We start from the raw sequence: 56,618 nt of genomic DNA on the forward strand, positions 1-56,618 counted from the left end.
CGAAGAGGGCGTGCGCCATCTCGATGCGCCCTCCGCCGCCGTGTTTGCCGACCGCCGGCTCAAGAGCCGGCTTCTGGATTTGGCCGACGACCACCCGATCGTGCTCGACCTGCACTGCGACGACGAAAGCGTGCAGTATCTCTACATCCCCGAGCCGCTGTGGCCCGCCATGTCGGACCTCGCCGCCTGCCTCGACGCGGAAGCCGCCGTGCTGTGGGACCAGGGCTCCGACCGGGCCTTCGAGGAGGCGGCCTTTGCGCAGATGCGCGCGCGGGCCGGCAGGGACGGCGATCTCGAAGGGCTTTGCTGCACCACCGTCGAACTGCGCGGCCAGCTGGATGTCAGCCCGGAGATTGCCCGCAAGGATGCCGAGGGTCTTTACCGTTTTCTCGTTGCCCGCGGCGTGATCGCCGACGAGAGCGCTGTGCCCGCAGAGCTGCGCCCGGATTTCGTCGCCGAACCGATCCGCCATGTGGAAATGGTGCGTGCCCCGGTGGGGGGCACGATCCTTTATCATGTCGCGCCCGGCGACCGCATCGAGGCCGGGCAGCTGGTCGCCGAAGTCGTTACCCGTCCGGGCGAGCCGGGCGGGGTCGTCGCCGTGCATGCGCCCCAGGACGGGTTCGTGCTGACCCGCCGTGGCCGTCGTTTCATCCGCATGGGCGACGACCTGATCAAGCTGGTGGCGCGGGCGCCCTCGCCCTTCGCCAAGGCCGGCGCGCTTGAGGACTGACGCGGCAGGCGGCCCGTGGCGCGTCCGTGGCAGCGGGTCGCGCGGTTTGAACCTTTGACAAAAGCGCGCCAAACCGCAACAAAGGAGCGGATGGACAGGGCCGCGACACCGGCCAGAGCAGTTCGGAATGCGGCCACGGCCAAGCCGGGTCGCCGAAACAGGGAGACAAGCATGGGAATTTTCACGAAGACAATCGCGCGCGCCACGCAGGCCGCGGTGCTGGGCGCGGCCCTCGTCGCCGGCGCCTCCGGGCTTCAGGCGCAGGAGATGAACTTCTTCTCGATCGGCACCGGCGGCACCGGCGGCACCTACTTCCCGCTCGGCGGCGCGATCGCCAACGCCATTTCCAACCCGCCCGGCTCGCGCAGCTGCGAAGAGGGCGGATCCTGCGGCGTGCCCGGCCTGGTGGCCATCGCCCAGTCCTCGCGCGGCTCGGTCGCCAATGTCAACGCCATCAAGTCTGGCATCCTGAGCTCCGGTTTCTCCCAGTCCGACGTCGCCTACTGGGCCTATTCGGGCACCGGCACGTTTGAAGGCCAGGAGCCGATGCAGGAGCTGCGCGCCATCGCCGCGCTCTATCCCGAGCACATTCACCTGGTGGCCTCCAAGGCTTCGGGCATTGCCTCGGTTGCGGACCTCAAGGGCAAGCGCGTCTCGCTCGACGAGCCCGGTTCCGGCACCTATGTCGACGCCAAGCTGATCCTTGGCGCCTTCGGCCTCTCCGAATCCGACGTCACCGTCGAAAACCTGAAGCCCGGCCCGGCCTCCGACGCCATCCGCAACGGCCAGCTCGACGCGCTGTTCTTTGTCGGCGGCTACCCGACCGGTACGCTGGTTGAACTCGCCTCCAGCGCCGACGTGGTGCTGGTGCCGATCTCCGGTCCGGAAGTCGATGCCATGATCGCCGAATACTCGTTCTTCTCCAAGGACCCGATCCCGGATGGCGTGTACCAGGGCGTTGCCGGCGCGGACACCGTCGCCGTGGGCGCACAGTGGCTCACCAGCGCCAACCAGAAGGACGAGCTGATCTACGAGATCACCAAGGCGCTGTGGAACGACAACACCCGCAAGCTGCTCGATGTCGGCCACGCCAAGGGCAAGAACGTGACCAAGGAAACCGCGCTTGACGGCATCGGCATCCCGCTTCACGCGGGCGCCGAGAAGTTCTATCGCGAAGTCGGCCTGATCAAGTAAGGCTGCGCGGATACACCATGCAGAAAGGCCGTCCGGGCAACCGGGCGGCCGTTATTGTTAAGGAACGGGGGACACCACCATGAGCGGGACCGACGAACCGGCCATCGACCTGGCCGAACTCGAGCGCAAATACGATCCGGAAATGGCGTTCCGGCCGACCGGCAAGACGGTCACGATTCTGGTCACGGCTGCGTTGGTCGCGATGTCGATCTACCATTATTACGCAGCCGGCTTCGGACTGGTGCGGGAACTGGTCCATCGTGGCATCCACATCTCCTTCGTGCTGGGGCTGATCTTCCTGGTGTTCGGCGCCACCAAGCGCGAAAACGATACGCTCTATCCCTCGAGCGTCTTGCGCCCGGGCGGCATCGGCCTGTGGGACTGGGCCTTCGGCCTGCTCGCGGTTGCAGCCTCGCTCTATCTTCCGCTCCTGCCTGCAAGCGCGGTCTCGGTCCGGGTCGGCAATCCCTCGGGCTTCGACGTGTTCATGGGCACGGCGCTGATCCTGCTCACGCTCGAGGCGGCGCGCCGGTCAATCGGCTGGACGCTGATGGCGATCGCCGTCGCCTTCATGGCCTACGGCCTGTTCGGCCAGTACATGCCCGGCGTGTTCCGCCATCCCGGCGCGTCCTGGAGCGCGCTGGTCAACCATCTCTACATGACCGACCAGGGCATCTATGGCATCGCCGTGGGCGCGGTCGCCAAATACGTGTTCCTGTTCGTGCTGTTCGGCGTGCTCGCCACCCGCATCGGGCTCGGCAAACTGTTCATCGACGTGGCCTCGTCGATCGCCGGGCGCTATGCCGGCGGCCCGGCCAAGGTCGCGATTTTCTCCTCGGCCCTGCTCGGCACCATCTCCGGCTCGTCGATCGCCAACACCGTGACCACCGGATCGCTGACGATCCCGGCGATGAAGAAAGTCGGCTACAAGCCCCATTTCGCCGGTGCCGTGGAGGCGACAGCCTCGACCGGCGGGCAGATCACGCCGCCGATCATGGGCGCGGCCGCCTTCATCATGGTCGAGTTTCTCGAAATCCCCTATCGCGACATCGTCTATGCGGCGGTGTTCCCGGCGCTGCTGCACTACATCGGCATCTTCGCCATGGTGCATTTCGAGGCCAAGCGGCTGGGCCTGCGCGGCCTGCGCCCCGACGAGATGCCGCAACTGGTCAAGGTCTTCACCGAGAACTGGCTCGCGGTCGTTCCGCTGCTGATCCTGATGGTGCTGATCCTGTCCGGCCGCACGCCGGACTATGCCGCGGTCTGGGGCATCACCGCCTGCATCGTGGTGGGCTTCATCACGCCGCACAACCGGCTGACCGTCAAGGACCTGATCGATTCGCTCTCGCTGGGTGCCAAATACGCGCTCGCCGTGGGCGCGGCTGCGGCAGTCGTCGGCATCGTCGTCGGCGTCGTCACGCTCACCGGCACTGCCTTCCGGCTGTCCTTCATCATCACCCAGACGGCCGGAAACCTGGGCTCGACGCTGACCGCGCTGCTGCCGGCGGGGCTGGTCACGGTCAATGCGCTGGCGCTGTTCTTCACGCTGGTGTTCACCGCCTTCGCCTGTATCCTGATGGGTGCCGGAATTCCCACCACCGCGACCTACATCATCCTGGTTTCGGTGGCGGCGCCGGCCCTTTCGCTCCTGGGTGTGGAGCCGCTGGTCTCGCATTTCTTCGTCTTCTACTACGGGGTGCTGGCCGACATCACGCCGCCGGTGGCGCTTGCGGCCTATGCGGCGGCGGGGATTGCCGGGTCGAACCCGTTCCAGACCGGCAACACCGCCTTCCGCCTCGGCATCGCCAAGGCGTTGGTGCCCTTCGTCTTCGTCTATTCGCCATCGCTGCTCTTGGTCACGCAGGGCTTCACCTGGGAGGCGTTCTTCATCACGTTGACCGGAGCGACGCTCGGCATCGTCATGCTCGGCGGGGCCTTCACCGGCTTCATGGTGGCGCCGCTCAACCGGCTGGAACGGATCTGGCTGGGGCTGATGGCACTTCTGTTCGTGGCGCCGGGGCTCACCACCATGGCGATCGGCGTGGTGCTCTCCTTGCCGGTGCTGGTGCGCCAGGTGCTGGGATGGCGCAGGCAGCAGGCGGCCGAAAGCGCGGGCGCCTGAGCCGCGCGCTGCATTGGCGGCCTTAGCGGTTGCCGTAATAGAGCGACACGGCGTGTTCGGCTTCGGCGAAGAACAGCCAGCGCTCGGCCAGGAGGCCCACGATCATCGACAGCGCCGGCAGCAGCGTCAGCACTGCCGGCGCGCCGGTCACATGGATCAGGGCAAGGCAGAGGAGCGGCACCGCGCAACCGAGGACCAGCGCCAGCGCGCGCAAGCGGCGGGCATGCTTGCGGCCGATCACATGCACCATTTCGCGGGTCAGATAGTTCTCCCCCGTGTGCGGGCGCTCGAGCAACCGCACCCGGCCGAGAAAGCCCAGGCCGGTCGCCGTCTCGGGCGAGGAGGCTGCCGTGGAGAGCCGGCTGCGGCTCGCCCGCACCCACCAGGCCCATTTGAGCGCCCAGGCCAGTGCCACCAGAGCAAGACCCCACAGGCCGGCAGTGGCGGCCCCGCCCAGGGCCGTTGCCACCAGCCATCCTGAGCTGAGCGCGAAGCCGAGATAGACGGCCGGCGTGAGCGCGCTGTTCCAGTGCGGCACGGTTCGGAGCTGGGCGTAGATCATCGAGGTGGTGAACACGGTGACGAGCGCGCCGAGGGCTGCCGCGCCCCCCAGAAGCGCCGGCCGGTCGCCGGTCGTCATCCAGACGAGTGCATAAAGGCCGAACAGCACCAGCGTCGCGATCGCGGCGATGCCTTCGCGCGACAGCCAGCTTGAGCGCCACTGGCTCAGCGCACGCAAGGCCCTTTCGGGGTGGCCGAGATGGAAGACCGAGGCGAGCAGCCCGGCGACCGCCAGTCCGCCTGCCACCAGGGAGACGACGAAGGCGCGCCCGGCGCCGCCGTCGATCTCGAACCCGAGGCCCAGCAGCAGGATCATCCCGAAGCCCGCACCCGACAGGACGGTGAAGAAAATGACGGAAACGGCTGGATGCATGAGGTGTTATCCGAGTTTGTCGAGCGCGGCGTCGAGCCAGCCCAGAAAGCCGTCGGCCTTCGCGGTCTGCGGGCGGGTGGCCGCAACCGGGCCGGCCGCGGGGGCACGGGCCTTGGGCCGCGGCGGCAGGTAGCGGTTGACCGGCTTCGTCCCCATTTCCGGCATCAGTTCGATGCCGCCCCGGTCGGCGACCAGCCGCGAGACATGTGAGCCCGGATCGTTGAAATCGCCGAAATGACGTGCGTTCGAGGGGCAGGTGCGCACGCAGGCCGGGATCCGGTCCTCTTCGGGCAGCACTTCGTCATAGATGCGGTCGACGCAGAGCGTGCATTTCTTCATCACGTTTTCGACCGGGTCCATCTCGCGCGCGCCATAGGGGCAGGCCCAGGCGCAGAGCCCGCAGCCGATGCACATGTCTTCGGTGACGAGCACGATCCCGTCCTCGCTGCGCTTGTGGCTGGCGCCGGTCGGGCACACGGTCACGCAGGGCGCGTCGTCGCAATGCAGGCAGGATTTCGGGAAATGCACGATCTGCGCCGGGGCATCCGCGGGCGTGACCTCGAAGGTGTGGATCCGGTTGAGCCAGGCGCCCGAGACATCGGCGCCATAGGCGTCGGCATCCGACAGCGGCGAGGCGCCGGCACCGGTGTTCCATTCCTTGCAATTGACCGCGCAGGCATGGCAGCCCACGCAGGTGTCGAGATCGATCACCAGGCCGAGGCGCTTGTCGGTCGAGGCGGGCAGGCTGGTCATTGCGCCCTCCGTCGTCCGTGCCGTACCTGGCGCGGTGCCGCACCGACCGGGCTTTTCTGGGACGATGCGTGCGGCAGGCTGTGGCCGGTGGTCTGGTCGGGGTCCTTGCGGATCGCCACCCGCAGATCGAACCAGGCGGCCTGCCCGGTGACCGGATCGGAATTGGCCCAGCGCCGGCCGTCGCCCTTCGCCGGCAGCAATTCGTCGATCAGGTGGTTGAGCAGGAACCCGCGCGTGGCCTCCGGCGCGTCCGCGTCGAGCGCCCAGGCGCCCGAGCGCTTGCCGATTGCGTTCCAGGTCCACAGCGTCGATCCGTTGACCGCGTCCATGCGGCGGATCTTCACGCGGATTTGTGCCGACGACGAGGACACCAGCGCCCAGTCGCCATCGGCAAGCCCGGTCGCGTCGCACACCGTTCCAGGCACATAGAGGGCGTTTTCGCCGTGGATCTGTCTCAGCCAGGCATTCTGCGAGCCCCAGGAATGATACATCGCCGCCGGGCGCTGGGTGATCGCGTGCAGCGGATAGGCGGCTTCGTCGAGCCCGTCTTCCAGAAAGGGTTCGTACCAGACCGGCAGCGGATCGAAGCAGCGCCCGATGCGCTCCCGGTGATGGGCGGGAGCCGCAGGCTTGATCTTGCCTTCCGCTGCAAGTTGGAACTTGCGCAAGGGTTCGAGATAGAGCTGGAAGACATTGTCGACCGGCCCGTCCTGCAGTCCATGGGCGATCGCCCAGTCGCTCCAGGCCCGGTTGGCATGCTTGAAATAGAGCGCCTCGGCCGGCACATGCACCTCGGAGAAGCCGCCGTTCTCTATATAGCGCGCAAGCTGGTCCGGGTTGGGTTCGCCCCGCCCGGTCTTGTCGCCATCCTCGCCACGCCAGCCCGACAGCGGACCGACGCCCGGCTTGCGCTGGTGATGGACCATGTAATCGGCATAGTCCCGATAGACCGGCTTGCCCGCGTCATCGACCATGCCCGGCAGGCCGAGGCGGGCGCCGAGATCGAGAAGCACGCTCTGGAAGCCGCGCACGTCGCGGTCGGGCTCGACCACCGGCCAGCGGATCGAATCGCACATCGCGCCCGGCTCGCTGATCGGCCGGTCGAGCAGCGAGATGCAGTCGTGCCGCTCGAGATAGGTGGTGTCGGGCAGGATGAGGTCGGCAAACGCCACCATTTCCGACGAATAGGCGTCCGAATAGATGATCTTCGGGATCACATAGTCGCCGCTCGCGTCCTTGTCGGTGAGCATTTTCATCACCGCGGCGGAATTCATCGAGGAGTTCCAGGCCATGTTGGCCATGTACATGAACAACACGTCGATGCCGTAGGGATCGCGGGCGTGCGCATTGGAGATCACCATGTGCATCAGCCCGTGCGCCGACAGCGGCGCATCCCAGGAAAACGCCTTGTCGATGCGTTGCGCGGTTTCCCCGTCGGCTTCCAGAAGCAGGTCCTCCGGCCCGCGCGGATAGCCGAGATGCGGGCCGGCGAGCGGCGTGTCGGCGCAGGCGCCGCCATGCGGCCGGGGCTGGCCTGCCACCGGTCGCGGATAGGGCGGCTTGAAGCGGAACCCCCCGGGGCAATCGATCGAGCCGACCAGGATCTGAAGAAGATGCAGCGCGCGGGCGGTCTGGAACCCGTTGGAATGGGCCGAGATGCCGCGCATGGCGTGAAACGCCACCGGCCGGCCGATCATCCGCGCGTGGCGCTCGCCCTTCATGTCGGTCCAGGGCTGCTCGACCACCACCTCACGCTCGAAGGCGGCGGCGGCGATTTCGCGGGCGATGCGGGTGATCGTTTGCGCGTCGATCCCGGTCCGGCCGGCAACGCTCTCGGGCGCATACTGCGGATCGAGATATTTGTGGGCCAGAAGCTCGAACACCGGCGTCGCCCGCCGGCCGTCGCCGAGCTCGACGGTGCCCCGGAGGGCTGGCCGTACCCCGGGTATGGCCGAGGAGACGATCGTTCCGCCTTCTCGATCGGCCACCAGCGGCACGCCGTCCTCGCCGCGCGCGAACAGGCCATGGTCGGCGCCGCCGGGATTGTCGATCACCAGCCAGGGCGCGTTGGTGTAGCGGATCAGGTAGTCGAGATCGACATGGCCTGCCTTCAGGAGTTCGTGCACCAGCGCCAGGATCAGCAGCCCGTCGGTGCCCGGCGTGATGCCGAGCCATTCGTCGGCAATCGCGTTGTAGCCGGTGCGCACCGGATTGACGCCGATCACCTTGACGCCGCGGGCCTTGAGCTTGCCGAGCCCCATCTTGATCGGGTTGGAATCGTGATCCTCGGCCACGCCGAAGATCATGAACAGTTCGGTCTTGTCCCAGTCGGGGGCGCCGAATTCCCAGAAGGCGCCACCCATGGTGTAGATGCCGGCGGCGGCCATGTTGACTGAACAGAAGCCGCCATGGGCGGCATAATTCGGCGTGCCGAACTGTTGCGCCCACCAGCCGGTCATCGACTGGCTCTGGTCGCGGCCGGTGAAGAAGGCGAGCTTGCGCGGGTCGGTGCGGCGCACCTCGCCGAGCCACTCTGAGGCAAGCGCCAGCGCCTCGTCCCATTCGATCTCGCGGAAGTCGCCGGAGCCACGCTCGCCGGTGCGAAGCAGCGGCTTCTTCAGTCGCGCCGGCGAATAATGCTGCATGATCCCCGCCGATCCCTTGGCGCACAGCACGCCCTTGTTGATCGGGTGGTCGCGGTTGCCTTCGATATAGCTCACATGACCGTCGCGCAGATGCACGTCGATGCCGCAGCGGCATGCGCACATGTAGCAGGTGGTCTTGCGGATCTCGGTGCCGTCGGCAGTCGCGTCGCTCGCCCCGCGGGTCTGGTCCATTCGCCCTCCTGAACACGCATGACCGACTGCCCTGCGTCGTGCATTTGCAGCGAGTCTCCTCCCGCAGCCTGCCAAACGGACCCGTCGGGGGGCGAAATGTCAAGGCCGGTGCCTGAGGCCAGTTCGACTAGTTTTAAGTCCAGTTGCCGGATGCGGCCTGCTCTCAGCAGGCGGCGTCGCCCTTGGGCGAGCAGTAAAGACCGTGCAGGACTTCGAGCACCGCCGAGACTTCCCTGCCCTTGAGCGAATAGTAGATGGTCTGGGCATCGCGGCGTGTGGCAACCAGATCGGCGTCGCGCAGCTTGCGCAGGTGATGCGACATCGCCGGCTGCGACAGCCCGGCCATCTCGGCAAGCTTGAGAACGCTTTGCTCGCCGTCGAGCAGAATGCACAAGATCCTCAGGCGCACCGGTTGCGACAGCATTTCCATCAGTTTCGCCGCGTCGCTCATGCGCGGTTCCATTTCAAGCATGTCGTGGGAATCAGGCATGGCCCGTGGTCCGTTTCTTGAACATTCGATTCCTTTTATATAAGGAAATTTGACTGGAGTTTCAACCGCCCGGCGCCCGCGTGCTGTCGCGCCGGATCAGCTCCACCTCGAGGATGGTCGTCTCAATCGCCGGGGTGGTGTTGGTGCGGACATGCTCCATCAGCAGTCGCGCGGCGGTCATGCCGATCCGCTCGCGCGGCTGGCGCAGCGTGGTCAGCGCCGGAATGAAGCGCCGCGCGATGGCGATATCGTCGAAACCGACCACCGACACGTCGGCGGGCACGCTGACGCCGTGGCGCGAAAGTTCCGAAATGAACCCGAAGGCCATCTGGTCGGACTGGCAGAACACCGCGGTCGGACGGCGGTCGAGCCCGAGCCAGGCCCGCGCAGCGCCGGCGCCGGCATTGAGGCTGAAATCGCCGGGGAACAGATGGGCGGGATCGAGCGCCAGGCCCAGGGTCTCCAGCGCGCTCAGCGCGCCCCTGCTGCGCGCCTCGGTCAGCACATTGGTGCCCGGTCCGGTGATCATGCCGATACGGCGATGGCCGAGATCGGCGAGATGGGCGATCGCCAGTTCGCCGCCGCGCACATTGTTGGCGCGCACCGAGGCGAACGCGCCGTTGGGGGTCCACTCGCAGGCAAACACGATCGGCGGCGCTCCGGTATCCGCGCCCGCCACGGCGAGGATCTCGTCGGGCAGCGAACCGTCGAGCGCGATGATGCCGTCGGCGCGCGAGGCATGCAGATATTCGAGGATCAGTTGCGGCTTCGAATGCGCCTGCCGCGTGTCGACCACAAGCATGTTGATGTCGGCTTCCGACAGCGCGGCCTCGATGCCCGCCAGGATCTCGGAGAAAAACGGATTGCCGAGATTGGGCACCAGCACGACGATGGCGCCGGTGCGCTGCCGCCTCAAGTTCCGGGCCGACAGATTGACCCGGTAGCCGGTCTTCTCAGCGGCGGCCAGCACCGCGTTGCGTGTTGATTCCGCAACGGTTTCCGGCTTGCTCAGGGCCCGGCTCACGGTCGCCGTCGACACCCCCGCAAGTCGTGCCACATCGGTTATTCTTGCCGCTCTCGGTTCCATGATCTGCCGTCGCTCGGGTTGTCCCCGACAGCGCTCAACCACCATCGGTAAATATCACTTGACTCCAATTCTCATCACGGTCAACCTTTATGTAATCGATTGCAGTGCGGGAGTAGGACGAGCGATGTAATCGATTGAAACGGTGTGAGGACACCGGGGAACCGGAGCGTTGCGGGAGAGCGGCGCGGCCGGTCGGAGGAACATTCCTGGGAGGGAACTCGATGAACACATTCAAGCATTTTCTTGCTGGTGCATCCGTGCTGGCACTCTCGGTAACCGCCAACGCGGCCGAACTGGAAGTCACCCACTGGTGGACCTCCGGCGGCGAGGCCGCGGCCGTCGCGGAATTCGCCAAGGCCTTCGAGGCCACCGGCAACACCTGGGTCGACGGCGCGATCGCCGGCGGCGGCAGCACCGCCCGCCCGGTGATGGTCAGCCGCATCACCGGCGGCTCGCCGATGGGGGCGACCCAGTTCAACACCGGCCGACAGGCCGAGGAACTGGTGGAGGCGGGCCTGATGCGCGACTTCACCGAGCTCGCCGAGAAGGAGAACTGGAAGGAGGTCATCCGCCCGGCCAACCTGCTGGAAGGCTGCACGGTCGACGGCAAGGTCTATTGCGTGCCGGTCAACATCCACTCCTGGCAGTGGCTGTGGCTGTCCAACAAGGCCTTCGAGGATGCCGGCGTGCCGGTGCCGACCAATTGGGACGAATTCGTCGCCGCGGGTCCGGCGCTCGAGAAGGCCGGCAAGATCCCGCTGGCGATCGGCGGGCAGTCCTGGCAGACCACCGGCACCTTCAATGTGCTGATCCCGGCCATCGCGGGCAAGGACGTCTTCCTCAAGGTCTATCAGGACCATGACGCGGAGGTGGCCGCGGGGCCGGAAATCGCCAAGGTGTTCAAGGCCGCCGACGATGCGCGCCGGCTGTCGGCGAAATCCAACGTGCAGGACTGGAACCAGGCCACCAATCTCGTCATCACCGGCCAGGCCGGCGGGCAGATCATGGGCGACTGGGCGCAGGGCGAGTTCCAGGTCGCGGGCCAGGTCGCCGGCAAGGATTACACCTGCCTGCCCGGCCTCGGCGTCAACGAACTGATCTCGACGGGGGGCGATTCCTTCTACTTCCCGAAACTGGACGATGCCGACAAGACCGCGGCACAGGAAGTCCTCGCCTCGACCATGCTCAACCCGCAGACCCAGGTCGCCTTCAACCTGAAAAAGGGGTCCGTGCCGGTGCGCGGGGACGTCGATGTCTCGGCGGCCAATGACTGCATGAAGAAGGGCCTCGACATCCTCGCCAAGGGCAACATCATTCCCGACACCAACCAGCTCAACACCGAGGACACCAACAACCAGCTCAACGACCTGTTCGTCGAGTTCTTCAAGACCCCGTCCATGACGCCGGAAGAAGCGCAGAAACGCTACGCTGACATCATCGCATCCGCCGATTGATTTCAACGCCGAACGCGGCAGGCCGATCCGATGCGGACCGGCCTGTCCGCGCAGACGTGGAGGACGTGATGAACACCAGCGGAACCGCTGCCCGCCGCCCGAGCCAGCTGTTCAGGAACCTGAACGCAAAGGTGGCGTCGATCCCGATGATCCTCACCGCCCTGATGGTCTTCCTGGGCGGAACCGTGTGGACCATCGTCTACTCGTTCACCAATTCCAAACTGCTGCCGCGGCTCAAATTCGTCGGTCTCGACCAGTACGAGCGGCTTTGGTCCGCGCCGCGATGGTGGACGTCGATCGAGAACCTGGTCGTCTATGGCGTGCTCTCGCTGATCTTCTCTCTGGTGATCGGCTTCGTGCTGGCGGCGCTGCTCGATCAGAAGATCCGCTTCGAAGGCGTCTTCCGCACCATCTTTCTCTACCCCTTCGCCCTGTCCTTCGTCGTCACCGGGCTGACCTGGCAGTGGATCCTCAATCCCGATTTCGGCGTGCAGCACCTGGTGCGGGCGATCGGCTGGGAGAGCTTCACCTTCAATCCGCTCTATGACCAGGACATCGTCATCTACGGCATCCTGATCGCCGGGCTCTGGCAGGGCACGGGCCTGGTCATGTGCCTGATGCTCGCGGGGCTGCGTGGCATCGACGAGGACATCTGGAAGGCCGCGCGGGTGGACGGAATCCCGATGTGGAAGACCTATCTGTTCATTGTCATCCCGATGATGCGGCCGGTCTTCATCACCACGCTGGTCATCATCGCCTCGGGCATCGTGCGGCTCTACGACCTGGTGGTGGCGCAGACGAGCGGCGGTCCCGGCGGTGCCTCCGAGGTGCCCGCGAAATATGTCTATGACTACATGTTCCTTGCCCAGAACCTGGGGCAGGGCTTTGCCGCCTCGACCATGATGCTGCTGTCGGTCGCCATCATCGTCGTGCCCTGGGCCTATCTCGAATTCGGAGGTGGCAAGCGTGGCTGACGTTCAGACCCTCAACACCGTCGCCGTGGGCACGGACCCGGTCACGGACCGGATCTCCGGCCCGAGGGGAGCCAAGCCCCGCCCGAAGCTTTCGCGGCGCAACATCTTCATCTACGGCACGCTGATCGTCGTGGCCGCCTATTACCTGGTTCCGCTCTACGTGATGGTCGTGACCTCGCTCAAAGGCATGCCGGAGATCCGTCTCGGCAACATTTTCGCACCGCCGGTCGACATCACCTTCGAACCTTGGGTGAAGGCCTGGGCGACCGCCTGCACCGGGCTCAATTGCGACGGGCTCAGCCGGGGGTTCTGGAATTCTGTGCAGATCACCGTGCCGTCGGTGATCTTCTCGATCGCGGTCGCCTCGGTCAATGGCTATGCCCTTTCCAACTGGCGCTTCAAGGGCGCCGACACCTTCTTCACCATCCTCATCGTCGGCGCCTTCATTCCCTATCAGGTGATGATCTATCCAATCGTCATCCTTCTGAGGGAAATCGGGTTGTACGGAACGCTGTGGGGCCTGGTGATTGTGCATTCGATTTTCGGCATGCCGATTCTTACGCTCTTGTTCCGGAACTACTTCAGTTCCGTTCCCGAGGAGCTGTTCAAGGCGGCGCGCGTCGACGGCGCAGGCTTCTGGCGGATCTACTTCGTCATCATGTTGCCGATGGCGCTGCCGATCTTCGTGGTCGCCATCATCATCCAGATAACCGGCGTCTGGAACGATTTCCTGTTCGGCGTGATCTACACCAAGCCCGACACCTATCCGATGACGGTCCAGCTCAACAACATCGTCAATTCGGTCCAGGGGGTGAAGGAATACAACGTCAACATGGCCGCGACCATCCTGACCGGGCTGGTGCCGCTGTTCGTCTATTTCGTCTCCGGCAAGCTGTTCGTGCGCGGTATCGCGGCCGGTGCGGTGAAGGGATAAGAGAATGCAAAGTGTATCGATCCGCGACCTGACCCTGAAGTTCGGCGCCCTCGAGGTTCTCAAGTCCCTGAGCCTCGATATCGAGGACGGCGAGTTTCTGGTCCTGCTCGGCCCGTCCGGATGCGGAAAGTCGACCTTGCTCAACTGCATCGCCGGCCTGCTCGACATCTCCGACGGCCAGATCTTCATCAAGGGCAGGAACGTCACCTGGGAGGAGCCCAAGGACCGCGGCATCGGCATGGTGTTCCAGTCCTACGCGCTCTATCCGCAGATGACGGTCAAGGGCAATCTGTCCTTCGGGCTGAAGACCGCGAAGGTGCCCAAGGATGAGATCGACCGCAAGGTGGCCCGCGCGGCCGAAGTGCTGCAGATCGAAGCCTTGCTCGACCGCAAGCCCTCGCAGCTTTCGGGCGGTCAGCGCCAGCGCGTGGCGATCGGCCGGGCGCTGGTGCGCGATGTCGACGTGTTCCTGTTCGACGAGCCGCTGTCCAACCTCGACGCCAAGCTGCGCTCGGAACTCCGGGTCGAGATCAAGCGCCTGCACCACCGGCTCAAGAACACCATGATCTACGTAACGCACGACCAGATCGAGGCGCTCACGCTGGCCGACCGCATCGCCATCATGCGCAACGGCATCATCCAGCAGCTTGCGAGCCCGAACGAGATCTACAACCGCCCGGTCAATCTCTATGTCGCCGGGTTCATGGGCTCGCCGGGCATGAATTTCATGGAGGGTACGCTCACCGGCGGCGGACCGGACGGCGGGCCGCAGCTCCGGTTCGGATCCACGTCGATTCCGCTCGACCGCTACCCCTTCGCCGCTGACGCCCGCCCGGAAAAGGTGATCTTCGGGATCCGGCCGGAACATGTGAGTTGCGGTCCGGCCGCGGCCGACGAACCGTTCAGCGCCGATGTCGAGATCGAGGTGGTGGAGCCGATGGGTGCGGACACGCTGGTGTGGGCGATCCTCGACGGCAAGGAGTTCCGCTTCCGCGTCGATGGCCACAGCGATCTCGACGAGGGCGACCATGTGCGGATCGGCTTCGATCCCGCCCGCGCCTCGATCTTCGATGCCGGCACGGAGCTCAGGCTTTGAGCGGCGCTCGCGGTATTGCGCGCCGGTGCGCCCGGCCTGCGTGCATGACCCGGTGCGGCCCCCCTTGAGACTTCCGGACCGCCCGCAGCCAAAACGCCAACATTCGGAAAGACAAACGCGATGAATTTCTCCTTTCAGCTCTACAGCGCCCGCAAGTTCCAGCCCTGGCCCGACGTCCTCTCGATGCTCGCCGAAGCCGGCTATGCCCATGTCGAGGGGTTCGGCGGCGTCTACGAGGACCCGTCCGGGTTTCGCGCCCTGCTCGACCGGAACGGTCTGACCATGCCGTCGGGCCATTTCTCCATCAATGCGCTCGAAAACGACCTGGAGACGGTGTTCACGATCGCCGCGACGCTCGGTATCGAACGGATCTTCTGCCCGCATATCACCGTCGAGCAACGGCCCGCGGATGCCGAAGGCTGGCGCGATTTCGCAAGACGGCTCGGTGCCGTCGGCGACAAGGTGCGCGCCCGCGGCTATGCGTTCGGCTGGCACAACCACGATTTCGAGTTCGTGAAGCTCGAAAACGGCGCCACGCCGATGCAGATCCTGCTCGATGCGGCGCCCGCTATCGACTGGGAAGCCGACATTGCCTGGATCGCGCGTGGCGGGGCCGATCCGTTTGAATGGATCGCCAATTACGGCAACCGGATCACGGCGGTGCATGTGAAGGACATCGCGCCCGCCGGCCAGGCGCTCGACGAGGATGGCTGGGCCGATGTCGGCCATGGCACGCTCGACTGGCCGCGCCTGTTCAGGGAGATCGCCGCGCGGACTCCGGCGCGGCTGATGGTGATGGAACATGACAACCCGCTCGACGCCCGCCGGTTTGCGTCACGGTCCCTCGAATTCGCGCGCGGCGCGGCGGAGTAAGTCGGATGACCCAGGTTCTCGGCGTCGGACTGATCGGCTGCGGCAACATTTCGGCCGCCTATCTCAAGCTTGCCCCGCTGTTCCGGGGCATCGAAATCCGCGCCTGCGCGGATATCAGCGCCGCCGCGGCGAAGGCGCGCGCGGAGGAATTCGGCATTCGCGCGGAAACGGTCGACGGGCTGCTCGGCGCCCCCGATATCGACATTGTCGTCAACCTGACGGTGCCGGCGGTGCATTACGAGGTGTCGGCCCGCGCGCTCGACGCGGGCAAGCATGTCTATTCGGAAAAACCCTTCGTGCTGACGCTTGAGGAAGGCCGCGACCTCGCCGCGCGTGCGGCCAAACGCAATCTCCGGGTCGGCTCGGCGCCCGACACGTTCCTGGGCGGCGCCCACCAGCTGGCCCGGCATCTGGTCGACAGCGGCGCGACCGGTCGCATCACCGGCGGCACCTGCCATGTGCTGAGCCCCGGCATGGAGCACTGGCACCCCAATCCCGACTTCTTCTTCAAGCCCGGCGGCGGCCCGATCCTCGATCTCGGCCCCTATTACATCTCCAACCTGGTGCAGCTGATCGGCCCGGTGGCCCGCGTCGCCGCGATGTGCTCGATCCCCTCGCCGCAGCGCAGGATCACCTCCGAGCCGCGCCATGGCGACATGATCACGGTCGAGACCCCGACCACCGTTCACGCCATTCTCGAATTCGCCAATGGCGCGCTCGTCACGCTCGGCGCGAGCTGGGACGTCAAGACCCATGGCCACCGGCCGATGGAACTCTATGGGACCGAGGCGAGCCTGATCGTGCCGGATCCGAATTTCTTCGGCGGCAAGGTCGAACTGATCGGCCCCGACGCGGTGGCGCTCGACCTGCCCGCGTGGGAACATCCGCTCGGCGTTCCCAACCAGGAACACAAGCAGGGCATGATGGCCAATTATCGCGCCGCCGGCCTCGCCGACATGGCGCTCTCGATTCTCGAAGGCCGGCCGCACCGCTGCTCGCTCGAATTCGCGCTGCATGTGGTGGACGTCATGACCGCGATCCTGCAGTCTGGCGAGACCGGCAGTTTCATCCATCTCACCACCGATGGCGAGCAACCGGCCGCGCTCGATGCCGAAGCCGCCGCGGCCCTTCTCAAGACGAAAGACTAGCATTCATGTGGACACCCGCTTCCGACCGATACGACAGGATGAGTTACCGCCGTGTCGGCCGCTCCGGCCTCAAGCTGCCGGCAATCTCGCTTGGCCTCTGGCACAATTTCGGCGGCGACACGCCGCACGAGTTGAAGCGCGAGCTGTGCCGTACCGCCTTCGACCTCGGCATCACCCATTTCGATCTCGCCAACAATTACGGCCCGCCGCCCGGCTCGGCCGAAACCGCGTTCGGCGAGATCCTGAAGACCGATTTTCACGGCTTGCGCGACGAGCTGATCATTTCCTCGAAAGCCGGCTACAACATGTGGCCGGGTCCCTATGGCGAATGGGGCAGCCGCAAATACCTGGTCTCAAGCTGCGACCAGAGCCTGAAGCGGATGGGGCTCGACTATGTCGACATCTTCTATTCGCACCGGTTCGATCCGGACACGCCGCTCGAGGAAACCATGATGGCGCTCGATTACATCGTGCGCTCGGGCCGGGCGCTCTATGCCGGGATTTCGAGCTACAATTCGAAGCGCACCCGCGAGGCCGCGGCCATCCTCAAACAGCTCGGCACCCCCTGCCTGATCCACCAGCCGAGCTATTCGATGATCAACCGCTGGGTCGAGGACGACGGTCTCATCGACACGCTCGAGGATCTCGGTATCGGCTCGATCGTGTTCTCGCCGCTGGCCCAGGGCATGCTGACGGGCAAATATCTCAAGGGCATTCCCGAGGACAGCCGCGCGGCGCAGGACAAGTCGCTCAGGCCCGATTTCCTGACCGACAGCAATCTTGAGAATATCCGCGCGCTCAACGCCATCGCCGAACGCCGCGGCCAGACGCTCGCGCAGATGGCGCTGGCCTGGGTGCTGCGCGGCGGCCGCGTCACCTCGGCGCTGATCGGCGCGAGCCGCCCCGGCCAGATCACCGATTGCGTGGGCGCGCTCGAAAACGCGGACTTCACCGAGGCGGAGCTTGCCGAGATCAATCGCCATGCCCGCGAGGCCGACATCAATCTCTGGGCGGCGTCGGCGGAACGAAAGGGACCGGGACGCCGGTAAGGTCAGCGGCGGAGCTTGAGACCGGCTGTTTCGGCCGCAAGCTCCGTCCGCGCTTCGCGAGATCCAGGAGGTGGCGCCATGAGCCAGATCATCAACCCCATTCTGCCGGGCTTCAATCCGGACCCCTCCATCTGCCGGGTCGGGAGCGATTACTATATCGCCACCTCCACCTTCGAATGGTACCCCGGCGTGCAACTGCACCACTCCACCGATCTCGTCAACTGGCGGCTCGTGTGCCGGCCGCTGACGCGGGCCAGCCAGCTCGACATGCGCGGCAATCCCGATTCCTGCGGCATCTGGGCGCCGTGCCTGTCTCATGCCGACGGGCTGTTCTGGCTGGTCTATACCGACGTCAAGCGGCTCGACGGCAATTTCAAGGACGCCCACAACTACATCGTCACCGCGCCCGACATCACCGGACCCTGGTCCGATCCGGTCCATGTCAACTCCTCGGGCTTCGATCCGTCGCTGTTTCACGACGAGGACGGGCGCAAATGGTTCTTGAACATGGTCTGGAACCACCGCACGGACTCGATCGGCGGGCAGCCGAAACATCCGGCATTCGCGGGCATCCTGGCGCAGGAATATGACGCCAAGGCCGGCAGGCTGATCGGCGAGGCGAAAAACATCTTTGCCGGCAGCCCCCACGGGCTGGTCGAGGGTCCGCATCTCTTCAGGCGCGACGGCTGGTACTACATGACTGTCGCCGAGGGCGGCACCGGCTACGATCACGCCGTCACCATGGCGCGTTCGCGGGCTTTGACCGGCCCCTACGAGCTGCATCCCGACACCTTCCTGATGACCTCCAAGGACGCGCCGGAGACGCCGCTGCAGCGCGCGGGGCACGGCCAGATCGTCGAGACCCCGGATGGTGCGGTCTACCACACGCATCTGTGCTCGCGGCCTCTGCCGGGCACCCGCCGTTCCCCGCTCGGCCGCGAGACCGGGCTCCAGAAATGCGTCTGGGGCGAGGATGGCTGGCTGCGGCTGGCCGAGGGCGGGCTGGTGCCGGCCGTCGAGGTCGAAGCGCCCGATCCGCAAACCCGGAAGCTGCCCGTGGAGCCGGTGCATCGCGTGTTCGACGGCGACCGGCTGCCCGACGAGTTCCAGTGGCTCAGGACGCCGTTTCCGGAGCGGATCTTCTCGCTGACCGGCTCGGCGCTGCGGCTGCACGCGCGCGAATCGATCGGCAGCTGGTTCGAGCAGGCGCTGGTGGCGCGGCGCCAGGAACAATGGGCCTTCCGCGCCGAAACCACGCTCGATTTCGCGCCGCGGAGCCACCAGCAGGCCGCCGGGCTCACGCATTACTACAACCGCTCGAAATTCCATTATCTGGCGGTGACCTGGCACGAGACGCTGGGTCGGGTGCTGACCATCCTGAGCTGCCCCGGCGACTGGCCGCATGGCAAGCTCGACTTTCCGCTCGAGGCGCCGGTCAAGCTTCCGGACGAGGGGACGGTGGACCTCGCCGCCGAGGTGGACGGTGCCGAGCTGCAATTCTCCTGGCGGCTCGCCGGCGACGAGTGGCAGACGGTCGGGCCGGTGCTCGACGCCAGCGTGATCTCCGACGAGGGCGGGCGCGGGGAGCATGCCTCCTTCACCGGCGCCTTCATCGGCATGGCGGCCTTCGACACCTCAGGCAGCGCGATTGCCGCGGATTTCGGCCGTTTCTCCTATGTTCCCATGGGCGAGTGATGCGCAGTGCGCTGTGCCGTCACGGGATAGGCCGCGGCGCGGTCGAGGAGGTGGGCTCTGCGGGCCGCCGGATCGAGGCGCAAGCGCCTACCAGTGCGGCGGCCGCTGGTTGGCTGCCGGGCCTTCGCTCGTATCCTCGAATTCCTCGAGCCGTTCACTGAGCCGTGCCAGCTCGCCGCGCAGCTTTTCCGCCTGCTTCCAGCCCTCGGTCAGCTGCCGCGACAGATCCTCGATCGCGGCCTGCTGGTGGGCCACCAGTTCCTCAAGCCGCACCAGGCGGGCCTCGTCCTCTTCGTTCATCGGCTGAGCTCCCCGAGTTTGCGGCGCCAGTCTTCGGGCAGGCTTCTGGGCCGCCGGGTGGCGCGGTCGACATAGACATGGACGAACCGGCCATCGGCAAACGCGGTGTCCTCATCGTTGCGGAACAGCGCGATCGCATAGGTGACGCTCGAGCCGCCGATCCGCTCCACCGCAAGCCCTGCCGCGATCCTGTCGGGGAACATCGCCTCCGCGTGGTAGCGGCAGCCGGTCTCGACCACCAGGCCGATCGTCCCCCCGTTCAGCGGATCGAGCAGTCCGGCCTCGATCAGCCATTGATTGATCGCCGTGTCGAACAGCTGGTAGTGCACGACATTGTTCATGTGGCCATAGAGATCGTTGTCCGCCCAGCGGGTCTGAAGCGGCAGGAACGCCTTGAAAGCGGCGCGCAGGGGAGGTGGCGTGCGTGTCATCGCCGCGGTTTCACCATGCCGCAAGCCCCTTGGCAAGTCCTTGGCAGGCGCTGAGCCCGGCTGCGGTGGCGGGTTTCAACCGCGGCGCGGGAACACTTTGCCGATTGTGCAGGTTGCCAAATGATTCTGGACTTTGCTTGAAGAACTGTCGAGACTAAGCGATGCGCTGCGACAGCGGCTGCGAGTGAAGCGGCGCGCCAGACCCGCGAAACCGACGAGGGGACATGACAGATATTGCCATCGAACTCAGGGGGATCGACAAGAAATTCGGTCTCGTCCACGCCAACAAGGACATCGATCTGCGCGTGCGCAAGGGCAGCATTCATGGCATCATCGGTGAAAACGGCGCCGGCAAATCGACGCTGATGTCGATTCTTTACGGCTTCTACCAGGCCGATGACGGCGAGATCTTCGTCGACGGCCGCAAGGCCGACATCAAGGACCCCAACGCCGCCATCGCGGCGGGCATCGGCATGGTGCACCAGCATTTCATGCTGGTGGAAAACTTCACCGTGCTCGAAAACGTCATGCTCGGCGCCGAAGACAGCCAGATCCTGACTTCCGGGATCAGCCGGGCGCGGCAGGAGTTGAAGCGCCTCGAACACGAATACGAGCTGGAAGTCGACCCCGACGCCATCATCGAGGAGCTGCCGGTCGGCCTGCAGCAGCGCGTCGAAATCCTCAAGGCGCTCTATCGCGGCGCCGAGATCCTGATCCTCGACGAGCCGACCGGCGTGCTGACGCCGGCGGAGGCCGACCATCTGTTCCGGATCCTCAAACAGCTCAAGGATCAGGGCAAGACCATCCTGCTGATCACCCACAAGCTGCGCGAGATCATGGCGATCACCGACGAGGTCTCGGTGATGCGGCGCGGCGAAATGGTGGCGACGCGCAAGACGGCCGAAACCTCGGTCGAGGAACTGGCCGAGCTGATGGTCGGCCGCCGCGTGCTGCTGCATGTGGAGAAGGGGCCTGCCTTGCCCGGCGAGGTGCTCCTGTCGGTCGAAAACCTGACCGTGCGCGACAGTCGCGGCTGCGACATGGTCAAGGATGTTTCCTTCGAGGTGCGCGCCGGCGAGATCGTCGGCATCGCCGGCGTTGCCGGCAACGGCCAGTCCGAGCTTCTGCAGGCCGTCTCCGGCATCCGCCGCGCGGTCAACGGCCGCGTGCTGCTCAAGGGCGAGCCCATCCACGTGACCGGCAAGGCCGATCCGTCGGAGCTGCGCCACCGCGGGCTCGCGCATGTGCCCGAAGACCGCCAGCACATGGGGCTGGTTTTGAGTTTCGACGAAAGCGAGAACTCGATCCTCGGCTACCACGACGATCCGCGGTATCTCAACGGCGCCTTTCTCGACATCGACGCGATCCGCGCCGATGCGGCCGAGAAGATCGAGAAATACGATATCCGCCCGCCCAATCCGCGATTGAAGACCGCGAATTTCTCTGGCGGCAACCAGCAGAAGATCGTGCTCGCACGCGAGATGGAGCGCGATCCGCAGGTGCTGATCATCGGCCAGCCGACGCGCGGCGTCGATGTCGGCGCAATCGAGTTCATTCACAAGCGCATCATCGAGATGCGTGACGCCGGCAAGGCGGTGCTCCTGGTCTCGGTCGAGCTCGACGAGATCCGCTCGCTCTCCGACCGGGTGCTGGTGATGTTCGATGGCCGCATTGTCGGCGAACGCGCGCCCGACACCGGCGAAGGCGAACTCGGCCTCCTGATGGCCGGTGTCGAAAATTCCAGGGAGGCGGCCGAATGAGCGTGCCCTATGCAAAACTGCCCGCCTGGGTGGACTACGGGCTGATTCCGCTGATCAATCTCGCCGTCGCTTTCCTGGTGGCGGGCCTGGTGGTGCTCGCCGTCGGCGAAAGCCCGCTCAGGGCCGCGAGCCTCCTGATCGAGGGCGCCTTCGGCTATGGCGAGGGCATCGGCTTCACGCTCTACTACGCCACCAATTTCATCTTCACCGGGCTTGCCGTGGCGGTCGCCTTCCATTGCGGCCTGTTCAACATCGGCGGCGAAGGCCAGGCCTATGTCGCAGGTCTCGGCGTGGCGCTGCCCTGCCTGTGGTTCGATGCCTACCTGCCCTGGTACGTGATCTTCCCGATCGCGATCCTGGGGTCGGCCATGGTGGGGGCGGCCTGGGCGCTGATTCCGGGCTGGCTGCAGGCCAGGCGCGGCAGCCATGTGGTGATCACCACCATCATGTTCAATTTCATCGCCTCGAGCCTGATGGTCTATGTGCTGGTCGATGTGCTGAAACCCGCGGGCTCGATGGCGCCGCAGACCCGCACCTTCGCGGAAAACGGACAGCTGCCGCGGCTCGACTGGCTGATGTCCTGGTTTGGCCTCGACATCGGCGGCGCGCCGTTCAACCTGTCGTTCCTGCTCGCACTCGTTGCGGCATTCCTGGTCTGGGTGCTGATCTGGCGCACGAAGCTCGGCTACGAGATCCGCACCATGGGCTTCAGCCCCAAGGCGGCGCGCTATGCCGGCGTGTCCGAAAGCCGCATCATCATCATCACCATGATGCTCTCGGGCGCGCTTGCCGGCATGATGGCGCTCAATCCGATCATGGGCGACCAGCATTCGATGCAGCTCGATTTCGTCGGCGGCGCGGGCTTTGTCGGCATCGCGGTTGCGCTGATGGGGCGCTCGCATCCGGTCGGCATCGTGCCCGCCGGGATCCTGTTCGGCATGCTCTACCAGGGCGGCGCCGAGATCTCCTTCGAGATGCCGCAGATCTCGCGCGACATGATCACCATCATCCAGGGTCTCGTGATCCTGTTCGCGGGCGCGCTCGAAAACATGTTCCGCCCGGCGATCACCGCCTTCTTCGCAACCATGACCACGGCGCGCGCGGGCAAGACCCTGCCGGCGGGAGAGTAAGCCATGGAGTATTTCGACACGCTGATCGTGATCCTGCAATCGACCGTGCGGGTGTCGGTGCCGCTGATTCTCGCGGCCCTGGCGGGGCTCTATTCCGAGCGTTCGGGGATCTTCGACATCGGGCTCGAGGGCAAGATGCTTGCCGCTGCCTTCGCCGGCGGCGCCGCGGCCGCGGTCACGGGCTCCGCGCTGATCGGCCTCGCCGCCGCGATCTTCGTCTCGGTGTGCCTGGCGCTGGTGCATGGCTTTGCCTCGATCACCCAGCGCGGCAACCAGATCGTCTCGGGCGTCGCCATCAATTTCATCGCGCTCGGCGCCACCGTGATTCTCGGCCAGGCCTGGTTCCGCCAGGGCGGCCGGACCCCGCAACTGACGGGCGACGCCCGCTTCACCACGGTCGAACTGCCCTTTGCCGCCGAAGTCGCCGATGTGCCGATCCTCGGCCCGATCTATTCGAACCTGCTGTCGGGCCATTTCGTGCTCACTTATGTGGCCTTCCTGCTGGTGCCGTTCACCTGGTGGGTGCTCTACCGCACCCGCTTCGGCTTGCGGCTGCGCGCGGTGGGGGAAAACCCCGGTGCGGTCGACACCGCCGGCATCTCGGTGCCGTGGCTCAGATACCGGGCGGTGATCTGCTGCGGCATCCTTTGCGGCATCGCCGGGGCCTATCTGTCGATGGCCATGACCGCGGGCTTCGTCAAAGGCATGACCGCCGGCAAGGGCTTCATCGCGCTTGCAGCCCTGATCTTCGCCAAGTGGAAGCCCATCAATGTCATGTTCGCCTGCCTGCTGTTCGGCTTTCTCGATGCCATGTCGATCCGCATGCAGGGCAATCCCTTGCCGCTGATCGGCGAGGTGCCGGTGCAGTTCATGCAGGCGCTGCCCTATATCCTGACCGTCATCCTGCTTGCCGGCTTCATCGGCAAGGCCGTGCCGCCGCGTGCCGGTGGCGTCCCCTATGTCAAGGAGCGCTGAGATGGCCCAAGACCTGTTCGAAGCCGCGCGCGAGGCCATGGCGAAGTGCCATGCGCCCTATTCGAAATTTCCGGTGGGTGCCGCGATCCGCGCCGATGACGGCTCGATCCATGCCGGCGCCAATATCGAGGTGATCTCCTTTCCGGAAGGCTGGTGCGCCGAAACCACTGCCATCAGCCACATGGTGATGGCGGGCCAGGCCCGCATCCGCGAAGTCGCGGTGATCGCCGAGAAGCTCGACCTGTGCACTCCCTGCGGCGGCTGCCGCCAGCGGCTCGCGGAATTTTCCGCGCCCGACACGCTGGTGCATCTGTGCGACGCCGAGGGCGTGAAAAAGACGCTGCGGATGGACGAGCTCCTGCCCTATGCCTTCGAGACGGAGGTGATCGGATGAGCACCGTCACCGATGTGCTGATCGACCGTTTGCGCGGCCGCATGCCGCGGCTTGCGATCGTGCTCGGCTCGGGCCTCGGCGGCCTGGTCGACACCATCGACGATCCGGTCCGGATCGCCTATGCCGACCTGCCCGGTTTCCCCGAAAGCGGGGTCTCGGGTCATGCCGGAGAAGTCGTGGCCGGCCATGTCGGCTCCACCCCGGTGATGATGCTCTCGGGCCGGGTCCACTATTACGAACACGGCAAGGCGGACGCGATGCGCGTGCCGCTCGAAGCACTCCAGGGGATCGGCGTCACCCATCTGATCCTCACCAATTCCGCGGGCTCGCTGCGCGAGGCCATGCCGCCGGGCTCGGTGATGCGCATCACCGACCATATCAATTTCGCCGGCGCCAATCCGCTGTTCGGTGAGCCGAGCGACCGGCGTTTCGTCGGCATGACCAATGCCTATGACCCGGATCTCTCCGCCCGGCTCACCGCGGCCGCGGAGGCAACCGGCACAGACCTGCATGAAGGCGTCTATATGTGGTTTTCGGGACCCAGTTTCGAAACGCCTGCGGAAATCCGCATGGCACGCACGCTCGGCGCCGACGCGGTCGGCATGTCGACGGTGCCCGAGGTGATCCTCGCCCGCTTCCTCGGCCTCAAGGTGGCGGCGGCCTCCGTGATCACCAATTTCGCGGCGGGCATGACCGGCGGCGAGTTGAGCCACCAGGAGACCAAGGACATGGCGCCGGTGGGCGGCAAGCGGCTTGCGGCCCTTCTCAACCGCATGATCGGAGACATGGCATGAGCATGAACACACTGCAGGCAGGCGTCCATCCGGCGACCGGGTCCGACCTCGTGGCGCTTCACCCTGCCCGCGCCCGCAATGCCGGTACCGATTTCCTGCCCGCCCTGTTCGAGAACATGACGGTCAACCTGTCGGCGACCGAACGGCGTATCGCCTCGCTCGCCGGCCGGCGCACGGTCAAGAAGGACTGGCAGGCCGCCTGGCTGATCCGCGCGATCGAATGCATCGACCTGACCACGCTTGCGGGCGACGACACGCCCGGCAAGGTCGAGCGGCTCTGCGCCAAGGCCCGCAATCCGCTGCGTGCCGATCTGGTCGAGGCGCTCGGGCTCTCGGGCTACGGTCTCAAGACCGGGGCGGTCTGCGTCTACCCGATGATGGTGGGGACGGCCGTCAAGGCGCTCGAAGATTCGGGCATCCCGGTGGCCTCGGTCGCGACCGGATTTCCCGCAGGCCTGACGCCGATGCAGCAGCGGCTTGACGAAATCGCCTATGCGGTCGGCGAAGGCGCGCACGAGATCGACATCGTGATTTCGCGCCGGCATGTGCTCACGGGCAACTGGGAAGCGCTCTACGACGAGGTCCGGGCGATGCGCGAGGCCTGCGGCGAAGCGCATATGAAGGCGATCCTTGCCACGGGCGAATTGAAGACGCTCTCGAATGTCTACAAGGCCTCGATGGTGTCGATGATGGCCGGTGCCGATTTCGTCAAGACCTCGACCGGCATGGAAGCGGTCAACGCCACGCTGCCGGTCAGCCTCGTGATGGTGCGCTCGGTGCGCGACTATCTCGACTTCACCGGCCAGGTCTGCGGCTTCAAGCCCGCCGGCGGCATCCGCACCGCCAAGGATGCGATCGCCTGGCTGGTGCTGATGAAGGAGGAGCTTGGCGGCGCCTGGCTGAAGCCGGACCTGTTCCGCTTCGGCGCGAGTTCGCTTCTGGGCGATATCGAACGTCAGATCGAGCATTATGTGACCGGCCGCTATTCGTCGTCCGACCGTCACGGCATGGCGTGAGGAGCGCTCCATGAACAGGATCAGGGATATTTTGAACACCATGGATTACGGCCCGGCCCCCGAAGACGACAAGGATGTGCGCGCCTGGCTCGCCCGCCACGAAAAGGGTTTCGGCCATTTCATCGGCGGCAGTTTCACCAAGGTGACGGGAGAGACATTCGCCGTCACGAATCCGGCCAGTGGCGAGGCCCTTGCGACGGTCACCATTGCCGGGGAAAGCGACGTCGACAATGCAGTGGCCGCCGCCGGCAAGGCGCTGAAGAAATGGCAGGCGCTGACGGGCAACCAGCGCGCCCGCCACCTCTACGCGCTTGCCCGCCATGTGCAGAAACATGCCAGATTCCTGGCAGTGCTCGAAACGCTCGACAACGGCAAGACCATCCGCGAAACCCGCGACATCGACGTTCCGCTGGTGGCGCGCCATTTCTATCATCACGCCGGATGGGCGGAGCTCAGGGACACGAGCTTTCCGGGCTACGAGCCCGTCGGTGTCTGCGGGCAGATCATCCCGTGGAACTTCCCGCTGCTGATGCTTGCCTGGAAGGTGGCGCCGGCGCTCGCCGCAGGATGCACCGTGGTGCTCAAATCCGCCGAGCACACGCCGCTGACCGCGATTGCCTTCGCCGGGATCTGCGCCGAAGCCGGCTTGCCCGCGGGCGTGTTCAACCTTGTCAACGGCGCGGGCGAAACCGGCGCGTTGCTGGCGGGTCATGAGGGCCTCGCCAAGCTCGCCTTCACCGGCTCCACCGCCGTCGGCCGGCTGTTGCGCCGGCAGACCGCGGGCTCGGGCAAGAAGCTCTCGCTCGAACTCGGCGGCAAGTCGCCGTTTATCGTGTTCGACAATGCCGATCTCGACGCCGCTGTCGAGGGCGTGGTCGACGCGATCTGGTTCAATCAGGGCGAGGTCTGCTGTGCCGGCTCCCGCGCGATCGTCCAGGAGGGCATCGCCGAGCGGTTCCACGACAAGCTTCGCGCGCGGATGGAAAAACTCCGCATCGGCAATCCTCTCGACAAGTCGATGGACATGGGCGCGGTGGTGGCGCCGGTTCAGATCGAGCAGATCACCGCCAAGGTCAAGGCCGGCGTCGACGAAGGCGCCGAGATGTGGCAGCCGAGCTGGGCGCACACGATCGTGAATTCGGATGGGTGCTTCTTCCCGCCGACTCTGTTCACCCATGTGGCCCCGTCCTCGCCGCTGGCGCAGGAGGAGATCTTCGGCCCGGTGCTGGCGTCCATGACCTTCCGCACGCCGGCCGAAGCCATTCAACTCGCCAACAATTCGCGCTACGGCCTCGCGGCCTCGGTCTGGTCGCAGAACATCGACGAGGCGTTTGATGCGGCGCGGTCGCTCAAGTCCGGCATCGTCTGGATCAATTCCACCAACCTGTTCGATGCGTCTGCCGGTTTCGGCGGCTACAGGGAAAGCGGCTTCGGCCGTGAGGGCGGCCGCGAGGGCATGCTCGAATATCTGGTTCCGGCCTTCGAGGCCAAGGCCAAGAAACTCGACGAGAGCGCGCCGCTGCCTGCGCCGACGCCCGTCCCGGGCGGCGAGGGGGCCGGCCTCGACCGCACCGTGAAAATGTATATCGGCGGCAAGCAGGCGCGGCCGGATTCGGGCTATTCCTACCCCGTCTCTGGCAAGGGCGGAAAACATCTGGCGGAAGTCGGACTCGGCAACCGCAAGGACATCCGCAACGCCGTGGAGGCCGCGCACAAGGCGTCCGGCTGGAGCGCGATGACCGGCCATGCCCGCGCTCAGGTGCTCTATTTTCTCGCCGAAAACCTCGAACTGCGCGCGTCCGAGTTCGCGGCCCGTCTCGCCGATGCGGGCGCATCGACCAGCGCCGCCAAGCGCGAGGTCGAAGCCTCCGTCGCCCGCATCATGCATTACGCCGCCTGGGCCGACAAATATGACGGCGCGGTGCGCGCGCCCGACAAGCGCATGCTGACGCTCGCGCTCAACGAACCCTGGGACGTGATGGGGATTTCCTGCCCCGACGAGGCGCCGCTTCTGGGCTTCGTGTCGCTGGTGATGCCGGCCATCGCCATGGGCAATCGCGTCGTGGTCACGCCCTCGCCGACCCAGCCGCTCGCGGCCTGCGACTTCTACCAGGTGCTCGACACCTCCGACGTGCCCGGCGGGGTCGTCAACATCGTCACCGGCGACCGCGATACGCTGGCCGACACCATGGCCAGGCACGACGACATCGCGGCCCTGTGGTATTTCGGCTCGGCCTCCGGCACCGAACTGGTCGAACGCGAATCCGCCGGCAATCTCAAGGCGGTCTGGGCCAACAATGGCAAGGCGCGCAACTGGTTCGACCCTGTCCAGGGCCAGGGCGAGGACTTCCTGTTCCACGCGGTCCGCATCAAGACCGTGTGGACGCCGTTCGGGGTCTAGGAGCCGGCCATGCTGCCCCAGGAATTCATCAGGACCAAGCGCGACGGCCGGGCTCTCGATCCGGCCGACATCGCAAGCTTCATCCGGGGGCTGACCGATGGCAGCGTGACCGAGGGCCAGGTCGCGGCCTTCGCCATGGCCGTGTTCTTCAACGGCATGAGCCGCGCGGAGGCGGTGGCGCTGACGCTGGCGATGCGCGATTCGGGCGAGGTGCTGTCCTGGCCCGAGATCGACCGTCCGGTGGTCGACAAGCACTCGACCGGGGGCGTCGGCGACAATGTCTCGCTGATGCTCGCGCCGATCGCGGCGGCCTGCGGGCTGGCGGTGCCGATGATATCGGGCCGAGGCCTCGGCCATACCGGGGGTACGCTCGACAAGATGGAATCGATCCCCGGCTACCAGGCGGTGCCGGACAATGCGCTGTTTCGCAAGGTGGTGGGGTCGGTGGGCTGCGCGATCATCGGCCAGACCGGCGATCTCGCCCCGGCCGACCGACGCTTCTACGGCATCCGCGACGTCACCGGAACGGTCGAATCGGTGCCGCTGATCACCGCCTCGATCCTGTCCAAGAAACTCGCCGCCGGGCTCGGCGCGCTGGTGCTCGACGTGAAAAGCGGCAACGGCGCCTTCATGGACACGCCCGAACGCTCGCTCAAGCTGGCGCGCTCGCTGGTGGAGGTCGCGGTCGGCGCCGGCATGCCGACGACGGCGCTGGTCACCGACATGAGCCAACCGCTGGCGAGTGCCGCGGGCAACGCCGTCGAAGTCGTCAATGCCGCCGATTTTCTCACCGGCAAGGCCCGCGACAGCCGCCTCGAAGAGGTCACGCTGGCGCTTGCCGGCGAGATGCTGGTGGCGGGCGGACTGGCTGCGGGCCCGGAAGAGGGTATCGCCCGGGTGCGCGCCGCGCTCGAGGATGGACGTGCCGCGGAGATCTTCGACCGCATGGTCCACGCCCTCGGTGGTCCGGCGGATTTCCTTGCGGATCCCGGCCGGCATCTTCCGTCAGCGCCTCTGGTCTCGCCCTGCCTCGCCGGCCGTGCAGGCTATGTGACTGGCTACGACACCCGCGGCGTCGGCCTTGGCGTGGTCGCCCTCGGCGGCGGGCGCACCCGGCCGGGCGATGCGGTCGATCATGCGGTGGGGCTGACGGGCCTGCTGCCGGTCGGCACCCGGATCGAGAAGGACATGCCGCTGGCCTTGATCCATGCGCGCAACGACGGCCAGGTGGCAGAGGCGCAACGGTGCCTGCTTGAGGCCATCAGCATCGGCGACGAGCCGCCGCCGCCAACCCCGGTGATCCTGAGCCGCCAGGCCTAGCGTGGCTCAGTTGACCAGTTCGAGCTTGTTGTTGTCGACCCGGTAGGACTGCAGCTTCGACATGAAGCTCATGCCGATCAGCGCCGTCGACAATGCGGAATCATCGAGCACGAAGGCCTGCACGTCGCGCACCGTGATCGAGCCGACCTCCATGCGGTCGAGACTGACCAGCGCCGCCCTGGTCGACCCGTTGGCGGTGCGAACGGTGTGTTTGTACTCGGAATTGGCCGGCGACACGCCAAGGCTCTGGGCAACCGACCGGTTGATCGCCACGTAGGTCGCGCCGGTGTCGATCAGTCCGCGTACATAGCGGCCGTTGATATGGAAGTCGGCGCTGAAATGGCCGTCGCGATTCATGGGAATGCTCGCCGCGCGCACGCCGGTCGCGTAATGCGCCACCGGCTTGGCTGCCTCGGCCGGCTGGGCGTGGGAGGTGACGGGGCTCGGGGATGCGGTTTTCGGGGCTGCCTCCCTGGACAGATATGTCGAGATATCCTGCGCGTAGTAGGGCAGACTGGAGACGGCCAGCACGCTGCAGCAGACCAGGAACAGATTCTTCAACATGCCGGTACTCCCGAAGTAACCGGCGCATTGAACCAACGCGGTGCTAACGCTGCATGAACATCCCATGCATCCGCCGCACAAATCTTCCTCTTTGGTTAAGGCTCGGAAAACGGCATCGCGGGCGCACCCGGCGCGGCTTTGCGCGGGGCGATCCGCCCCGGTGTTCCGGCGCTATTTGGTGCCGTACATCCGGTCGCCCGCATCGCCAAGACCCGGCACGATATAGCCCTTCTCGTTGAGATGGCTGTCGATCGAGGCGGTGTAGATCGGCACGTCCGGGTGCGCCTTCTGGAAATTCGCGATCCCCTCGGGCGCCGCGAGCAGGCACAGGAAGCGGATATTGTGCGCGCCGCGTTCCTTGAGCTTGTCGATCGAGGCAATCGAGGAGTTTCCGGTCGCCAGCATCGGGTCGACCACGATCACCAGGCGGTTGGCCACGTCCTCGGGCGCCTTGAAGTAATATTCGATCGCTTCGAGCGTTTCATGGTCGCGGTAAAGGCCGATATGGGCGACGCGGGCGGAGGGAACCAGATCCAGCATGCCTTCCAGAAGCCCGTTACCGGCCCGCAGGATCGAGGCGAACACCAGTTTCTTGCCCTCGAGAACCGGCGCGTCGATCTCCGTCAGCGGCGTCTCGATGCGCTCCATGGTCAGTTCGAGATCGCGCGTGATCTCGTAGCACAAGAGCGTCGAGATTTCCTTCAACAGCCGCCGGAACCCCGCCGTCGAGGTTTCCTTCTTGCGCATGATGGTGAGCTTGTGCTGCACCAGCGGGTGATCGATAACTGTAACGCCGTTCATGTTGTCCTGCCTTCGCTGTGACCGGACGTTGCCATCAGGCCAGTCCCGGGTCACGGATGGGGTTCCGCCCGAATACGACCCCTCCGCGCTGGCTTCCTGCCCAGAAAGCGGCCGCAGCGCGGAGCGGACCTCGCCCGATTTAGACACCGATTGCCCGGTTGCGGCAACCGCCAAGCCGCGATTCAGTCAAGCTGTCCCAAGAGAAATGCGCGGGTGTCCTCGTCGATGAAGGCTGCCTGCAGCGCGGTGCGGGTGATTGCGGTCAATGCGGCCCGGTCATAGCCCCAGGCCTCCGCCGCCATCCGGTATTCCCGGCCGACGGAGGTGCCGAAATGCGGCGGGTCGTCGGAGCTCAGCGTCACCCTCACCCCGGCCACGCGCAGCCGGTCGAACGGGTGGCTGGCGATATCGGGATAGAGCCCCAGCGCGAGGTTCGAGCCGGGGCAGACCTCCAGCACTACCCCACTCTCGGCGAGGCGGCGGACCAGCGCCTCGTCCTCGATGGCGCGGACCCCGTGGCCGATCCGCGCGGGGCGGATGTGGTCGAGCGCGCCGCGCACGCTTTCGGGCCCGGCAAGCTCGCCGGCATGGATGGTGATGCCGAGCCCGGCCTCGCGGGCGATGTCGAAGGCGCGGGCGAAATCCCCCGGGGTGCCGAAGCGCTCCTCGCCGGCCATGCCGAAGCCGCTGATCAGCGGATGCGGCCGCGATGCCGCGAGCCGTGCCGCCGCCTCGACCCTTTCGGCGCCCAGGTGCCGGACCCCCACCACGATCATCCGGCACTCGATGCCGGTCGAGGCCTTCGCCGCACCGATGCCCGCGGCAAGCCCGTCGAAATAGGCCACCGGCGACAGGCCCGCGGCTGCCGCATGATCCGGCGAGACGAAGATCTCCGCATAGATGGCGCCTTCTTCGGCGATGCCCTCGAGATAGGTCTGCGCCAGCAACGCGTAATCCTCCTCGGAGCGGAACAGCGCCGCCGCACCGTCATAGGCGCCGAGAAAGTCCGTGAAATCCGACCAGACATAACGGTCGCCGGAAATGAAGCCCGAAACGTCGGCTCCGTATTTCCGCGCCTGCGCGCGCACCAGTTCCGGGGAGGCGGCCCCTTCGATATGGCAATGCAGTTCGGCCTTCCTGACCGCCGCGCTCACAGGAAGCTCCGTCCGCTTGCAAGCGCCGGCAGGCCCAGATGCCGCGCCACCGTGGCGCCGATATCGGCATAGGTCGAGCGTATGCCGATATTGCGTGCCGCCACGCCCGGCCCGAAACCGAGCACGGGCACGCGTTCGCGGGTATGGTCGGTTCCGCGCCAGGTGGGATCGCAGCCGTGGTCGGCGGTCATGATCACCAGATCGCCCTTCTTGAGAAGTTTGGCGAAGCGCGGCAGCAGGGCGTCGAGCGCCTCCAGCGCCGCGGCGTAACCGGCGACATCGCGGCGGTGGCCGTAGAGCATGTCGAAATCGACGAAATTGGTGAACACCAGGTCCCCGTCGCGGGCTTCTTCGGTGGCCTTCAGCGTGGCCTCGAAAAGCGCCGCGTTGCCGCTCGCCTTTCGCAGGTCGGTGACGCCCTGGTGGGCGAAGATGTCGCTGATCTTGCCGACCCCGAACACGCGGTGTCCGCTGTCCTTGACCAGGTCGAGCACCGTCGGCCCCGGCGGCGGCACGGAGAAATCCCTGCGGTTTCCGGTGCGCTCGAAGCCGGTTTCGGGCGTGCCCACGAACGGCCGCGCGATCACCCGGCCGATATTGAGCGGATCGATCAGCCGGCGCACCACCTTGCACAGCGCGAGCAACCGCTCGAGGCCGAAGCCCTGTTCGTGGGCTGCGATCTGGAACACTGAATCCGACGAGGTGTAGCAGATCGGCTTGCCGGTCCTGAGATGCTTCGCGCCGAACCGGGCGATGATCTCGGTGCCCGAGGCGTGGCAATTGCCGAGAATGCCGGGAACCTCCCCCTGCTCGATGATGGCGGCGACCAGTTCGTCGCTGAAGGCGGGGCCCCCCGCGGGGAAATAACCCCAGTCGAACATCACCGGCTGACCGGCAATCTCCCAATGGCCCGAGGGCGTGTCCTTTCCGTGCGAGACTTCGCTTGCCGCGCCGTAGAGCCCGCGCGGCCGGGCGGGAAGCGTCCAGCCCGCCGGCAGCGCGCCCGATGCGGCGAGCGCCGCTTCGCCCAGACCCAGCGACTGCATGTGCGGCAGGGTCAGGACCCCCTTGCGCAGGCCCGGGCGGTCGGCTAGCCCGCCGGCGCATTGCTCGGCGATGTGGAGAAGCGTGTTGGCCCCCAGATCGCCATAGGCATCGGCATCCGGCGCTCCGCCGATGCCGAAGGAATCAAGAACAAACAGGAATGCGCGCGCCATACAGGTATCTCCAGGGTGGCGCGCAAGTTAGCCGGATTCGCCGGGGATCGGAAGGGTTGCGGCCAGGCCGGGCCGGTAACCTTGTTTTCACCATGATCGCGCGCCCTGCTGCAATCGTGGTAGGATCGTAGCATGCTTGCGACGATGCGTGCCGCCCCTTTCGCCGGAATCCTGCGTCTGCTCCTGGGAGCCGGCGCGGCGCTGGCCGTTCTCGCGGCGGCGCCGGCGCGGGCCGATTACCGCGACAGCGTTCCGGTCTTGCGCATCGGCCTGGTCGATGCCCGGCTCGCGGCAACCGATCCGGCCAAGCTCGCCGCCGTCAGCGCGGCCTTCACCTCCGCGCTGGGGCTGCCGGTCGAAATCGTCCGGATGGGTAGCTATGCCGCGCTGATCGACGCCCATGCCAGCGGCCGGGTCGGCTATGCCATCCACTCGACCCGGTCCTATGCCGCCACCGACGCGGTCTGCGGCTGCATCCGCGCCTTCAGAACCCCGGTCGCCGCCGATGGGTCGACGGGATTCCGCTCGGTGCTGGTCGTGCGCGACAGCGTCACCGCGCCGGTCTCCGATCTGCGGATCGGCTATTCGCGCGAGGAGTCCGTTTCCGGTTTCGTCATCCCGCAGCAGGCGATTGCGACCGGCGGGCTGGCCATGCCGCACCTGGTGCGCGCGGGCAGCGTATCGTCGGTGATCGCGATGTACGATGCCGGGGATATCGACGGTTTCTTCGCCTGGATTCCCGACCGGCCGGGGGATGCGGGATCCGATATCAGCCAGCTGTTCGGCGGCTGGCCGGGGCGCGGCGCCGAGAAGGCCGATCCGTTGCGCATGCTTTGGTCGTCGCAGCGCATTCCCTATGGACCCCACGCGGTCCACCGGTCGCTGCCCGACGATCTGGTCGAGGCGCTGGGCGCCTTTCTCGACGAGATGCCGCAAACGGCACCGGGCCTGCTCGACATTTTCGAGCCGGTTTATGGCGGGGGATATGTGGCGCCCGACCCGGAGGATTTCCGCAATGTCCGCAGCCTGGTCGCGCCGGTTGCGGGGACGGACCGCGCGGCCTTGCCGGGGCGCTGAACGCGGATTGCCGCCTCAGCAGTCCGAGCAGGTCACGCTGTCGCCCACGCGCTGGCGCAGGTGGTAGGTCTTCTGCATGTGGATGGTGCGCAGGTCGATATCCACCGCCCCGGGCATGACCAGCAGCAGGTCATGGTCGAAATTGAGTTCGGTGCGCACCAGGAAGGTGTTGGGAATCGCCAGGTCCGCGGGCAGGGCTTGTTGCGAACCCGTCGCATAGGGGCGGGTGTTGTCGTCCTGCCAGGACCAGGTGGCCTTGCCGACGCCAGAGGCGTCGATCGCTATTCCGGTGATCCTGACCTTGATGCCATCGGAGCGGAACGGCGTCATCACGCTTTGCGCGACATTGACCATCGAGCCGAGATAGCTCTTGGTGACGGTTTCGTCCTGGGTGACGAGATCGGCCACGGTGCTGGCGGCGCGCGCCAGTTTCTTGTTGACCGACATGGCGACGGATACTTCGAGCGATCCCATATACAGCACGATCAGCACCGGGGCGATCAGCGCGAATTCCACCGCGCCCACGCCCGCGCGGTCGGAGCGCAGCGCCCGGACCCTCCGGTTCAGTCCTGCCAGCAATCCCGCCATGACCTTGCTCCCTGGGTGAATTGCGTGCGTGTGCATGGCCGGATCGCCGCTCACGGGTAGTTCTCGTTGCGAAAGGCTGCCGTGGCCACCATCAGGTAATCGCGCGGCATCGACCCGTCCTTGCGGATATTGGTGATGAACGGCCGCACCAGGTCGGTCATCACTTCCCAACGGTAATAGGCCCGCACGATGTTGATGGATTGCGGCCCACCGGGCCTGTAGGCGAAGGAGGTCGGGTCGAGATCGGAGAACTGCTCGTTGCTGACCTTGGGAATATAGTTCGGGATGGCGGCGAAACTCGCAAACTCGCGGACGTCGAGATAGAGCTTCCGGTCATCGGGATCTTCCGTCGCAGGGCATTTGATCATCAGGCTGATCTCGGCGCAGAACCTGGCGCGGAACTGCTCGGCGGTCAGGTCGGTGGTGCGGCCGAGGCCGTAGGTGATCTGGCCGGTGCGGATCTGCCGCCCCATGGTGTCGACCGCGTTTTCCAGCAATTGCTCGCCGGCAAAGGCGATGAAGGCCTCGATGGTCGCGAACACCAGAAGGAAGAAGGGAAAGGCGAGCAGCCCGAACTCGATGGCGGCGGTGCCGTCCCGGGACCGCCGCAAGCGGCCGGCAATCCGCGGCAACCGGCTTCGGAGCGCTCGCCGTGGACGGGCTTGGTCATCGAGTTTCATCTTCGGACTCCCGGACATGCAGTGTCACAAGCCGAAAATAGGACGAAGTCGTTGAATATTCGTAACGCGGTGCCTGTTCCATGGTCCCGCGTGGTTAACCAGCCATGAATCTGCGGGATGCCGCCGGGTGCCTCGGGCGCCTGTCGTCCGGACCCTCTCAGGGATTGGGCGCGGTCGCCTGCACATGCTCTTCGCAGGAGGGCGAGCAGGAATAGACCGACCGGCTGGTCTGCTTGAACACCCGCAGCGTGTTGGCCTCGTCGACACTGACCATGATGCGCTCATCGACGATGGCATTGCCGGTCTGGTCGAGGATGACCAGATTGGTGGTGCCGTAGGATTTGCCCGTCAGGATGATCGTCTGGGGATCGGACACCGCGACATCGGCCACACTCGCATTGCCGATGATCACCTTGGCGACAGGGCGATCGAGCTTGAGGATACGCGCATGGTCCATGAACACCCGTATCACGTCCTCGGCGCCATGGGCCGGAAGCGACGACGCAACCGCGAGCGCCAAGCCGCAAGCGACTTGCACAAACCGGCGCCGGGCAGGGATGGAATGGGTCATGCCGTTTCCTTCGGAACTGCGGAGATGGTCCCTAAAATCGCGCGGATTGGTGAATGAAGCCTTAAGGCGGGCGCCGATACCACGAAATACCCTCGCTTTGACGCCATCAATGGAACAGGTGCGATGCCTCGGAGGCGAGGTCGGTCTCCCGGACCGCGATTGCCGAGCGCCTCTGCGGGAAGAGCGAAGTGACCCGCTTTGGTTCGTGTCGCCCATCCCGGGCGCCCAGTCCGGCCTGTGGGATCTCGCCAACAAAGGGATTGCGTCGACAAGGCCGGGCAGAGGCGAGGATGCCGGCTGAGGATCTGTTAACCAGAATACCGGTGATGACCGGCTAAGCTTTTGCTAACCACATTCATTAAGCAGATCGAAAAGACCTCACGATAGGGTGACCTCATCTGATCAACGGCAACGGTTGACGGAGTGCTGAACCCACTGTTTGGATTAAGGAGTATCCCATGAAGAACATCATCGACCGCTTCGTCAAAGACGAATCCGGCGCCACCGCCATCGAATATGGCCTGATCGCCGCCCTCATCTCGGTCGCCCTGATCACCGGCGCCACCACGCTCGGCAACACGCTGAACGCCCAGTTCCAGAGCCTGTCGGACAAGATGAACTCCGCGAACGACCTGCATACCCCAGCGGCTGGGGGCTGAGACTGGTTTCTAAACCATTCAATCATGACAAAGCCGCCCCGGGGGGCGGCTTTTTTTGTGCGTTCATTGCTGTTTCTTAAGGTCTTCCAATTAGTCTCGGGTCGAGCTCAGGAGCAAGCCGATGGTTGAAGCCGCGATTTTTGTCATTCTGCCGCTTTGCGTGGCCATGGCCGCGTTCTGCGATTTTATCTCGATGAAAATCCCGAACCGCATTTCGATTATCCTGGTGGTGTCGTTCTTCATCGTCGCGCCCTTGAGCGGCATGGATCTGGCCACGTTCGGCTGGTCGGTTGTTGCAGCCCTTTGCGTTTTCGCCGGCGGTTTCGCCCTGTTCGCCCTCAACGTCATGGGCGGCGGGGATGCCAAGCTGTTGACGGCACTGGCATTCTGGTACGGGTTCAACGGCGATCTGGTGGCGCTGCTGGGCTTAACCGGCGTCTTTGGCGGCTTTCTGGCGCTGATCGTGCTGCTTATCCGCGCCAACCAGAACGTGCTCTTGATCGCGCCGCTGCCGATCCCGATGCATTTCTTCAAGGCCCGCGCCGGAATTCCCTATGGCGTGGCGATCGGGGCGGCGGCCTTCTCCACCTATCCCGATACCGCGATCTTCCAGGCCGCGCTCGCGCGGATGATTTGAACCGCCTGCGCGGGCATCCACTCCCGATACCATTGCCGTCAGGCTGAAACTGCCGCAGCGCACCCGCGCTCTGTCAACGGGGGCCGGCGTCTGGCAGCTGCATCGGGGGGCGCGTGTTGCTGCAAGTTTGCGTTAACCCTGTTCGCTAGAGAGTCATTAACCATAATTACACGATTGCGCATGCATTCTGCGGCGAGCGTATCCCGTACTCGTCAGAGGAAGCAGCATGAAACCCGCACGCGTCGTCATTATGGCAGTGGCCGTCCTGGCAGCAGCTCTGGCCGGGTATCTGGCCATGAACCTGACACCGACCGTCCAGGTCAATGAAATCGCTTCCGCGCCGGTCATCCAGAAGATGCCGACGATCGATGTGCTGGTGACCACTTCCAGCCTGCCGGTGGGCTCGCGGCTCAACGCCGAAACCATGCAGTGGAAGGGGTGGCCGGAGGATGGCCTCGTCGAGGGGCTGATCCGTCGCGACACCCGCCCAGAAGCCATCGACGAGCTGTCGGGCTCGGTCGTGCGTCTGCCGGTCTTTGCCGGCGAACCGCTCCGGGCCGAGAAGATCGTCGATTCCTCCGCGCGGATCATGTCGTCGCTGCTGCCCGCCGGCAAGCGCGCTGTCGCCACCGAGATCTCGGTCGCCACCAGCGCCGGCGGCTTCATTCTTCCCAACGACCGGGTGGACGTGATCATGGTGCGGCGGAAGACCGGTGCGGAAGGGTTCGTCACCGAGGTCATCCTGTCCAACATCCGGGTGCTGGCCATCGATCAGCGCATCGAGGAAGACGCCAACGGCAACCGCACCGCGGTGGGGACCACGGCGACGCTGGAGCTGACGCCGGAACAATCCAAGATCATCTCCGTCGCCCAGCAGATGGCCGACCGGCTGACCCTTGTGCTGCGCAGCATCGCCGACGTTCAGGAACCGGACGTCGACGGGGCGAAATATCTCTTGAGCGGCGAAGATGGCTCGGCAGCCATCCAGCTGATCCGCTCTGGCACCATAACCGAAGTTGGCGCCACCAACTGAAGCGGAGAATGAACGTGCGTCACATTTCAAAATCGCTCCTGTCTTCCATCTTCGGTCTTGCCCTGGCCGGAGCAACCGTCTTCACGGGCCTCGGACTGGACCCTGCCACCGGCGGCTTCCTGTCCACGGCCCAGGCGGCCGAAAGCGTCATCCGGATCACCCATACCGGTCCCGGCGTCACCAAACGGGTCAAGCTCGGCCTCAACAAGGCGATCGTGATCGACCTGCCGACCGATGCCCACGATATCCTGGTGGCCGATCCGAGCCTTGCCGACGCGGTTACCCGCACCTCGCGCAGGATGTATCTGTTCGGCAAGACCGTGGGCCAGACCAACATCTTCATCTTCGGCCCCGGCGGCGAAGAGATCGTCGCCATCGATCTGGAGATCGAACGCGATGTTTCCGGCCTGCAGGCGCATCTGGCCCGCTTCCTTCCCGACTCGGACATCCGGGTCGAGATCATTTCCGACAATATCGTGCTCACCGGCTCGGTGCGCACGCCGCAGGACGCGGCCCAGGCAGCCAACCTGGCGCAGATCTTCCTGACCGGGGGCGAGGCGACGACGCGCGAGATCACTGCCGCCGGCACCGAGGGCGGGACCTCGGCGATCTTTGCGGAAGGTCGTCAGAAATCGCAGATCGTCAACCTGCTCAAGATCGACGGCGAGGACCAGGTGACGCTCAAGATCACGGTCGCGGAAGTCAGCCGCGAAGTGCTCAAGCAGCTCGGCTTCAACAATTCCGTGTCCAACAGCTCCGGCGTCGACGTTCTCACGCTCAACAACGCCGCTGAGATTGCTTCCGGCGGGATCAGCGGCACGCTGACGGGCTCGATCGGCAAATACGGCATCCAGAGCGTGCTCAACGCCATGGAGCAGGCCAAGGTCATCCGCATGCTGGCCGAACCCAGCCTGACCGCCATTTCCGGTGAAAGCGCAGCCTTCACCTCTGGCGGCGAGATCCTGCGCAACGTCTATCAGCCGGACGGCTCGATCGCGACCGAAAGCTACGAATATGGCATCAAGCTCGATTTCACCCCGGTCGTGCTTTCGGCGGGGCGCATCAGCCTCAAGATCAACACCGAGGTTTCCGAGCCGTTGACCGAGGGCAACACCACGGAATTCCGCAAGCGGCAGATCGAGACATCGGTCGAGCTTCCGTCCGGCGGCTCGATCGCGCTCGCGGGCCTTGTGCGCGACAACGTGCAGCAGGACACGCAAGGCGTCCCCGGGGCGAGCAAGATCCCCGTGTTCGGCACGATGTTCCGCAGCAAGTCCTATTCCCGCGCCGAGACCGAGCTGGTGGTGATCGCCACGCCGTATCTGGTCAAGCCGGTCGCCCGCAATGCGCTGGCGCGTCCGGACGACAATTTCAACCCGCCCAGCGATGGCGCAGGCTTCTTCCTTGGACGGGTCAACCGCGTCTACGGCCACATGGAAACCGATCTCAAGCCCGGTCGCTATCACGGCGTCGTCGGCTTCATCTACAAGTGATCAGGGGACATCCGATGCAAACCAATACCTTTGCCCATTCGTGCCCCGATCAGGACCGCCTGCGCCGCCGCGTTGGCTGGCCGCGACCGGCCGCCCTCTCGCTCTGCCTGGTCACGCTTTTCCTTTCCGGCTGCGCCGGATACGGCCCCTCCAGCATTACCGTCGGTTCGATTCCGGACGACTACCGGACCAATCACCCGATCATCGTTGCGGAGAAGGAGCACAGCTTCGACCTGCCGGTGGGCTCGGGAGACCGCAAGCTGACGGTCGCCATGCGCGAGGCGGTGCGCGGTGTTGCCAGCAACTACCGGGCCAACGCCTCCGGTGCGGTGCGCATCATCGCCCCTTCGGGCTCGCTCGATGCCGGCGCCGCCCAGCGAATGGCGGGCGAGGTGGCCGAGGTCTTGCGCTCCGAAGGCATCCCGCGTGACCGCATCATCACGAGCTACTACCAGGCCGGGAGCGGCGGCGACGCCGCACCCATTCGCATCAGCTATCTCGCCATCACCGCCTCGACCAACGAATGCGGGCGCTGGCCCGAGGACATGCTCGCCAACAGCGCGGACAACAAGCACTACGCCAATTTCGGCTGTGCCTCGCAGAACAACCTGGCTGCCCAGATCGCCAATCCCGGCGATCTGCTGAACCCGCGCGGAAGCACGGCGATCGACGCGACCCGTCGCGCGAACGCCATCGATGCCTATCGTCAGAACGGTGCCGCGCTTTGACGCACCGCAACGCCCAAGCAGTGAAAGCAGGACAAGGCAGATGACCAACCTTGACTACGAAATCGAGCAGGACCCGCGGCAGGAAGCGCCGGAGCCCGTTTCCGAGCGCGCCGAATTCGACCGCATCCGCCCGCTGCCGCGGATCTCGGTGCATGCTTTCGTCGAATCGGATGGCCTGGCCAAGACCATGGAACGCTGCGCCCAGGACCGGCGCATGGCCAAGGTCAACCTGCGCATCAATTCGGGCGGCGTCTCGGCGGCGACCAACATGTTCGCCGGCTCGCCCACGCCCAACCTGCTGATCCTGGAAACCCGGGCCGACGCCCGCACGCTGATCGGCGAACTCGGCGACCTGGCCGAAGTCTGCGACCCCGACACGCGGGTGGTGGTGGTCGGCCATGTCAACGACGTCGCGCTCTACCGCGACCTGGTGCGCAACGGCGTGTCCGAATACATCGTCGCGCCGGTCTCGATGGCGGACCTGATCGGGGTCATCTCGGCGATCTTCGTCGATCCCGAAGCCGCTCCGCTCGGCCGCTCGATCGCCTTTGTCGGCGCCAAGGGCGGCGTCGGCTCCTCCACCATCGCCCACAATTGCGCCTGGAGCATCTCCAGCCTGTTCTCGAGCGAGGTGATCCTCGCCGATCTCGATCTCGCCTTCGGGACCGCGAACCTGAATTTCGACAACGACCCCACGCAAGGCATTGCCGAGGCGGTCTATTCGCCCGACCGGCTTGACGAGGTGTTCCTCGACCGCCTGCTGGCCAAGTGCTCGGAGCACCTGTCCATGCTGGCGGCGCCGTCGATGCTCGACCGCACCTATGATTTTTCGGGCGACGTGTTCCTGCCGATCCTCGACATCATCCAGCGCAACGCGCCGGTCTCCGTGCTCGACGTGCCGCATGTCTGGACCGAGTGGAGCCGAAAGGTGCTGTGCGCGGCCGACGAGATCGTGGTCACCGCGACCCCGGATCTCGCCAACCTGCGCAACACGAAGAACCTGTTCGATACCTTGCGCAAATTGCGGCCCAACGACCGCCAGCCGCTGCTCATCCTCAACCAGGTCGGCATGGCCAAGCGGCCGGAAATCGCCCCCGACGTGTTCTGCGATCCGCTCGACATCGAGCCGCTGGCGATCATCCCCTTCGATGCCGCGCTGTTCGGCGAGGCGGCCAATTCAGGCCTCATGATCGGTGAATCGGCGGCCAGGTCCCCGGTCGCCGAAGCCATGTCGCAGATCGCCCATGTCGTCACCGGCCGGGCGGAGGCGAGAAAGCGCAAGAAGGCGGGGCTGTCGTCGCTGATGGGCCTGCTGGGCCGCAAGTAAACAGGGAAGTCTGGAGTAAGCACCATGTTCGGCAAACGCAGCAACGATGGATCGGGCAAGCCGCTACCCGCCCCCTCGGCCAGGCCGATGGTCCATGCCGAGGCGCAGGCGATGCCGATGCCTGACGCCCGACCGGCGATGCAGGCGAGCGCACCGCAGACGCCGCTGGCGGCGGACGCCGTTGCCAAGCCGGTGCAGCAGCCGGTTCCGCGCCGCGAGGAACCGCCGGTCAAGCGCAAGGCGGCCCGCAACGAAGCCTATTACGACACCAAGAGCCAGGTCTTCACCGCCCTGATCGACACCATCGACCTGTCGCAACTTGCCAAGCTCGACGGCGAAAGCGCGCGCGAGGAAATCCGCGACATCGTCAACGACATCATCACCATCAAGAATTTCGCGCTCTCGATCGCCGAGCAGGAGGAACTGCTCGACGACATCTGCAACGACGTTCTGGGCTATGGCCCGCTCGAACCTCTGCTGGCGCGCGACGACATCGCCGACATCATGGTCAACGGTGCGGGCCGGACCTATATCGAAGTCGCCGGGAAGGTTCAGGAGACCGATATCCGGTTCCGCGACAACAGCCAGCTTCTGTCGATCTGCCAGCGCATCGTCAGCCAGGTCGGCCGCCGCGTGGACGAATCCTCGCCGATCTGCGACGCCCGCCTGCCGGACGGCTCCCGCGTCAACGTGATCGCGCCGCCGCTCGCCATCGACGGCACCGCGCTCACCATCCGCAAGTTCAAGAAGGACAAGCTCACGCTCGACCAGCTCGTCAGGTTCGGCGCGATCACGCCCGAGGGGGCGGCTGTCCTGCAGATCATCGGCCGCGTGCGCTGCAATGTGGTCATCTCCGGCGGTACCGGTTCGGGCAAGACCACGCTGCTCAACTGCCTGACGGCCTATATCGACGGCGATGAGCGCATCATCACCTGCGAGGACTCGGCGGAACTGCAGCTGCAGCAGCCGCATGTGGTGCGGCTTGAAACCCGCCCGCCCAATATCGAGGGCGAGGGCGAGATCACCATGCGCGACCTGATCAAGAACTGCCTGCGCATGCGGCCCGAGCGGATCATCGTCGGCGAGGTGCGCGGGCCCGAGGTGTTCGACCTTCTGCAGGCGATGAACACCGGCCACGACGGCTCGATGGGCACGATCCACGCCAACTCGCCGCGGGAATGCCTGAGCCGAATGGAATCGATGATCGCCATGGGCGGATACGCGCTGCCTGCCAAGACCGTGCGCGAGATCATTTCCGGATCGGTCGACGTGGTCATCCAGGCCGCCCGCCTGCGCGATGGCTCGCGCCGCATCACCCACATCACCGAGGTCGTCGGCATGGAGGGCGACGTCATCATCACCCAGGATCTCATGAAATACGAGATGATGGGTGAGGATGCGAACGGCAACATCATTGGCGAGCACCGGTCGACCGGCATCGGCCGTCCGAATTTCTGGGACCGTGCCCGCTATTACGGCGAGGAAAAGCGGCTCGCGGCCTCCCTCGACGCCATGGAAAAAATCACCTCTTAAGGAGACGCTGGCGTGTTTGGTCTGGATACAGTGGTACTTGCCATCATCGGCCTCGCCGCGCTCTCGGCCGGGGCCATGGGCTATGGCGTGCTCTACGGCCGGATCGAAGGCGAACGCAAGGCGGAGAGCCGCGTCAACCGGGTCAAGGCGGCCGAGACCGACCGGTCCAAGGCGACGGCCGCCCGCGATCGGCTCAACGAGGTCAACAAGCGGCGCAAATCCGTCCAGGACTCGCTCAAGACGCTGGAAGAGAAGAGCAAGGAGAACGATCGCCGCACCTCGCCTGCGCTCAAGGACCGCATCGCCCAGGCGGGTCTCGGCCTTTCCCTCAACCAGTTCTACCTGATGTCGGCCGCCCTGGGCCTGGTGTTCGCCTTCCTCTCCTTCGTTGCCTATGGCAGCCTGCCGGTCACCTTCGGCGTGCTGGTCATTTTCGGCGGCGGCCTGCCGCGCTGGATCATCGGTTTCCTGCGCAACCGCCGCATGAAGGCGTTCCTTGCCGAATTCCCGAATGCGCTCGACATCATGGTGCGCTCGATCAAGTCCGGCCTGCCGCTCAACGACGCCATCCGCATGATCGCCTCGGAAGGGCAGGAGCCCGTGCGCACGGAGTTCAAGCGCATCGTCGAGGCCCAGCAGATGGGGCTGAGCGTGCCCGAGGCCTGCACCCGCCTCTACAACCGCATCCCGCTTCCCGAAGCGAATTTCTTCGCCATCGTCATTGCCATCCAGGCCCAGGCCGGCGGCAACCTTTCGGAAGCGCTCGGCAACCTCTCCCGTGTCTTGCGTGAGCGCAAGAAGATGAAGGGCAAGATCAACGCGATGTCGATGGAAGCCAAGGCGTCGGCGGCGATTATCGGCGCGCTGCCCTTCATCGTCGCGTTCCTGGTCTATCTGACGTCGCCCGACTACATAACCATCCTGTTCACCGACACCCGCGGCCACCTGATCCTCGGAGCCTCGGCGATCTGGATGTCGATCGGCATCATGGTGATGCGCAACATGATCAATTTCGAGATCTAGGAACGGGCGCGCCATGATGTCATCACTTATGTCTTCCCTCACCGATCCGGCCTATCTGGTGCCGATCCTGGTGTCCGTGGCGGTGTTCGCCACGCTGTTCACCATCATCGCGCCCTATTTCGAGCGCGGCGACCTCGATGCGCGGATGAAATCGGCGGCGCTCGAGCGCGACGAGATCCGCGCCCGGGAGCGGGCTCGCCTGAACGCCGAACAGGCCCGCGGCGGGGACAGGAATGCCGGCCTGCGCACCCACAACAACGCGTCGGTGCGCGGCATCGTCGAACAGCTGAACCTCAAGGCCGCACTCGCGGATGATGCCACCGTCGCCAAGCTGCGCGCCGCCGGCTATCGCACCCAGAACGCGCTCAACATGTTCCTGCTGGCGCGCTTCGTGCTGCCCTTCGTCTTCCTGCTGGGCTCGGTGGTCTATGTCTTCCTGCTCGATCACCTGACCGACAAGCCCTTCACCGTGCGCATGCTTGCCTGCATCGTCGCGGCCTATGCCGGTTTCTACACGCCCAACCTGTTCGTCTCCAACCAGTCGAAGAAGCGGCAGGCCTCGATCAAGCTCGCCTGGCCCGATGCGCTCGACCTGATGCTGATCTGCGTGGAATCGGGCGTGTCGATCGAGGCGGCGATGAAGCGCGTGGCCGAGGAGATCGCCATCCAGTCGCCGCCGCTGGCCGAGGAATTCGTCCTGACGACGGCGGAGCTCTCCTACCTCCAGGACCGCCGCGTGGCCTTCGAGAATCTCGGCAACCGCACCGGCCTGGAAGCGGTGAAATCGGTGACCCAGGCGCTGATCCAGTCGGAGCGCTACGGCACGCCGATCGCCCAGGCGCTGCGCGTGCTCGCCCAGGAAAGCCGCGACCAGCGCATGACGGAAGCCGAGAAGAAGGCCGCGGCGCTGCCGCCTAAGCTGACCGTGCCGATGATCCTGTTCTTCCTGCCGGTGCTGATCGGCGTGATCCTCGGCCCGGCCGCGATCCAGGTGATGGACAATTTCTCGGGCGGCGTGCCGGGGTAGAAGGCCGTTCGCCAAGGCACTGGCCGGAGCCTCGTTCGGGCATGAGATTAAGAAAGACCGGCGCGGGAGGTTGATCCCGCGCCGGTCTTTTTTTGCCGCTTCGGCGGTGAATGTCAGTTGGTGTTGTGCTTGTCGTTGTCCTTGAGCTTGTTCCAGGCGTTCTGCTGGGACAGCATGGCGCGCAGATAGCTCACATTGGCGGCGGCCTGGTCGGGGGACAGCTCGGCGCTCGCGATCTTCTCCGCTTCGCCGAAACGGCCCTGCAGGCCCACCACCAGCGCGAGATTCTGGCGCACGCGGCTGTCGGCGCCCGGCTGGCGCACGGCCGAGGCGAGATAGGTTTCGGCCGTCCTCAAATCGCCCTGGAGCACATAGGACATGCCGAGATTGGAGAGGACCGAAGGCTCGTTCGGCTGAATATCGAGCGCCTTGCGGTAGCGTTCACGGGCGGTCGCGGGATCGCCGAGCTGGTCGTGGATCGCCCCTTCCGCCGACAGAAGCTGCCAGTCCGGACGGTCGGGCGTCTGTGCCCGCTTGATGGCGTCGAGCGCCTTGTCGAACTGGCCCACCCCGGCCAGCGCCTTGCCATAGGCGGCAAGCACCGTGCGGTTGTTGGGATTGTGGATCGCCACCTGCTGCATCACCGCCAGCGCCTGGTCGGCGCGCCCGCCCATGGTCAGCACCGAGGCGTATTGCATGCCGACCGCCGGGTCCTTGGGATTGCGGTCATAGGCCCTGCCGACGCTTTCCGCGGCCGAGTGCAGTTCGCTCGCATTCATGGCCGCAAGCGGCTTGTTGAGCGTGGGGATCGAGCCCGTCGTCAGCTGGCTTTTCGATGCGCAGCCGGCCAGCGCAAGCGCGAGCGCCGCAACGCAGGTCGCGCCCAAGATCCGGCGGCGAAAGGTGGGGCGGAAAGGGGTCACTGACATGGGCCTGGTCCCGGGTTGCAGGTGAAGGGGCGATGCGACGCGCGACGCCGCCGCAGTCCTCGCTCAAGCAATAATCTGTTAACCCTAATCAAGGGTTAACAACTGATTCCCCGTTCTGCCGTTCACCAAGGCCCAAGGATAAGCCATGACTTCGTTCCAGCATATCGATCGACCGTCCCCTTTCGCTCCCGTTTCCGGCGAGACCCTGCCCGTCTGGGCCGTGTCCCGGGCTGACATCGAGCGCGGCCATTTCGACAAGACGGCGCTCTCCTGGGCGAAGACGGCAGGCTTCAAGGCAGCCGAAGGCTCCCTGCTGCTGGTGCCGAACCGGCACGGCAAGCTTGCCGGCGCGCTGTTCGGCCTCGGCGAGGAGGGGCAATGGCACCCCTTCGCCGGCGGCAAGCTGGCGCGGCTCCTGCCCAAGGGCGACTGGCACATCGAGACCTCGCCGATTTCCGGCGCGGTGATGGCACTGGCCTTCGGCATGGGTGCCTACCGCTTCGAGGCCTACAGCAAGCCTGCGGGCGAGGCTCCACGGCTGGTGATCCCCGCCGATGCCGACGCCGATGCCATCGCCCGCACCGTATCCGCCGTCTACCTCGCCCGCGATCTCGTGAACACGCCGGCCAATGACATGGGGCCCAAAGCGCTGGAGGCGGCATTCCGCCGGCTTGGTGGGCATTACGGCGCCACCGTCGAGGTCGTGGCCGGCGACGCGCTTCTGGACAAGGGCTTTCCGATGATCCATGCCGTGGGCCGGGCCGCGGCCGAGGCCCCGCGCCTGCTCGAGATGCGGTGGGGCCGGGAAGGCGCGACGCGGATCACGCTGGTGGGCAAGGGCGTGTGCTTCGACACTGGCGGCCTCGACATCAAGCCCGCCGCCTCGATGCTGCTGATGAAGAAGGACATGGGGGGCGCCGCCAATGTGATGGCGCTTGCGCTGATGATCATGGAGGCGGGCCTGCCGGTCGATCTGAGGGTGCTGATCCCGGCGGTCGAGAACGCGATCTCGGCTTCGGCCTTCCGGCCCGGCGACGTGCTGAAAAGCCGCAAGGGAGTGACGGTGCAGATCGACAACACCGACGCCGAGGGTCGCCTGGTGCTGGCCGATGCGCTCACTTACGCCGGCGAGGAAGAGCCGGAGCTGCTGATCGACATGGCGACGCTGACCGGGGCCGCGCGGGTGGCGCTGGGGCCGGACCTGCCGCCGTTCTACACCGATGACGAGGCGCTGGCAGGCGAGCTGTCTTCCGCCTCCGCCGCGATCGTCGATCCGCTGTGGCGGATGCCGCTCTACAAGCCCTACGAGGCCGACATCAAGGCCAAGATCGCCGATCTCACCAATGCGCCATCCGGCGGGTTCGCGGGCTCCATCACAGCGGCGCTGTTCCTCAAGCAGTTCGTCACGCCGGAAACCAGCTGGGCCCATTTCGACATTTTCGCCTGGTCGCCCAAGGACCGGCCGCACGGGCCGACCGGCGGCGAGGCACAGGCCATCCGGGCGCTGTTCGAGGTCATCTCGGCACGCTATCCGGCCTGATCCGGGCCCCGACTTGCGCGGCTTTCCCGTTTCGGTCAAGGTAAAACGGGACCGAAACGAGGGGCGCAACACATGGGACTTGAACTCCGGCCATCCGACGCGCTCGGGTTGTGGCATGCCGTCACGCTCGAGCACGTCCGGGCTGTCGGACCGGACCTGACGGTTCGGCAAATGGCGATCCTGCTGCATATCTATCTCGCGCCGCCTCCGCATACCGTGCGCGGTCTTGCCGCCACGCTCGGCGTCACCAAGCCCGTCATCACCCGGGCGCTCGACACGATGGGGCACATGGGACTGGTGCGCCGGGTGCGCGACGAGCGCGACCGGCGCAACGTCATCATCAAGCGCACCGTCGATGGCGCGCTGTTCGTCGAAAAGATCGGCGACATCATCATCGCGGAAGGGCGCAGGCTGTCTTCCGCAGACGGAGTTCATGCATGAGCGCATCCCTCGACCGCCGCCTCCACGCCTACCGGCCGGACCTGGCCGACATTCGCCTGAAAGGACAGGTCGAGGCTGAGGGCTATGCCGCCAGCAGGCCCGCGCGCCTGATCGTGCCGGTGGCCGACATCCGCCCGCGCCCCGACCTTGCCGCAGGCATCGACACCCAGGCGCTGTTCGGCGAGACGCTTGCGGTCTTCGACCGTTCGGGTGGCTGGGCCTGGGTGCAACTCGATGCCGACGGCTATGTCGGCTATCTGCCGGAAGAGGCGATCGCCGACGGCGCCGGCGCCGCAACCCATGGGGTGTCGGTTCCGCGCAGCTTCGTCTATCCCGGGGCGGACCTGCGCTTCCCGCGCCGCCACGCCCTGTCGATGGGCAGCCGCGTCACCGTCACCGGCACGGCCGAAACCCGCGGCACTCGCTATGCGCTGCTCGAGGACGGGTCGGCCATGATCGCCGCGCATCTGCGCCCGCTCGGGGAGGCTCTCGCCGCAGACGCGGTCGCCGTGGCGACCCTGTTCCTCAACACGCCCTATCTGTGGGGCGGCCGCTCCGGGTTCGGCATCGATTGCTCGGGGCTCGTGCAGATGGCGCTGGCGCAGACCGGAAAATCCGCGCCGCGCGATTCCGACATGCAGGCCGCAAGCCTGGGAAGCCTCATCGACCGCGACGATCTGCGGCGCGGCGACCTGGTGTTCTGGAAGGGGCATGCCGGCCTGGCCGAGGACGCGAACACGCTGCTGCACGCGTCCGGAGGCACCATGACGGTCACGCGCGAACCGCTCGAGGCTGCCATCGACCGCATCGCCAGGCTCTACGGCCCGCCGACCTGCTACCGCCGCCCGTGATCGCCTGCCGTGGAAGCGGCGCCGCGCCGCGCGGTCAGTAGCCCGCGGCGCGGTTGACGAGATTGACCAGCGGCTCGCCGCGGTCATGCGCATCCATCTGCGCGACCATCGGCCCGATCAGCGAGGACGGCACCGAGGCGGCGGCCGCATGCGGGGTCACGGTCACCGCGGGATGGCTCCAGAACGGGCTGTCCGGCGCAAGCGGCTCCTGCTGGAACACGTCGAGCGTCACCGCCGACAGAAGCCCTTCGTCGAGCGCGGCCAGAATATCGGCTTCGTTCTGCAGCCCGCCGCGTCCGGCATTGATCAGCACCGGGGCGCCGAGCGGGCCACGCCTGGTCATGCGTTCGAACAGGCTGCGGTCGAGAATCCCGCTGGTGTCGGGCGTCAGCGGCAACAGCACGACGAAGATATCGGCCGAAGCCAGGAACGGGCCGAGCCCTTCGGGTCCGGCATGACAGGCGACGCCTTCGACCTGTTTTTCGGTGCGCGACCAGCCCGAAACCCTGAAGCCGAGCGCCTGGAGCTTGGCGGCGGCGTCGCGCCCGAGTTCGCCGAGCCCCATGATGCCCACGGTGATGTCGCGGGCAGCCTTCTGGCCGCGGTCCTCGTTCCAGACTTTCCGCGCCTGCTGCGCCCGGTAGCGCGGGCCGAGCCGGTGATGGTCGAGCACCTGCCAGGCCACATATTCGCTCATCCGCGTGGTCAGGTCCGGCGAGACGACGCGCACGATCGGCACGTCCGGCAGGTCCGGGTCCCGGAAGACATGGTCGACGCCGGCCCCGAGCGAGAAGATCGCCTTCAGGCTCGGCAGTTTCGACAGCAAGGCCGGCCGCTGCTTCCACACCACCGCATAGCGGATGCTGGGATCGGCCGCGCCGTCGGGTTCGACCACCACCTTGCGGTCGGGGGCGGCCCGCGCGAACTCGTCGAGCCACATGTCGGTCGGCATGCCGGTCAGCGCCAGCAGGATGCGTCCCGTGTCGTTCGTCTCTGTCATGAAGTCCCTGTAGCCTAGTCGCTGACCGCGCCCTGGGCGGTCGATTCGAGATTGAAGGCCGCCGCCATCAGCGCCCTGGTGTAATCGGTTTCCGGATGGTCGAAGATCTTGTCGGCCGTGCCCTGCTCGACCACCTTGCCCTGGCGCATGACGATCACGTCATTTGCAAGCGCGCGCACCACTTTCAGATCGTGGCTGATGAACAGATAGGCGAGGTCGTGTCGGCTCTGCAGGTCGCGAAGCAGGTCCACCACCTGCGCCTGCACGCTCATGTCGAGCGCCGAGGTCGGTTCGTCCAGCATCACAAAGCGCGGCTTGAGCACCATGGCGCGGGCGATCGCGATCCTCTGGCGCTGGCCGCCGGAGAATTCATGCGGATAGCGCCAGCGGGTAGAGGCGTCGAGCCCCACCTCCTCCAGCGCCTCGGCGACGCGGCGGTCCCGCGCCTGCGCCGACAGGTCTCGGGCATGGATCTCCAACCCCTCGCCGACGATGTCGGCAATCGACATGCGCGGGCTCAGCGAGCCGAACGGATCCTGGAACACCACCTGCATGGCGCTGCGCAGCGGCCGCATGTCCTTGAACGCCCGGTCATGCAGCGACTGGCCTTCGAACAGGATTTCGCCCTCGCTGCGGATCAGCCGCATCAGCGCCAGCCCGAGCGTGGTCTTGCCCGAACCGGATTCGCCGACGACGCCGAGCGTCTGCCCGGCCCTCAGATCGAGCGACAGCCCGTCGACCGCCTTGACGTGATCGACGGTGCGCCTGAGGAAGCCGCGCTTGACCGGGAACCACACCTTGATGTCGCGCGCGCGCATCACCTCCGCGGCGTCGGGCTTGCGCGCGGGCGGCCGGCCCTTGGGTTCGGCCGCGAGCAGGTGTTTGGTGTAGGCATGCTGCGGATCGGCGAAGATGTCCTCGGTGGGGCCGGTCTCGACGATCTTTCCGTCGGTCATCACGCAGACCCGGTCGGCGATCTTGCGCACGATGCCGAGGTCGTGGGTGATGAACAGCATCGCCATGCCGTGGCGATCTTTGAGATCGCGGAGCAGCTCGAGGATCTGCGCCTGGACGGTGACGTCGAGCGCGGTCGTGGGCTCGTCGGCGATCAGCAGCGCCGGCCGGTTGGCAAGCGCCATGGCGATCATCACCCGCTGTCGCTGGCCGCCGGACAGCTGGTGCGGATAGGAAGCCAGCCGCTTTTCGGGCTCGCGGATGCCGACCTGGTCGAGCAGTTCGATCACCTGCCGCCGCGCCTCGTCGGGGCGGATCGCCTGGTGCAGGTGCAGGATCTCCGAGATCTGCCGCTCCACCGTGTGCAGCGGGTTGAGCGAGGTCATCGGCTCCTGGAAGATCATGGTGATGTCGTTGCCGCGCACATCCCTGATCTTCTCATCGGGCGCCGACAGTAGGTCCTCGCCCTTGAAGCGGATCTCGCCGGAAGGGTGGCTCGCCGCCGGGTAGGGCAACAGCCGCAACACCGACAGCGCCGAGACCGATTTGCCGGAACCGGATTCGCCCACCAGCGCGACGGTTTCCCCGCGCCGGATGTCGAACGAAACCCGGTCGACCGCCAGCTGGCTGTCTCCGCCCTGGTGGAAGGCGACCGAAAGGTCGCGCACGGACAGAAGCGGCGCGCCGTCCTGCCCGCCCGTTCCGGCGTTGGGGGTTTCGGGCGCCGTCATCGGAAGGTCTTTCGCGGATCGAAGGCGTCACGCGTGGCTTCGCCGACGAAGATCAGCAGCGACAGCATGATCGAGATGGTGAAGAACGCCGTCAGCCCCAGCCATGGCGCCTGCAGGTTGCGCTTGCCCTGGGCGATCAGTTCGCCGAGCGAGGCGGAGCCCGGCGGCAGCCCGAAGCCGAGAAAGTCGAGCGAGGTGAGCGTGGTGATCGAGCCCGACAGGATAAACGGCAGGAAGGTGAGCGTCGCCACCATGGCGTTCGGCAACAGGTGCCGGAACATGATGGTGGCATTGCCGACGCCGAGCGCGCGCGCCGCGTTGACATATTCGAAATTGCGGGCGCGCAGGAATTCGGCGCGGACGATGCCGACGAAGGACACCCAGGAGAACAGCAGCATGATGCCGAGCAGGATCCAGAACCCCGGCGGCAGGATCGCGGCGATGATCAGCAGGATGTAGAGCACCGGCATCGACGACCAGATCTCGATGAAGCGCTGCATCAAAAGGTCGGTCCAGCCGCCGAAATAGCCCTGCACCGCGCCCGCGGCGATGCCGATCACGGCCGAGAACACCGTCAGCGTCAGGCCGAACAGGACCGAGATGCGGAATCCGTAGATCATCCGCGCGGTGACGTCGCGGGCCTGGTCGTCGGTGCCCAGCCAGTTCATGTTGCCGAGAGTGCAGCCCGGATCCTCGGTCTTCAGCGGATAGGCCTGGCAGCGGGTTTCCTTGTCCATCATCCAGAATGGCGGTGTGGGCGCCGAGTGGGGAATGTAGGAATTGGCGGTGTTGTAGGAATAGCGGATCGGCGGCCAGATCATCCAGCCATTGGCCTCGATCTCGTCCTGGATGAACGGGTCGCGGTAATCCGTGCGCGCCAGGAAGCCGCCGAATTTTTCCTCCGGATAGTCGATGGCGACCGGGAACAGGATCTCGCCCTTGTAGGAGGCGATGATCGGCCGGTCATTGGCGATGAACTCGCCGAGCAGGCTCGCGCCGAACAGCACGAGGAAGATCCACAGCGACCAGTAGCCCCGGCGGTTGGCCTTGAAATTGGCCCAGCGCCGCCTGTTGGTGGGCGACAGCCAGCCCTTGGGCCGGCCCTGTGCGTCGAACCTGTCGTTTGCGGTCGGGCTTTGCGCGCTCATCCGACATCCCGCTTTTCAAAGTCGATGCGCGGGTCCACCCAGGTATAGACGAGGTCGGAAATCAGTCCGACGACCAGACCCATCAGGGAAAAGATGAACAGCGTGGCGAACACCACCGGATAGTCGCGCCGGATCACCGATTCGAAGCCCAGCCGTCCCAGTCCGTCGAGCGTGAAGATGGTCTCGATCAGCAGCGAGCCCGAGAAGAAGGCGGAGATGAAGGCGCCCGGAAAGCCGGCGATGATGATCAGCATGGCATTGCGGAACACGTGCCGGTAGAGCACCTGCCGCTCGGTCAGCCCTTTGGCCCGCGCGGTGGTGACATATTGCTTGCGGATCTCGTCGATGAAGGAATTCTTGGTCAGAAGCGTCGTGGTGGCGAAGGCCGCCAGCGACAGCGCGATCAGCGGCAGCGTCAGGTGCCAGAGATAGTCGATGACCTTGTCGACCAGGCTCAGTTGCGCGAAATTGTCCGATGTCAGCCCGCGCAATGGGAACCAGTCGAAAAACGACCCGCCGGCGAACAGCACGATCAGGAGAATGCCGAACAGGAAGCCGGGCACCGCATAGGCGACCACGATCAGGCCGGAGGTCCAGACATCGAAGCGCGAGCCGTCCGACACCGCTTTCTTGATCCCCAGCGGAATCGAGATGATGTAGGAGAGCAGCAGAATCCACACGCCGAGCGAGATCGACACCGGCATCTTCTCGATGATCAGGTCGAGCACCGAGACGCTGCGGAAATAGCTTTCGCCGAAATCGAAGCGGATATAGTTCCACATCATCGTCAGGAACCGCTCGAGCGGCGGCTTGTCGAAGCCGAACTGGGCTTCCAGCTTGGCGATGAATTCCGGGTCCAGCCCTTGCGCGCCGCGGTACTGCGACGAGGCGGAATCGCCGAAATCCTGCTGCGGGCTGCCGACGGTGTCGCCGCCGCCACCGCCGATCCGGTCGAGCGACGAGTTGCCCTGGCCGGTCAGTTGCGCGATCACCTGCTCGACCGGGCCGCCCGGCGCGAACTGGATCACGGCAAAGGAGATCGCCATGATGCCGACGATGGTCGGGATCATCAACAGCAGGCGGCGGAGGATATAGGCGCCCATCAGGTCGTGATCCGCTTGCCTGGGGCGACCCGGCCGCCGCTGGTCGGTGACGATGTGCTCAATCTCAAATCCTTCAAGCCGGCAAAGCAAGCCCGGGGCTGATTCGTCCGACCCTCATACAGAATCGAATGTCGCAGACGGTGCAAGGCCGAAAGCGCCTCATTGCGCTTCGGTCGACCACCATATTTCGGGGAATCCGATGCCGTAATAGGGCAGTTCCGCGGGATGGGCGAGAGTCGCGCGGTAGGCCACCTTGAAGGCCTTGCTGTAAAACAGCGGCACGACATAGTGATGGGCGAGCAGCACCCGGTCGAGCGCCTTGACCAGCGCCACCTGCTCGTCGCGCTCCTGGGCGAAGATGATCCTGCGGATCAGTTCGTCGATCGCCGGATCGGAAATGCCCGCATAGTTCGATGAGCCTTCGCGGTCGACGGAGGACGAGCCCCAATAGTTGGTCTGCTCGTTTCCCGGATTGAGGGTCTGCGCCCATAGCCCCCAGATCATGTCGTAGTCGAAGCTGCGCACACGGTTGGTGTATTGCGAACTGTCGACGGTGCGGATCCGGGCGTCGATCCCGATCTTCTTGAGATTGGAGACATAGGGCAGCACCGAGCGCTCGAAGGATTGGCTCGGCAGCAGGATCTCGAGTTCGAACGGCTCCCCGGTCTTGGCATTGACGAGCTTCTGGTCCTTGAGGTCGTATCCGGCCTCGCGGAACAGCGCCAGCGCCTGGCGCAGGTTGGCGCGTGCCTTCTGGGCGTCGCCGCCGACCGGATTGGTGTAGGGGGTGGTGAACACCTCCGGCGGCACCTTGTCCTTCAGGCCTTCCAGGATCTCCTTCTCCCGTCCCTCAGGCAGGCCCGAGGAGGCGAGTTCCGTTCCCCAGAAATAGCTGTCGATGCGATCGAAGGCGTCGAAGGCCAGGTTGCGGTTCAGGTCCTCGAAGTCGAAGGCGTAGTTGAGTGCCTTGCGCACCCGGATGTCCTTGAACTTGTCGCGACGCAGGTTCGGCACCATGGCCTGCATGATGCCGCGCGCGCGCAGCGGGTTTGCGATCTCCTCGCGCTTGATCTCTCCGTTCTGGATGGCGGGGAAGTCATAGGCCGTGGCCCATTTGCTTGCCGAATTCTCCTGGCGGAAATCAATGTTGCCGGCGCGGAAGGATTCGAACTCGACATTGGCGTCGGTGAAATAGGCGTATTCGATCGCACCGAAATTGTCGTGGCCGACATTGACGTTGAGGTTGCGCGCCCAATAGTCGTCGCGCAATTCGTAGCGGATGCTCGAACCGGCCGCCATGCTTGCGATCCGGTAGGGTCCCGAGCCCATCACCGGCTCGAGCGTGGTGCGGCCGATGTCGCGCGTGTTCCCGGCCTTGTCCTGGCCTTCCCACCAGTGCTTCGGCAGGACCAGGATCTGGCCGAGAATATGCGGCAGTTCCTTGTTGTTGGTCTGGTCGAACCGGAAGGTCACCTCGCGCTCGCCGGTCTTCTCCGCGGAGACGACATGGGCATAGTACTGCGCCTGAAGCGGATTGAGTTCGGTGGCCTTGGTGAAGCTGAAGACCACGTCCTCGGGCGTCACCGGCTCGCCGTCGGGCCATTTGGCTTCCGCGCGCAGCCGGAACGTCACCTTGGAAATGTCGTCTGGAAAGGACACGCTTTCGGCGATCAGGCCGTAGGACGCCGAGACCTCGTCTTCCGAGGGTTTCATGAGGGTGTCGAACACCAGCCCCAGGCCCACCGCCAGCTGTCCCTTGGCGAGGATCGGGTTCAGGCTGTCGAACGTGCCTTCCTCCGACAAATGCAGCGTGCCGCCTTTCGGCGCGTCCGGATTGACATAGTCGAAGTGGGCGAAACCTTGCGCGTATTTCAACTCGTTGATCATCGACATCCCGTGCCGCCAGGTGCCGTCC

At 65.7% G+C, this 56,618-nt stretch carries 51 protein-coding genes and 1 pseudogene (1 of these 52 only partly in view); 32 read left to right on the top strand and 20 right to left on the bottom strand.

Annotated features, from left to right (window positions below; translation table 11 throughout):
- The 3 genes and pseudogenes from AWJ14_RS08290 to AWJ14_RS08300 all read left to right on the top strand — a co-directional run.
- A pseudogene (locus tag AWJ14_RS08290) lies at positions 1–733 on the top strand (succinylglutamate desuccinylase/aspartoacylase domain-containing protein); the annotation flags it as partial.
- A 171-nt stretch (positions 734–904) separates the two neighbouring features.
- The gene (locus AWJ14_RS08295; protein ID WP_066177400.1) at positions 905–1,927 is read left to right on the top strand and encodes a TAXI family TRAP transporter solute-binding subunit; all 1,023 of its coding nucleotides are present in this window, start codon (positions 905–907) and stop codon (positions 1,925–1,927) included.
- Positions 1,928–2,006: 79 nt separating this feature from the next.
- A complete protein-coding gene (locus tag AWJ14_RS08300; RefSeq protein WP_066177402.1) occupies positions 2,007–4,049 on the top strand; it encodes a TRAP transporter permease in 2,043 nt (680 codons plus the stop codon).
- Positions 4,050–4,071: 22 nt separating this feature from the next.
- Here AWJ14_RS08300 and AWJ14_RS08305 read toward each other — a convergent pair whose 3' ends face one another.
- The 5 genes from AWJ14_RS08305 to AWJ14_RS08325 form a co-directional block, all read right to left on the bottom strand.
- Positions 4,072–4,983, bottom strand: coding sequence for a dimethyl sulfoxide reductase anchor subunit family protein (locus tag AWJ14_RS08305; protein ID WP_066177405.1), 912 nt, complete (start codon positions 4,981–4,983; stop codon positions 4,072–4,074).
- A 6-nt stretch (positions 4,984–4,989) separates the two neighbouring features.
- Positions 4,990–5,736 carry a 4Fe-4S dicluster domain-containing protein gene (locus tag AWJ14_RS08310; RefSeq protein ID WP_066177408.1) on the bottom strand — a complete coding sequence of 249 codons (747 nt, stop codon included), beginning with the start codon at positions 5,734–5,736 and terminating at the stop codon, positions 4,990–4,992.
- A complete protein-coding gene (locus tag AWJ14_RS08315; protein WP_066177411.1) occupies positions 5,733–8,573 on the bottom strand; it encodes a molybdopterin oxidoreductase family protein in 2,841 nt (946 codons plus the stop codon). Before AWJ14_RS08315 ends, AWJ14_RS08310 begins: the two co-directional genes overlap by 4 nt.
- 163 nt (positions 8,574–8,736) lie before the next feature.
- Positions 8,737–9,063: an ArsR/SmtB family transcription factor gene (locus AWJ14_RS08320; protein WP_066177413.1), complete on the bottom strand. Its 327-nt coding sequence runs from the start codon at positions 9,061–9,063 to the stop codon at positions 8,737–8,739.
- 61 nt (positions 9,064–9,124) lie between these two features.
- Positions 9,125–10,120, bottom strand: coding sequence for a LacI family DNA-binding transcriptional regulator (locus AWJ14_RS08325; protein ID WP_245304172.1), 996 nt, complete (start codon positions 10,118–10,120; stop codon positions 9,125–9,127).
- Positions 10,121–10,371: 251 nt separating this feature from the next.
- Here AWJ14_RS08325 and AWJ14_RS08330 point away from each other — a divergent pair, with 251 nt between their 5' ends.
- The 8 genes from AWJ14_RS08330 to AWJ14_RS08365 all read left to right on the top strand — a co-directional run bounded on the left by AWJ14_RS08330 (position 10,372) and on the right by AWJ14_RS08365 (position 19,373).
- Entirely contained in the window at positions 10,372–11,604 is a 1,233-nt protein-coding gene (locus AWJ14_RS08330; RefSeq protein ID WP_066177419.1) for an ABC transporter substrate-binding protein, read from the top strand.
- Positions 11,605–11,672: 68 nt separating this feature from the next.
- Positions 11,673–12,578, top strand: coding sequence for a carbohydrate ABC transporter permease (locus AWJ14_RS08335; protein WP_066177422.1), 906 nt, complete (start codon positions 11,673–11,675; stop codon positions 12,576–12,578).
- Positions 12,571–13,512 (top strand): carbohydrate ABC transporter permease, encoded by a 942-nt coding sequence (locus tag AWJ14_RS08340; RefSeq protein WP_066177425.1) that lies wholly within the window; start codon positions 12,571–12,573, stop codon positions 13,510–13,512. The genes AWJ14_RS08335 and AWJ14_RS08340 overlap by 8 nt, the downstream gene beginning before the upstream one ends.
- 4 nt (positions 13,513–13,516) lie before the next feature.
- Positions 13,517–14,608, top strand: coding sequence for an ABC transporter ATP-binding protein (locus tag AWJ14_RS08345; protein ID WP_066177428.1), 1,092 nt, complete (start codon positions 13,517–13,519; stop codon positions 14,606–14,608).
- 120 nt (positions 14,609–14,728) lie between these two features.
- Positions 14,729–15,481 carry a sugar phosphate isomerase/epimerase family protein gene (locus tag AWJ14_RS08350; RefSeq protein WP_066177435.1) on the top strand — a complete coding sequence of 251 codons (753 nt, stop codon included), beginning with the start codon at positions 14,729–14,731 and terminating at the stop codon, positions 15,479–15,481.
- Between the two features lie 5 nt (positions 15,482–15,486).
- On the top strand, positions 15,487–16,629 hold the full coding sequence (locus AWJ14_RS08355; protein WP_066177436.1) for a Gfo/Idh/MocA family protein: 1,143 nt from the start codon (positions 15,487–15,489) through the stop codon (positions 16,627–16,629).
- A 5-nt stretch (positions 16,630–16,634) separates the two neighbouring features.
- Positions 16,635–17,678, top strand: a complete 1,044-nt coding sequence (mgrA, locus tag AWJ14_RS08360) for an L-glyceraldehyde 3-phosphate reductase (RefSeq protein ID WP_066177439.1) — start codon at positions 16,635–16,637, stop codon at positions 17,676–17,678.
- Positions 17,679–17,756: 78 nt separating this feature from the next.
- Complete coding sequence (locus tag AWJ14_RS08365; RefSeq protein ID WP_066177441.1) at positions 17,757–19,373, top strand: glycoside hydrolase family 43 protein; 1,617 nt, start codon at positions 17,757–17,759, stop codon at positions 19,371–19,373.
- An 87-nt stretch (positions 19,374–19,460) separates the two neighbouring features.
- Here AWJ14_RS08365 and AWJ14_RS08370 read toward each other — a convergent pair whose 3' ends face one another.
- The gene (locus tag AWJ14_RS08370; RefSeq protein ID WP_066177443.1) at positions 19,461–19,673 is read right to left on the bottom strand and encodes a SlyX family protein; all 213 of its coding nucleotides are present in this window, start codon (positions 19,671–19,673) and stop codon (positions 19,461–19,463) included.
- Positions 19,670–20,104, bottom strand: a complete 435-nt coding sequence (locus AWJ14_RS08375; RefSeq protein ID WP_066177445.1) for an acyl-CoA thioesterase — start codon at positions 20,102–20,104, stop codon at positions 19,670–19,672. The genes AWJ14_RS08370 and AWJ14_RS08375 overlap by 4 nt, the downstream gene beginning before the upstream one ends.
- A gap of 224 nt (positions 20,105–20,328) precedes the next feature.
- Between AWJ14_RS08375 and AWJ14_RS08380 the strand changes: the two genes are divergently transcribed.
- The 8 genes from AWJ14_RS08380 (at position 20,329) to deoA (ending at position 29,894) form a co-directional block, all read left to right on the top strand.
- Positions 20,329–21,864: an ABC transporter ATP-binding protein gene (locus tag AWJ14_RS08380; protein WP_066177447.1), complete on the top strand. Its 1,536-nt coding sequence runs from the start codon at positions 20,329–20,331 to the stop codon at positions 21,862–21,864.
- Positions 21,861–22,994: an ABC transporter permease gene (locus AWJ14_RS08385; protein ID WP_066177450.1), complete on the top strand. Its 1,134-nt coding sequence runs from the start codon at positions 21,861–21,863 to the stop codon at positions 22,992–22,994. The genes AWJ14_RS08380 and AWJ14_RS08385 overlap by 4 nt, the downstream gene beginning before the upstream one ends.
- Before the next feature lie 3 nt (positions 22,995–22,997).
- Positions 22,998–23,969 carry an ABC transporter permease gene (locus AWJ14_RS08390; RefSeq protein ID WP_066177453.1) on the top strand — a complete coding sequence of 324 codons (972 nt, stop codon included), beginning with the start codon at positions 22,998–23,000 and terminating at the stop codon, positions 23,967–23,969.
- A 1-nt stretch (position 23,970) separates the two neighbouring features.
- Positions 23,971–24,363 carry a cytidine deaminase gene (locus tag AWJ14_RS08395; RefSeq protein ID WP_083220134.1) on the top strand — a complete coding sequence of 131 codons (393 nt, stop codon included), beginning with the start codon at positions 23,971–23,973 and terminating at the stop codon, positions 24,361–24,363.
- On the top strand, positions 24,360–25,157 hold the full coding sequence (locus tag AWJ14_RS08400; protein WP_066177460.1) for a purine-nucleoside phosphorylase: 798 nt from the start codon (positions 24,360–24,362) through the stop codon (positions 25,155–25,157). Before AWJ14_RS08395 ends, AWJ14_RS08400 begins: the two co-directional genes overlap by 4 nt.
- A 116-nt stretch (positions 25,158–25,273) precedes the next feature.
- A complete protein-coding gene (deoC, locus tag AWJ14_RS08405; RefSeq protein WP_066177560.1) occupies positions 25,274–26,173 on the top strand; it encodes a deoxyribose-phosphate aldolase in 900 nt (299 codons plus the stop codon).
- A 10-nt stretch (positions 26,174–26,183) separates the two neighbouring features.
- A complete protein-coding gene (locus AWJ14_RS08410) occupies positions 26,184–28,574 on the top strand; it encodes an aldehyde dehydrogenase family protein (RefSeq protein ID WP_066177463.1) in 2,391 nt (796 codons plus the stop codon).
- Positions 28,575–28,583: 9 nt separating this feature from the next.
- On the top strand, positions 28,584–29,894 hold the full coding sequence (gene deoA / locus AWJ14_RS08415) for a thymidine phosphorylase (protein ID WP_066177465.1): 1,311 nt from the start codon (positions 28,584–28,586) through the stop codon (positions 29,892–29,894).
- A 6-nt stretch (positions 29,895–29,900) separates the two neighbouring features.
- Here deoA and AWJ14_RS22755 read toward each other — a convergent pair whose 3' ends face one another.
- The 4 genes from AWJ14_RS22755 to AWJ14_RS08435 all read right to left on the bottom strand — a co-directional run bounded on the left by AWJ14_RS22755 (position 29,901) and on the right by AWJ14_RS08435 (position 33,630).
- Positions 29,901–30,458, bottom strand: a complete 558-nt coding sequence (locus tag AWJ14_RS22755) for a retropepsin-like aspartic protease family protein (RefSeq protein WP_066177467.1) — start codon at positions 30,456–30,458, stop codon at positions 29,901–29,903.
- Between the two features lie 171 nt (positions 30,459–30,629).
- Entirely contained in the window at positions 30,630–31,259 is a 630-nt protein-coding gene (gene upp, locus AWJ14_RS08425; RefSeq protein ID WP_066177470.1) for a uracil phosphoribosyltransferase, read from the bottom strand.
- Between the two features lie 182 nt (positions 31,260–31,441).
- A complete protein-coding gene (locus AWJ14_RS08430) occupies positions 31,442–32,413 on the bottom strand; it encodes an adenosine deaminase (RefSeq protein WP_066177473.1) in 972 nt (323 codons plus the stop codon).
- Positions 32,410–33,630 (bottom strand): phosphopentomutase, encoded by a 1,221-nt coding sequence (locus AWJ14_RS08435; protein WP_066177476.1) that lies wholly within the window; start codon positions 33,628–33,630, stop codon positions 32,410–32,412. The genes AWJ14_RS08430 and AWJ14_RS08435 overlap by 4 nt, the downstream gene beginning before the upstream one ends.
- Positions 33,631–33,762: 132 nt before the next feature.
- Between AWJ14_RS08435 and AWJ14_RS08440 the strand changes: the two genes are divergently transcribed.
- Positions 33,763–34,707, top strand: a complete 945-nt coding sequence (locus AWJ14_RS08440) for a PhnD/SsuA/transferrin family substrate-binding protein (RefSeq protein ID WP_066177479.1) — start codon at positions 33,763–33,765, stop codon at positions 34,705–34,707.
- A 15-nt stretch (positions 34,708–34,722) separates the two neighbouring features.
- On the opposite strand, the gene AWJ14_RS08445 is transcribed toward AWJ14_RS08440, so the two are convergent.
- The 3 genes from AWJ14_RS08445 to AWJ14_RS08455 form a co-directional block, all read right to left on the bottom strand.
- Positions 34,723–35,295: a TadE/TadG family type IV pilus assembly protein gene (locus AWJ14_RS08445; protein WP_066177482.1), complete on the bottom strand. Its 573-nt coding sequence runs from the start codon at positions 35,293–35,295 to the stop codon at positions 34,723–34,725.
- Positions 35,296–35,345: 50 nt separating this feature from the next.
- Complete coding sequence (locus AWJ14_RS08450) at positions 35,346–35,975, bottom strand: TadE/TadG family type IV pilus assembly protein (RefSeq protein ID WP_066177485.1); 630 nt, start codon at positions 35,973–35,975, stop codon at positions 35,346–35,348.
- A gap of 157 nt (positions 35,976–36,132) precedes the next feature.
- Complete coding sequence (locus tag AWJ14_RS08455; RefSeq protein WP_066177489.1) at positions 36,133–36,546, bottom strand: pilus assembly protein N-terminal domain-containing protein; 414 nt, start codon at positions 36,544–36,546, stop codon at positions 36,133–36,135.
- A gap of 458 nt (positions 36,547–37,004) precedes the next feature.
- Between AWJ14_RS08455 and AWJ14_RS08460 the strand changes: the two genes are divergently transcribed.
- From AWJ14_RS08460 to AWJ14_RS08500, 9 genes are all read left to right on the top strand, one after another.
- A complete protein-coding gene (locus AWJ14_RS08460; protein WP_066177492.1) occupies positions 37,005–37,205 on the top strand; it encodes a Flp family type IVb pilin in 201 nt (66 codons plus the stop codon).
- Positions 37,206–37,326: 121 nt separating this feature from the next.
- Positions 37,327–37,842: an A24 family peptidase gene (locus tag AWJ14_RS08465; RefSeq protein WP_066177495.1), complete on the top strand. Its 516-nt coding sequence runs from the start codon at positions 37,327–37,329 to the stop codon at positions 37,840–37,842.
- Between the two features lie 226 nt (positions 37,843–38,068).
- The gene (gene cpaB / locus AWJ14_RS08470) at positions 38,069–38,875 is read left to right on the top strand and encodes a Flp pilus assembly protein CpaB (protein ID WP_066177498.1); all 807 of its coding nucleotides are present in this window, start codon (positions 38,069–38,071) and stop codon (positions 38,873–38,875) included.
- Between the two features lie 8 nt (positions 38,876–38,883).
- A complete protein-coding gene (locus tag AWJ14_RS08475; protein WP_066177501.1) occupies positions 38,884–40,368 on the top strand; it encodes a type II and III secretion system protein family protein in 1,485 nt (494 codons plus the stop codon).
- A 14-nt stretch (positions 40,369–40,382) separates the two neighbouring features.
- Complete coding sequence (locus tag AWJ14_RS08480; RefSeq protein WP_066177507.1) at positions 40,383–41,096, top strand: CpaD family pilus assembly protein; 714 nt, start codon at positions 40,383–40,385, stop codon at positions 41,094–41,096.
- Positions 41,097–41,136: 40 nt separating this feature from the next.
- Positions 41,137–42,423: a CpaE/TadZ family protein gene (locus tag AWJ14_RS08485; protein WP_066177510.1), complete on the top strand. Its 1,287-nt coding sequence runs from the start codon at positions 41,137–41,139 to the stop codon at positions 42,421–42,423.
- Between the two features lie 24 nt (positions 42,424–42,447).
- Complete coding sequence (locus AWJ14_RS08490) at positions 42,448–43,956, top strand: TadA family conjugal transfer-associated ATPase (RefSeq protein WP_066177513.1); 1,509 nt, start codon at positions 42,448–42,450, stop codon at positions 43,954–43,956.
- Between the two features lie 12 nt (positions 43,957–43,968).
- The gene (locus AWJ14_RS08495) at positions 43,969–44,979 is read left to right on the top strand and encodes a type II secretion system F family protein (RefSeq protein ID WP_066177515.1); all 1,011 of its coding nucleotides are present in this window, start codon (positions 43,969–43,971) and stop codon (positions 44,977–44,979) included.
- A gap of 16 nt (positions 44,980–44,995) precedes the next feature.
- The gene (locus AWJ14_RS08500; RefSeq protein WP_171904840.1) at positions 44,996–46,006 is read left to right on the top strand and encodes a type II secretion system F family protein; all 1,011 of its coding nucleotides are present in this window, start codon (positions 44,996–44,998) and stop codon (positions 46,004–46,006) included.
- A gap of 113 nt (positions 46,007–46,119) precedes the next feature.
- On the opposite strand, the gene AWJ14_RS08505 is transcribed toward AWJ14_RS08500, so the two are convergent.
- Complete coding sequence (locus tag AWJ14_RS08505; RefSeq protein WP_066177521.1) at positions 46,120–46,935, bottom strand: tetratricopeptide repeat protein; 816 nt, start codon at positions 46,933–46,935, stop codon at positions 46,120–46,122.
- 145 nt (positions 46,936–47,080) lie between these two features.
- Here AWJ14_RS08505 and AWJ14_RS08510 point away from each other — a divergent pair, with 145 nt between their 5' ends.
- From AWJ14_RS08510 to AWJ14_RS08520, 3 genes are all read left to right on the top strand, one after another.
- Positions 47,081–48,475 carry a leucyl aminopeptidase family protein gene (locus AWJ14_RS08510; RefSeq protein ID WP_066177523.1) on the top strand — a complete coding sequence of 465 codons (1,395 nt, stop codon included), beginning with the start codon at positions 47,081–47,083 and terminating at the stop codon, positions 48,473–48,475.
- A gap of 72 nt (positions 48,476–48,547) precedes the next feature.
- Positions 48,548–48,916, top strand: coding sequence for a MarR family transcriptional regulator (locus AWJ14_RS08515; RefSeq protein ID WP_066177528.1), 369 nt, complete (start codon positions 48,548–48,550; stop codon positions 48,914–48,916).
- A complete protein-coding gene (locus tag AWJ14_RS08520) occupies positions 48,913–49,767 on the top strand; it encodes a C40 family peptidase (RefSeq protein WP_066177531.1) in 855 nt (284 codons plus the stop codon). Before AWJ14_RS08515 ends, AWJ14_RS08520 begins: the two co-directional genes overlap by 4 nt.
- 34 nt (positions 49,768–49,801) lie before the next feature.
- On the opposite strand, the gene AWJ14_RS08525 is transcribed toward AWJ14_RS08520, so the two are convergent.
- The 5 genes from AWJ14_RS08525 to AWJ14_RS08545 all read right to left on the bottom strand — a co-directional run.
- On the bottom strand, positions 49,802–50,767 hold the full coding sequence (locus AWJ14_RS08525) for a 2-hydroxyacid dehydrogenase (RefSeq protein ID WP_066177534.1): 966 nt from the start codon (positions 50,765–50,767) through the stop codon (positions 49,802–49,804).
- Between the two features lie 14 nt (positions 50,768–50,781).
- Complete coding sequence (locus tag AWJ14_RS08530) at positions 50,782–52,452, bottom strand: ABC transporter ATP-binding protein (RefSeq protein ID WP_066177537.1); 1,671 nt, start codon at positions 52,450–52,452, stop codon at positions 50,782–50,784.
- Entirely contained in the window at positions 52,449–53,600 is a 1,152-nt protein-coding gene (locus AWJ14_RS08535) for an ABC transporter permease (RefSeq protein WP_066177539.1), read from the bottom strand. The genes AWJ14_RS08530 and AWJ14_RS08535 overlap by 4 nt, the downstream gene beginning before the upstream one ends.
- The gene (locus AWJ14_RS08540; RefSeq protein WP_066177542.1) at positions 53,597–54,703 is read right to left on the bottom strand and encodes a microcin C ABC transporter permease YejB; all 1,107 of its coding nucleotides are present in this window, start codon (positions 54,701–54,703) and stop codon (positions 53,597–53,599) included. Before AWJ14_RS08540 ends, AWJ14_RS08535 begins: the two co-directional genes overlap by 4 nt.
- Positions 54,704–54,862: 159 nt before the next feature.
- A protein-coding gene (locus AWJ14_RS08545; RefSeq protein ID WP_245304174.1) for an extracellular solute-binding protein crosses the window boundary here: on the bottom strand, positions 54,863–56,618 show its 3' portion. Its footprint extends 29 nt past the window's final position; only the last 1,756 of its 1,785 coding nucleotides appear in the window; its start codon lies off the right edge, out of view; it ends in the stop codon at positions 54,863–54,865.

Origin of the sequence: Parahoeflea olei (assembly GCF_001703635.1) — a bacterium.
Taxonomy (GTDB): Bacteria; Pseudomonadota; Alphaproteobacteria; order Rhizobiales; family Rhizobiaceae; genus Hoeflea; species Hoeflea olei.

Excerpts from the sequence above, each read along its gene's own strand:
- AWJ14_RS08295 (WP_066177400.1), top strand. The coding sequence starts at position 905 with ATGGGAATTTTCACGAAGACAATCGCGCGCGCCACGCAGGCCGCGGTG.
- AWJ14_RS08300 (WP_066177402.1), top strand. The coding sequence starts at position 2,007 with ATGAGCGGGACCGACGAACCGGCCATCGACCTGGCCGAACTCGAGCGC.
- AWJ14_RS08305 (WP_066177405.1), bottom strand. The coding sequence starts at position 4,983 with ATGCATCCAGCCGTTTCCGTCATTTTCTTCACCGTCCTGTCGGGTGCG.
- AWJ14_RS08310 (WP_066177408.1), bottom strand. The coding sequence starts at position 5,736 with ATGACCAGCCTGCCCGCCTCGACCGACAAGCGCCTCGGCCTGGTGATC.
- AWJ14_RS08315 (WP_066177411.1), bottom strand. The coding sequence starts at position 8,573 with ATGGACCAGACCCGCGGGGCGAGCGACGCGACTGCCGACGGCACCGAG.
- AWJ14_RS08320 (WP_066177413.1), bottom strand. The coding sequence starts at position 9,063 with ATGCCTGATTCCCACGACATGCTTGAAATGGAACCGCGCATGAGCGAC.
- AWJ14_RS08330 (WP_066177419.1), top strand. The coding sequence starts at position 10,372 with ATGAACACATTCAAGCATTTTCTTGCTGGTGCATCCGTGCTGGCACTC.
- AWJ14_RS08335 (WP_066177422.1), top strand. The coding sequence starts at position 11,673 with ATGAACACCAGCGGAACCGCTGCCCGCCGCCCGAGCCAGCTGTTCAGG.
- AWJ14_RS08345 (WP_066177428.1), top strand. The coding sequence starts at position 13,517 with ATGCAAAGTGTATCGATCCGCGACCTGACCCTGAAGTTCGGCGCCCTC.
- AWJ14_RS08350 (WP_066177435.1), top strand. The coding sequence starts at position 14,729 with ATGAATTTCTCCTTTCAGCTCTACAGCGCCCGCAAGTTCCAGCCCTGG.
- AWJ14_RS08355 (WP_066177436.1), top strand. The coding sequence starts at position 15,487 with ATGACCCAGGTTCTCGGCGTCGGACTGATCGGCTGCGGCAACATTTCG.
- mgrA (WP_066177439.1), top strand. The coding sequence starts at position 16,635 with ATGTGGACACCCGCTTCCGACCGATACGACAGGATGAGTTACCGCCGT.
- AWJ14_RS08365 (WP_066177441.1), top strand. The coding sequence starts at position 17,757 with ATGAGCCAGATCATCAACCCCATTCTGCCGGGCTTCAATCCGGACCCC.
- AWJ14_RS08370 (WP_066177443.1), bottom strand. The coding sequence starts at position 19,673 with ATGAACGAAGAGGACGAGGCCCGCCTGGTGCGGCTTGAGGAACTGGTG.
- AWJ14_RS08375 (WP_066177445.1), bottom strand. The coding sequence starts at position 20,104 with ATGACACGCACGCCACCTCCCCTGCGCGCCGCTTTCAAGGCGTTCCTG.
- AWJ14_RS08380 (WP_066177447.1), top strand. The coding sequence starts at position 20,329 with ATGACAGATATTGCCATCGAACTCAGGGGGATCGACAAGAAATTCGGT.
- AWJ14_RS08385 (WP_066177450.1), top strand. The coding sequence starts at position 21,861 with ATGAGCGTGCCCTATGCAAAACTGCCCGCCTGGGTGGACTACGGGCTG.
- AWJ14_RS08390 (WP_066177453.1), top strand. The coding sequence starts at position 22,998 with ATGGAGTATTTCGACACGCTGATCGTGATCCTGCAATCGACCGTGCGG.
- AWJ14_RS08395 (WP_083220134.1), top strand. The coding sequence starts at position 23,971 with ATGGCCCAAGACCTGTTCGAAGCCGCGCGCGAGGCCATGGCGAAGTGC.
- AWJ14_RS08400 (WP_066177460.1), top strand. The coding sequence starts at position 24,360 with ATGAGCACCGTCACCGATGTGCTGATCGACCGTTTGCGCGGCCGCATG.
- deoC (WP_066177560.1), top strand. The coding sequence starts at position 25,274 with ATGACGGTCAACCTGTCGGCGACCGAACGGCGTATCGCCTCGCTCGCC.
- AWJ14_RS08410 (WP_066177463.1), top strand. The coding sequence starts at position 26,184 with ATGAACAGGATCAGGGATATTTTGAACACCATGGATTACGGCCCGGCC.
- deoA (WP_066177465.1), top strand. The coding sequence starts at position 28,584 with ATGCTGCCCCAGGAATTCATCAGGACCAAGCGCGACGGCCGGGCTCTC.
- AWJ14_RS22755 (WP_066177467.1), bottom strand. The coding sequence starts at position 30,458 with ATGTTGAAGAATCTGTTCCTGGTCTGCTGCAGCGTGCTGGCCGTCTCC.
- upp (WP_066177470.1), bottom strand. The coding sequence starts at position 31,259 with ATGAACGGCGTTACAGTTATCGATCACCCGCTGGTGCAGCACAAGCTC.
- AWJ14_RS08435 (WP_066177476.1), bottom strand. The coding sequence starts at position 33,630 with ATGGCGCGCGCATTCCTGTTTGTTCTTGATTCCTTCGGCATCGGCGGA.
- AWJ14_RS08440 (WP_066177479.1), top strand. The coding sequence starts at position 33,763 with ATGCTTGCGACGATGCGTGCCGCCCCTTTCGCCGGAATCCTGCGTCTG.
- AWJ14_RS08445 (WP_066177482.1), bottom strand. The coding sequence starts at position 35,295 with ATGGCGGGATTGCTGGCAGGACTGAACCGGAGGGTCCGGGCGCTGCGC.
- AWJ14_RS08450 (WP_066177485.1), bottom strand. The coding sequence starts at position 35,975 with ATGAAACTCGATGACCAAGCCCGTCCACGGCGAGCGCTCCGAAGCCGG.
- AWJ14_RS08455 (WP_066177489.1), bottom strand. The coding sequence starts at position 36,546 with ATGACCCATTCCATCCCTGCCCGGCGCCGGTTTGTGCAAGTCGCTTGC.
- AWJ14_RS08460 (WP_066177492.1), top strand. The coding sequence starts at position 37,005 with ATGAAGAACATCATCGACCGCTTCGTCAAAGACGAATCCGGCGCCACC.
- AWJ14_RS08465 (WP_066177495.1), top strand. The coding sequence starts at position 37,327 with ATGGTTGAAGCCGCGATTTTTGTCATTCTGCCGCTTTGCGTGGCCATG.
- cpaB (WP_066177498.1), top strand. The coding sequence starts at position 38,069 with ATGAAACCCGCACGCGTCGTCATTATGGCAGTGGCCGTCCTGGCAGCA.
- AWJ14_RS08475 (WP_066177501.1), top strand. The coding sequence starts at position 38,884 with ATGAACGTGCGTCACATTTCAAAATCGCTCCTGTCTTCCATCTTCGGT.
- AWJ14_RS08480 (WP_066177507.1), top strand. The coding sequence starts at position 40,383 with ATGCAAACCAATACCTTTGCCCATTCGTGCCCCGATCAGGACCGCCTG.
- AWJ14_RS08485 (WP_066177510.1), top strand. The coding sequence starts at position 41,137 with ATGACCAACCTTGACTACGAAATCGAGCAGGACCCGCGGCAGGAAGCG.
- AWJ14_RS08490 (WP_066177513.1), top strand. The coding sequence starts at position 42,448 with ATGTTCGGCAAACGCAGCAACGATGGATCGGGCAAGCCGCTACCCGCC.
- AWJ14_RS08500 (WP_171904840.1), top strand. The coding sequence starts at position 44,996 with ATGTCATCACTTATGTCTTCCCTCACCGATCCGGCCTATCTGGTGCCG.
- AWJ14_RS08505 (WP_066177521.1), bottom strand. The coding sequence starts at position 46,935 with ATGTCAGTGACCCCTTTCCGCCCCACCTTTCGCCGCCGGATCTTGGGC.
- AWJ14_RS08510 (WP_066177523.1), top strand. The coding sequence starts at position 47,081 with ATGACTTCGTTCCAGCATATCGATCGACCGTCCCCTTTCGCTCCCGTT.
- AWJ14_RS08515 (WP_066177528.1), top strand. The coding sequence starts at position 48,548 with ATGGGACTTGAACTCCGGCCATCCGACGCGCTCGGGTTGTGGCATGCC.
- AWJ14_RS08520 (WP_066177531.1), top strand. The coding sequence starts at position 48,913 with ATGAGCGCATCCCTCGACCGCCGCCTCCACGCCTACCGGCCGGACCTG.
- AWJ14_RS08525 (WP_066177534.1), bottom strand. The coding sequence starts at position 50,767 with ATGACAGAGACGAACGACACGGGACGCATCCTGCTGGCGCTGACCGGC.
- AWJ14_RS08530 (WP_066177537.1), bottom strand. The coding sequence starts at position 52,452 with ATGACGGCGCCCGAAACCCCCAACGCCGGAACGGGCGGGCAGGACGGC.
- AWJ14_RS08535 (WP_066177539.1), bottom strand. The coding sequence starts at position 53,600 with ATGAGCGCGCAAAGCCCGACCGCAAACGACAGGTTCGACGCACAGGGC.
- AWJ14_RS08540 (WP_066177542.1), bottom strand. The coding sequence starts at position 54,703 with ATGGGCGCCTATATCCTCCGCCGCCTGCTGTTGATGATCCCGACCATC.